Below are 57,505 nucleotides of genomic sequence, written 5' to 3' on the forward strand. Positions count from 1 at the left end.
CGCGGGCGTCGCGGCGCTCGGCCTCGCGGTCCTCGGGCTACCGAGCCCCCGGGCGGCCGCCGCCGCGCGCGCCGCGTGCCCCGCGGGAATGGCCTCGGTGCGTGGGACGTTCTGCATCGACCGCTTCGAGGCGAGCACGGTCGAGCTGCTCTCCGGCGGCGGAAAGCGCCGGCACTCGCCGTTCGAGCCGGTCGGCAAGCTGAAGGTGAAGGCGGTGAGCCGGCGCGGCGTGAAGCCGCAGGCGTACATCAGCCGGGATCAGGCCGAGGCGGCCTGCAAGAACGCCGGCAAGCGGCTCTGCACGGACGACGAGTGGGTCACCGCGTGCAGGGGCAAGCGCGCCACGGTGTTCCCTTACGGACGCGAGCGGGAGCGCGGCGCCTGCAACGACAGCGGCGTCTCGTCGTTCAACCGCTACTTCGGCCAGGGGGGCGAGGCCCCGCAGTCGGCGTTCACGTGGGCCAACATGAACGACGCCCGCCTGAACCAGCTCCCGGGCACGCTGGCGCCCTCGGGCGCGTTCCGCCGCTGCAAGAGCAGCTTCGGCGTCCACGACATGGTGGGCAACCTGCACGAGTGGACGAGCGCGCCGCGCGGGACCTTCCGCGGCGGCTACTACCTCGACAGCGCCACGCACGGCGACGGCTGCGAGTACAAGACCACCGCGCACGCGCGCGGGTACCACGACTACTCGACCGGCTTCCGCTGCTGCAAGTGACGCGGCGCGGGCCGCGCGCTGCGCCCCCAGGCTACTTGGGGATGGGGGGGCGTCCGCCGCCCGCGCTGCCGGACATGGGCCCCAGCACCGTCGTGCACTCCTCGTCGCCGGTGTCGACCGTGGTGACGTCGTAGCAGCAGAGCTCGCCGTCGAAATCCGCCTCGCTGTCGATGGACTCGATGGCGCTCACGCAGCCTGGGTTCTCGAAGAACACGCGCGCCTCGTCGCTCGACGGGCACGCCCCTTCGAGCGGGGTCCAGTGAAAGCAGGCCCGCTTGCCGCACCCGGCGGAGCCTGCGACGAGGAGGGCGGGGGCGACGAGCGCGACGAACAGCGGGCGAGGGCGGGCGATGCTCATGGCGATCTCCTCATGCGGCGCCCGCGCACCGGCGCGGAGGCCTCGGCGATCAGAGCTCGTGCGGCATCAGGTCGCGCGGGCTCCGGAAGTACTGCAGCGGCGAGTAGGCGAGCAGGTTCGAGACGCGGGACGTGTAGATGCAGGCGTACTCCTCGACCTGATCGCCGAAGCTGGACGTCTCGTTCGCCTCCTTGAGCAGCGAGCCCCAGTAGGGGTGGAAGCGGCGGGCGATCTCGCGCTCCAGCTTGCCGACCTCCGCGTCGACGGCCCGGAGCTGGCCGCGGATACGCTCGACCGCGCGCTTGGTGCGGCCCCGCTCGGCCTCGTAGAACGACGTCGCGTAGTCGATCTGGACGTGCTCGCCGTTCGCCTCCGCGAGCAGCGGCGCTCCGCCCCCGTTGGTCGCGCCGTTCCTCTTCTGCTGCTCCTCTTCGATCTTGCGGGTGAGGTCCTTGTAGCGCTGCTGGTAGAAGCGCAGCTGGTCCTCGAGCTCCTCGCGGCGCCCCTCGAGCAGGGCGCTCTCCATGTGCTCGCGGCGGCAGGACTCGTGGGCGGCGACCTCCGCCTCCATCTCCTGGATGATCATCGCCGTGCGCCACGCGCTCTCCTTCTTGGAGCGGAGGATGTCGCCGTAGATGTGATCGCCGACGTAGAGGACCCGGTCGCCGGAGATGTTCAGGAACTTCTCGAAGTCGTTGAGGTTGCCGCCCTCGTAGATGGCGCCGCGCTCGAGCGGGGCCGTGGCGGGGCGGGGCTCGGCGCCGTCGCGGATGAGGAGCGGGCGGCGCTCCTGGAAGAACGCCGGCTTCTGCGCGGCGACGACGATGACGTCGAAGTAGTGCCGGAAGCTCGGGTACTCCGGCATCGCGTCCCCGAGCAGGTACGTCATCATCTTCTCGGTGAACGGCCAGCGCGAGTTCGTGAGCAAGAAGAGCTTCTTGCCCGCCGAGCGGAACTTGTGGAGCGTCTGCGCCAGGCTCGGGTCGCGCTCGACGAAGCGCGGCAGGTCGGACAGGACGACGTCGAGGATGGTGCCGTCCCGGTGCGCCTCGTCGATGCACTCGCGGATGTCGGTGAACAGCCGCGCGTAGTCGAGCGCGACGCCGCGCTCCTCGAGGGCGTCGACGATGCCGGCGTAGAGCGTGGCCTCGCTCAGCGCGTAGAGCGTGTCGATCCAGTGGTAGCGGGCGGTGTTCGGCCGGATCTTGCGGTGCTGGTAGAGCGACCGGAGCTCGTCCTTCGTGAGCTCCCGGAGGCCGTGGTACCCGCGCTGGACCACCTTGAACCGGTCCATCTTGAGCACGTGGCCGAAGCGCTTGTCGATCAGCAAGCCGCGGATCGGGAAGTGGATCGGATAGCGGAGGCGCCGCAGGATCTCCTCGGGGTAGCCTCGCGCGGCGAGCTTCGTGACGGTCCCCTGGATCGAGAGGTTGTCCATCTCGGTCTGGTTGTAGATCGCCAGGGTGTAGTCCATGTCGAAGCCGACCCAGTCGATCCCCGCAAGCTTGAGGTTGCGGTTGACGAAGACGCGCCGGGTCCGTGGGATGCGCGTGGGCTCGGTCTGGGGATAGAGCCCTCCGAGGGGGAGCTCGAGCTGCTCGAAGAACACAGTGGGTCGACTATGGTATCCCACCCGGAGGGGCGTACAAAGCGCGCCTCGGCGGCGAACGCGCGCCTCGGCCTGCGCGGGGGTCTCGCGCGGCGTCGCGCGGCGCTGCGTAGCGTCACGTACGGTTACGTACGGTTACGTACGGGTACGTACGGTTGCGCGGCGCGCGTGTGACCCGAGCGACATGCCCCCCGGGCCGTCCGCCCCGGCGCCGCCCCGCCGCCGCCGTCGGCCCGTCGATCGAGCGCGCAGGGAGCCGTCGCCCCCGAGCAGCCTTCCGCCCGCGGCGCGCGCTCGGGCGCGCCGCGCTCCCGGGTGCGCCGCGCCGAGCAACTGCGCTATGGTGCCGCCCGTCCCATCCCGTCGTGTGCGATCGAGGAGACGGCTCCTCCTCCGTCACCGACGGGGTCCTTGCCCGATGCTTTTTGCAGCGTCCCAGCCGACCTCCCGCAAGCCCCCCGTCCAGCGCGCCACCTCGTGGTGGCTCAGCATGCTGCGCCGCCGCGCGGAGCGGATGTACGACGAAGAGCTCGACCTCTCCCGGCCGATCCCGTGGGAGAGCGAGGGAGAGCGCCAGGCCGCGATCGCCTTCTTCAACGCCGCGTTCCGCGCCGAGGAGTCCGGCCTCATGCAGGCGCATGCGCTGGCCGACGAGGTGAGCGGCTGGGACCCCGAGCTCGGTGAGTGCCTGCGGCTCTACGGCGACGAGGAGGGGTGGCACCGCGAGCTGCTCACGAAGTTCCTCGCGTACATCGGCGGCGAGGTCCGGCCCATGGGCCGCGTCACCGGCACCTTCTATCGCCTGTACGGCCGCGCGAAGCGGGTGGAGACGATCGTGCTCACGAACCTCATGTTCGAGACCATCGGCTCGACGACCTACCGCCTCGCGCTGCGGGAAGCCCGGTACCCGGCGGTGCGCCAGATGCTGACGATCCTGACGCGCGACGAGTCGTTCCACGTCCCGCTCAACGTCCACTTCCTGCGCGAGGCCCTGAAGCGCAGCCCGGCCTCGATGCGGATCAGGCTCCGCGCCATCTACACGACCCTCTTCGCGGCGCTGCTCGGGTCGGCGGCCGCGAGCCGCCGGCGCGCGCTCGCCTTCGACAGGATCCCTTTCCAAGTGCTCGCCAGCGCCTACGCCGAGCACCTCGGGCGGCTCTTCGTCCACGAGAGCGACCTCGACTTCGCCCCGCCGGAGCTGCTCCTGCGCCTGTTCGGGCACAGCCGGCGCGCGCTCGCGTCGTCCGAGGACCCGTCGGCCGTCAGCGTGCTCTCGGCCGAAGCGGCGGTCGATCGCGAGCGCGTCGTCGTGACGGCGCTCGGGGACGCGTGTCGCCTCCGTGGGCCTCGTGAACCGTGGGAGGCGCCGCCGAGCGCCCCCGCCGTGGCGCGGGGCGCGGGAGCCGACATGGCGTGAAATGGCGTGAACAGCGCGCAAAAGCCGCGCAAACCCCGCGTGCTTGGCGCGCGCACGGCGCGGAGCGGTCGTCGCGGCGCGCACGGCGAGCTTCTCTCCGGGGCATTGTAAGCAGTACACTTGAAGCTCCGGCGTCGTGGGGTCCGCGTGGGGCGGGCGACCGCGGCGTGGCGGGGCGTCGATGGCAGGCAAAGAGCAGCGCCGGAGCGGTCCAGAGAGCAGCCCCGGCACGAGGAGCAGCGAGTCCGCGGAGCGCGCGCTCGCGCCGCAGGCGCCGGCCGCGCGGCCATGGGCGCCCGCCCATCAGGAGGGGGAGGCGAGCGCCGTCGCGCAGATGCGGCACGAGATCCGGGCGTTGCTCGGCGGGATCGTCGGGTTCAGCAGCCTCTTGCTCGACAGCGAGCTCGATCCGGAGCAGCGCGCCTGGGCGCGGCGCATCCGGAGCAGCGGCGACGCGGTGCTCTCGATGGTCGACGATCTCATCTCGCTCGGCCAGCCGGACGGCCGCGGGCTGCCCGTCGATCACGCCGACTTCGATCTGCGCCGGGTGATCGAGGACGCCGCGGAGCTGCTCGGCGATCGCGCGCATGACGAGGGGACCGAGCTCGTGCTCGACGTCGAGCCGGACGTGCCGGCGGCGGTGCGCGGCGACGCCGCGCGGCTGCGGCAGATCCTGCTGAACGTCGTGGCGACCGCGATCGGCGCGGCGCCCCGAGGCGAGGTGCTGGTGCGCGCCGCGCTGGACGCGGCCCGCAACGACGAGGCGAAGGGCAGGCTCGACGGCGCGCCCGAGCGAGCGCGCGCGCGGGTGCGCTTCGACGTGCGCCTCGCGGGCGGCGCAGGGCGCGCGGACGGCGCGGCGGCGCCGGGGGCAGCGGGCGCGCCGGGCGGGGGAGCGCGGCCTGCGTCCGGGCGGGACCTCGGCGTGGCGTCCAGCATGGCCGTCGCGAAGCGCCTGGTCGTCGCGATGGGCGGCGAGCTCTGCGAGCCCGCGGACATCGATGCGCGCCGGCATGGGATCTCGTTCGCGCTGCCGTTCGAGCGGCGCGCGCGCGGCGCGGAGCGCGCGCTCATCCCGCGCATCGACCTGCCCGGGAAGCGGGTGCTCGTGGTCGACGACAGCGGCTCGGTGCGTCAGGTGGTGCGAAAGCTGAGCGAGGAGCTCGGGCTCGCGTGCCGCACCTCGGGCAGCGGCGCCGCCGCCCTGGCTGCGCTGCGCGAGGCGGCAGACGCCGGCGCCGCCTACGACATGGTGCTGATCGACCTCGAGCTGGCCGATCTCGACGGCCTGATGCTGCTCCAGCGCATCAGGGCGGACCCCGCGATCGCGCCCGTTCGCGTCGGCCTCATGACCTACGTCGGCAGGGAGGCGCCCAGCCGCGCCGAGGTCGACTCCGTGCTCATCAAGCCGATCCGGCGCGCGCAGCTGCACTCGAGCCTGCGGCTGCTCGCAGGGCTGCCGCCGGAGCACATGTCCGCCGGGGCGCGCGCGCACCCGCCGAGGTCGGCGCGAGCGACGGCCTCATCGAAGCCGCCGAGGCAGGACGAGGCGGACCGCGGGCGCCGGCCCCCCGGCGCGGCGTCGCGGTCCGGCGCGTACGAGGCCGCCCGCCTCGACGGCGCGCCGCCGAGCGTGGAGCTCGCTCCGCCGACCCTGGTCACGCCCTCGCCCCCGTCGACGTCGAAGCGCGGCCAGCCCGCGTCCTCGCTGCCGCGGGGCGGGCTGCGCGCCGTCGAGCCCGACGTTGTCACCGAGATGATCGAGCTCTTCCTCACGGAGGCCCCGACCCGGGTGGCCTCGATGCGCGAGGCCGCGGCGCAGGGCGCGCTCGGCGAGCTCGAGCGGCTCGCCTGGGCGCTCTACGAGAGCGCCGACGCGCTCGCGGCCTCCAGCCTGAAGGAGCTCTGCGCCCGGCTCGATCGCGAGGCGCGCGCGGGGACGCTCGAGAGCGCGACGGAGGCGGTCCGGGCCATCGGCCGGGAGGTCGAGCGCGTGCAGTCGTCGCTCGCCGCGGAGCTCAAGAAGCGGGGGTTCCGGTGAGCCGGGGGGCCCTTCCGTTCAGGTGAAGCCGACGAGCCTCGAGCTCATCTCCCAGAGCCGCGAGGCCGCCTCCGCGTCGGTCGCCATTCCCTTGAGAGGCCTCGCCCTGGTCCGCTCGAAGAAGGCGGGGCTCCCGGCGGGCGCCGTGTCGGCCAGGATCGCGAGCAGGTTCGCGGCCGCCTGCGCCGGCGTCGCGCCCACGACGTCGATCAGCGCCTTGAGGACGCGCGAGGTCCCCTCGAACAGCCCTGAGCGCACGAGGCCAGGGTAGTAGCAGAGCACCTGGGCTCCTGTGCCCGAGAGCCTCTCCGCGAGGCGGCGCGCCGCGAGCACGAGCGCGAGCTTCGACCGCGCGGAGGCGGAGAGGAACGAATACGAGCGCTTCGACATGAGATCATCGAAGTCGAGCCGGATGCTGTCCACCGGCGCGACCATGTTGACGACGCGCGCGTCGCGCGCGGCCTTGAGCCGGTCGAGCAGCAGGTTCGACAGCAGGAAATGCGACAGGTAGTTCACCTGGAACGTCATCTCGAGGCCGTCGGCCGACTCCGCGCGTTCGCGCAGGAACACGCCCGCGTTGTTCACGAGCAGGTGAACGACCCCGCACCGGTCGGCCACCTGGCGGGCCGCCGCGCGCACGGACGCGAGCCGGCCGAGGTCACACTCGACGAGGTGGACCTCGCCGAGCACCTTCAGCGCGGCGAGCTTCCTCGCGCCGTCGGAGCCGGTCCGGCGACAGAGCACGGTCACCCGGGCGCCCTGCCGCGCCAGCGCGGATGCCGTCGCGAGCCCGATCCCCGAGGTGCCCCCCGTGATCACGGCGACTTTCCCCCTCATGCTCCCCGCACCCCCCATCCCCCGTCTCCTCGTCCATCTCATCGCCTGCGGCGTGCCGGTCCCGACGCTCCGCGAGCTCGTCGGGACAGAGGCACGGGCGGACGGACGTCGATGCGCCGGCGGGCGTGGTGCCCGCCGAGGACCCGAAATAGGAAGAGTCGTCGCCCCCGCCCGCGACACAGGTACGACCGTGCGTGCATCACGTCAAGAAAGCTTTGCGCAATGCAGCACAGTGGCAGAGAAAACCATGTTCCAGGTTTTCTGATGCAGGAAGCCGATCTGTCCGCGTCACAGCCGTGCGCGTGGACGGCGCCCGGGAAGCGCCTGGCGAGGAGCGTCAGGGGGCGGGCGTCTCCTCGGCGGGCGTCTCCTCGAAGACGCGCAGGCCGTACTTCTCGAGACACCAGAGCACGCCGATGATCAAGCTCCGCTTGTCATCGACGAACGACGGCTTCTTCCCCTCGAAGCAGTGGCCCGCGAGCTGGAAGCCCCAGCCGGTCGCGAACATCGCGGCCGCGAGCGGGAGGCCGATGAGCGTCGCGCCCACGGGGAAGCTCGCGACGATCAGCGGTATGCCGACCTGGTGACACGCCTGGTTGCGTGGATCCTGGTGGTCTTCCTTGTACCGGCGGAGCACCTGTGTCCATTCGGCGTTGAGACGGAGCATCCGACCTCCTTACCATGCGGACGCCCCGCGCGGCGCCCCCGGGTCTTCGACGAAAGCGCGCGTGGGTGGGTGGTGCGGACATGCGGAGAGCGCCAGGCTGCGCGCGCGTTCGCCACCCGCGCGCGCTTTCGTCGAAGACCGGGGCGCCGCCGCTTCCCGGTTGCCGTTGGGAGGAATGAGGCGTAGTTGGGCAGTGTGAGCGGTTACAGGACCGGCCCCATGGCGACGACCGCGCCGCTGTCCATCAAGACAGGGGAGCTCCTCCAGGGCGCGCGCTCGGAGAAGCGGCGTGTGCTCCTGCTCGTCTATCATCATGACGGCGTCGAGATGGCCCCGATGAGCCCCGGCGTCGGCGTCGTCGTCGGCAGGGAGGCCCCGGCCGACGTGGTGATCCGGGACAGGAGCATCTCGCGGCGGCACGCGCGCTTCACGCTCGTGGGCGGCGAGGTCGTGGTGGAGGACCTCGGCTCGCGCAACGGGACGCGCATTTCAGGGCAGCGGGTCGAGAGCGGCGTGGTCAAGGCCGGGGACGAGGTGCTGCTCGGCGGCATCGTCGCGTCGGTCCACGTGCTCTCCGGGGGCGAGATGCCCCCGTTCGGCCTGGAGGGCTCCGACGCGCTCCGCTTCGCGCTCCAGGCCGAGATCGTGCGGTCCAGGTTCTTCGGCCGCAAGTTCGCGCTCGTCGTGGTCCGCTCGCTCGGCGCGCAGGCGAGCCACCTCCGCCACTGGGGGCTCCGCGTGCGCGAGGCGCTGAGGCCCGTCGATCGCGTCGCCTTCTACAGCGCCGACACCCTCGAGATCCTGCTCCCCGAGGTCACCCCCGAGCTCGCCGAGGAGCTCGCGAAGGCGATCGTCGCGCGCCGCGAGGGCGAGCCCGTGCTGGTCGCGGGGGTCGCCGTGTCCCCCGACGCCGCGACGTCCATCGACAAGCTCATCGAGGTCAGCCACGAGGCGTCGCGGAGCGCCGCCCCCGCCGAGCCCGTGCGCCTCGCGCCCCCGGAGGGCGCGCTGGTCTACGTCACGCCGAAGGTCGACAGCACCCGGTCGCCCGACGAGGCGTGCCCGCCGGGCGCGCCGCCGGAGAGCCAGTGGGAGGCCGACGGCCACCTCCTCGCGACCAAGAGCCCGCTCATGCGATCGCTCGTCGAGGTGGCGCTGCGGGCCGCGCGCTCCTCGATCCCCGTGCTCCTGCGCGGCGAGACCGGGACGGGCAAGGAGGTCCTCGCCAGGTTCATCCACGACGGCAGCCCGCGCCGCGGCGAGCCGCTCATCTGCGTGAATTGCGGGGCGATCCCGGCGCTGCTCGTCGAGAGCACCCTCTTCGGCCACGAGCGCGGCGCCTTCACCGGGGCGAGCCAGCAGCACAAGGGCGTGTTCGAGGCGGCCGCCGGCGGCACGGTCCTGCTCGACGAGATCGGCGAGCTGCCCGCGGCAGCGCAGGCCGCGCTCCTGCGCGTGCTCGAGACCAAGCGAGTGACGCGCGTCGGCGCGACCAAGGAGCTGGAGGTCGACGTCCGCGTGATCGCGGCGACGCACCGCGACCTCGACGCGATGTGCGACGCGGGCACGTTCCGGCTCGATCTGCTCTACCGGCTGAACGCGATGACGCTGAACATCCCGCCGCTCCGCGCGCGCCGCGACGACATCGCGACGCTCGCGGCGGGCTTCCTGGCGCAGGCGAACTCGGCGACCATCAGCAGGGTCCAGTCGCTCGCGCCCGAGGCGCTGGCCCTCCTGAAGTGCTACTCGTGGCCCGGCAACGTGCGTGAGCTCCGGAACGCGATCGAGCGGGCGGTGGTGATCGCGGAGGGCGACGCGATTATGGCGCGCGATCTCCCGGAGCGCATCCGCCTGGCGGTGACCTCTCCCAGCTCGCCGCCCACGCCCTCTCGCGCCGTCGACGTCTCGCGCGCGTCCGAGCCCGGCGTCGCGCCGGCCCTCTCCCAGCGCGCGTCCGAGCCGCTCCCCCCGCGCTCGTCCGAGCCGGGGCAGGCGGCGGCCCCCGCGGTCGGCCTCAAGACGCGCCTGGAGCAGATCGAGGCCGAGCTCCTGCTCGAGGCGCTGCGCGCGTCCGACTGGAACCAGACGGAGGCGGCGCGTCGCCTCGAGCTGCCGCTGCGGACGCTCCAGCACAAGATCAAGGTCTACGGCATCAAGAAGCTCGGGTACGGCGTCGCTCGCTAGGTCCGCCCGCCGCCCGCCCGGAGCCCGGACAGCGGGATGGCCGGACTCCGGCGCCGCTCTCGTCGTTTGCCGAGATCACTGGGAGAACCCTTCCAGCATGTAGTGCGCCTCGATCCGCTTGAGCGCGAGCACCATCGCGGCGAGCCGCATCGGCAGGCGCTTGCCCAGGACGAGCCCGGTCGAGTCGTGATCTTCCGAGCGGCGCGGCCGGTCCTCCGCGATGTCGCAGATCAGGCGGTAGTTGCTCTTGATGGCGCGCTCCAGCCGCGCGTTCACCTCGCCCTCGGTCCAGTGCTCCATGCGCTTGTTCTGGATCCACTCGTAATAGGAGACGGTCACGCCCCCCGCGTTGCCGATGATGTCGGGGATGACGCTGATGCCGCGCTCCGCGAGCACCTTGTCGCCCTCGGTCGTCGTCGGGCGGTTGGCGCCCTCGGCCACGAGCTTCGCCTTCAGCCGCTCGGCCACCTCGCCGGTGATGGCGTCGCCGAGCGCGGCCGGGATGCAGATGTCCGCCTCCACGCTCCAGAAATCGTCCCGCGCGATCGCCTCGGCGCCGCTGTAGCCGGCGACCGACCGCCGGAGGTTCTGCGGGTTCTCGTTGACGTGCGCCATCAGCGCGCCGACGTCGATGCCGTCCGGGTCGTGGATCGCGCCGTCGGCGTCCTGCACGGCGACGCACCGCGCGCCCATCCGGCACAGGATCTCGGCGACGGCGGAGCCGACGTTGCCGAAGCCCTGCACGATGAAGCGCGCCCCCGCGAGGGGGACGCCGCGCTGCGCGTACCACTCCTCGATGCAGTACGCGAGCCCCTGCCCGGTCGCCTTGACGCGCCCCTCGGAGCCGCCGATGCGCACGTCCTTGCCCGTGACGACGCCGCGGTGGTTCACCCGCTCTCGCTCGCCGTCGCTGTACTGGCGCAGGAGCCACGCCATCACCTCGGCGTTCGTGCCCACGTCGGGCGCGGGGATGTCCACGTTGGGCCCGACGAGCTGCTTCAGCCGGTACATGTACCGGAGCGAGATCGCCTCGAGCTCCTCCTTGCTGTGCTCGCGCGGGTCCATGCGAATACCCCCCTTGGCGCCGCCGAACGGGACATCGGCGATGGCCGTCTTCCAGGTCATCTCGGCGGCGAGCGCGTTGAACAGGTCGAGCGACACGGCCTTGTGGAAGCGCAGCCCGCCCTTGTAAGGCCCTCGCGCCTGGTTGTGCTGGACCCGATAGGCCTTGAAGCGCACGAACGCGCCGGGCTGGATGCGGTAAAGGCCCTGATCGGCGAGGCGGATCGTCCCGTCCTGCACGTGGATCGAGCCGCTCCGGAGCGCCTCGGGGCGGAGGATGAGCTTGCCGTTGAAGAGCGGGGTGATCGCGGCCCGGTTCGGGATCACCGACGCAGGGAGCCGCTCGTAGGCCGCGGCCGCCTCTCCGCGGAAGGGGACGAGGCGGTCCTGGAGCTGCGTGGTGATGTAGAAGATGTGCTCGTAGTCGGGCTGCTCGAGCTCCAGCCGGATGCGGGGAGCCAGGCCGATGAGGTCCGCGGCGGTGTGAAACACCACGATGGATTCGCCGAAGATGTTGGTCTCCGGTTCGCGCTCGAGGAGGGGGGCGTCTTCCATCGCCGTATGCTGCCTCGACCGCGCGGCGGGGGTCCAACGTTTCGCGGGCCCCGCGCGCCGCCCGGGCGCCGCGTCGCGCGGAACGCCGAGGAAACCTGGAAAGCCCCACGCGCACGCGGCTGGCGACGCGCGGCGCGGCGGCCTTCGATCCGGCGCAGGGCGAGAGGAGCAACGAGGCGAGCGCTTCAGGAGACGCGCGCTCCACGGAGGGCGCCCTCTCTCGAGAGGCCGGTCGACGGACGGGCCGCCCGCCTCGCGGGGAGCTCGTGGGGCTCTCCCCGCAGGTTCGGGCGGACCCTCGTACCGATTCACCACGGCTCGCGGCGGCCGCGTGGCCGTCGCGCCCGGGGAACGACGTCAGGGAAAGAGCGATCCAGGGACACCGCCGCCGCCGCAGCACCCCGCGCCGCCGAAGCCGCCCATGCCCGGGAACCCGCCGAACCCGCCGTACCCGCCGGGGAAGCCGGAGCCGCCGTACGGATAGCCGCCCATGCCGAGCGGCCACCCGAAGCCGCCCATGCCCGGGAAGCCGCCGAGGCCGGGGATCCCGCCCGTCTGCCCGAACGGGCCGCCGGGCCCCTGCCCGACCTGGCCGACGGGGCCGCCGGGGCCCTGGAGCGGGCCGCCGCCCTTGATGGGGCCCTGTCCGATGTCGCCGGGGCCCTGGAGCGGGCCGCCGCCCTTGATGGGGCCCTGTCCGATGTCGCCGGGGCCCTGGAGCGGGCCACCGGGGCCGCCGAGGCCGCCCTTGATGGGTCCCTGCCCGACGCCGCCGGGGCCCTGGAGCGGGCCACCCTTGAAGGGGCCCTGTCCGATGTCGCCGGGGCCCTGGAGCGGGCCACCGGGGCCGCCGAGGCCGCCCTTGAAGGGGCCCTGGCCGATGCCGCCGGGGCCCTGGAGCGGGCCACCGGGGCCGCCGAGGCCGCCCTTGATGGGTCCCTGGCCGATATCGGTCTTGCCCGGCACCCCGGGCGCGCCGATCAGGCCGCCGCCCCGCGTCTCCTCGTCCGTCGCTTCCTCGCCCTCCAACGCCTGCTCACTCGACGCCACGTCGACGTCAGCCTGGTCCAATTCGGCCTCTTGCGGAGCCACCGCGTCGACTGCGCACCCGGTCATCAACACAGAAAAGAGCATCGCCGCGTGCGCCATCTTCATATCGATTGAGCGAACCATCCGTCCTCCTTCCATGCCCTGCTACGGCCCTCGGGCCCGCGCCGGCATGTTGAACGGCGTGGAGAGCAGGCTGCGTGCCTGACTCCTCGTGTGCAGAGCCTGCCGCGTCGGCGACGGCGAAAGTGCATTGTCTGAATCCGCGCCGGGTGAGCGTTCTGCCCCGTTTCATCGCGCCGGGGAGCCGCCGCGCCGGCGCCGCCTCGCAGCGCCGATGTGGGAGCCTTTCGAGCGCTGGAGAAAGGCAAATGTCGACGTCCATCGCAGGGCGCGCCGCGCGCCGCGCGCGGCGGGACGGCATGAGACGGGGGGAGGACGACCCGACTTGCGGCTTTATCGCGCCCGGCAAGCCGCATTTCCGAAGACCTGGTGGATCCCTGCAATCAGGGGCTGGGGCGACTCGACATCTGCGCTCGTCGGCGGCGATGTTCTCATCGCTTGCGGCCATCTGGTCACGCCGTGCGCAGCCCACTTCGGCCGACAAGGGCCCTGCGCGGCGCTCCTCGTGCGGCAACCTCGCCGTCGTCGCGCGGGTGTGCCGCGCTCTGCGCCGCGCCGCGCGTCACCCCGTCGTCCGGAACGACGGCGCGGTCGCCGCCTTCAGCCGCGGACGGCGGGCCGGCGATGCAGCGGGAGCGGCCGCCCTCGCGGGGCGTCCCCCGCGCCGCGTTCGCCCGGTTCAACGTGGTTGACAGAAGACGTCTGACCCACACGCTCGGCCGCGCGCGAGCCCCGGTGTCAGCGAGGTTCGCGCGCCCACGCCCGGGAGACCCGGCGCGGCGCAGCCGTCCGTGGCGCTGCAGCGAAGGGAAGGCCGGCGCGATCACGGCTCCTTTGCCTGGCAGGAGCGCATCTCCCGTTGTAGGATTCATTACGCTAAAGGAGCTCGCGCAGCGCCGCACAGGCGCACAGGCGCACAGGCGGCGACCTCGTCACCCTGGCGCGGGCTCCTCGACGATCTCGGGCGCTCGGGGCGCCTGTTCATGGAAGCTACGCGCGGTCTCCGCGCTGCTGCGGGAGCTCTGGAGAGCTGTTCGCCCGAGGAGCGGGGGCCCGCGGCGCGCGAGGCAGCGCTTTCCAAGGAGGGGATTGCATGCGCTTCTGCGCGACGCGCGCGGGTTCATCTTGCCTGGCCGCCTGCATCGCGGCCCTCTTGCCGCTCGTCGCGGCGTGCAGCGACGCCTCGGGGAGCTCCGGCGCCCCGCTCGCATGCGAGGGCGTCGCGCCGCGCGCGCCGAGCTGCGCGCCTGGGCACGTCCTCGGCCCCGCGGAGGCGTGCATGCCGGTGGGCATCCAGGGGTGCGCCGAGCTGTTCGTGGAGGACGACGGACTCTGCCATCCATCGATGGCGAAATGCCCTGCGGGGACGATACCGAAGTTCGATGAGGGCTGTATTCCCGCTGGCATCCCCCGCTGCGCTCCGGAGCTCGCGGGCGACGACGGGCTCTGCAGGCCGGCCATGGCGAGGTGCCCGACAGGCACGTTCGCGACGCCGGAAGCGGGGTGTGTGCCGGTCGACGGCCCCGTCGGCTGCGGGCGCGGGCCGTGGGGGAGCGTCCCGCGCGTGTCCGGGAACGTCTATGTGGATCCGAGCTACTCCGGCGCGGACGGCGACGGATCCGAGGCGAGGCCGGTCACGACGATCGAGGCGGCGCTGGGGCTCGTCGCCGACGGCGGGACGATCGCGCTCGCGGCGGGGACCTACGACGAGCCGGTCGTCATCACGAAGCCGCTCGAGATCGCCGGCCCGTGCGCCTCGCGCGTGCGGATCCGCGGGGTCAGCTCGGCCGTGAGTCCTCCGGCGATCGTGGCCGTGCTCGACGCAGGGGAGGTGACGCTCCGGGGGATCGAGATCGGCGGAGACGGCGCCGGCGTCGTGGCGACCGGCGCGAGCGCCGTGACGCTCGAGCGCGTTCACGTCAAGGGCGCCATGCATGCCGGCGTCCAGTCCGGCGACGGCGCCCGCCTCTCGGTGGCGCGGAGCTGGATCGAGGGGACGCGCGACGGCAGCGCAGGAACCGGCATCGGCGCCCTTGCGGACGCCGGCGGCGTGCTCCTCGTGAAGGAGAGCGCCGTGACGGGCAACCGCGCGGCGGGCGTGGCGGCGCTCCGGGCGGGCGCCACGGCGTCCGTGGTGGGCAGCCTCGTCGAGGGGACCGTGTCGTCGGGGCGCTACCCGGCGGACGGCCAGGGGATCGTCGTGCAGGACGGCGCCGAGGCGTCGATCGAGAGCACGGCTGTCGTCGGTAACCAGCTGTCCGGGATCCTCGTGGCGGCCAGCGCGTCCGCGACCCTCTCCGGCGTCCTCGTCGAGGGGACGAGCCCCGGGAGCTCCGACCCGCCTTACGGCGTCGGCGTGTACGCGGCGAGGCAAGCGCGCGTCGCCATCGACTCGAGCGTGGTCCTCGGCAACGCCGAGATCGGCGTCGCCGTCATCGGCGAGGGCAGCGCGGCGACGATGACGCGGAGCCTGGTGCAGGGCACGGTGGCGGCCCCGACCAAGTCGTTGCTCGGCGGATTCGGCGTCGCCGTCGCCCGCGGCGCGGTGATGCGCCTCCACGACAGCGCTGTCGTCCGGAACCGCGGCACCGGGGTTCACGTCGGCGACTCGTCCGCCGAGCTGATCGCCGGCGGCAACCTCATCGAAGGCACCATCGCCGATGGCGGCTGGGGGGACGGCGCCGGGCTGACCGTGACGGAGGGCCGGGTGACGCTCGTGTCGAATGCCATTCGCAGCAACGAGGGCACCGGCCTGCTCGTGGGATATGACGGGTCCGAGGCGACCGTGACAGGCAACCTCGTCGAGGGGCATGTCGCGCCGGACCGCCGCGCGCCGGTGGGGCAGGGGATCGTCATCTACCGGGGCGCCACCGCCGTGCTCACGGGCAATGTCGTGAGCGGCAACCGCTCCGTCGGCGTCTTCGCCGGCACGGAGATCCTCGGCAGCAAGGTCGAGATCATCGGGAGCCTGATCGACGGCACCTCGGGCGGCGAATCCGACGGCGACGACGGCGACGACGGCGACGACGGCGACGACGGCGACGACGGCGATGACGGCGACGGCGGCGACGGCGGCGACGACGACAGCACGGGCATCGGCGTCGCCGCCGCGGGGTACGAGATCCGGCTCGCTTCGTCCCTCGTCCGCGGGAGCCGCACGGCCGGCGTGGTGCTGTTCGGCTCCGAGGCGGAGATCTCGCAGACGGTCGTCGACGGGGTGACGGGTGATCCCCGCGCCGCACAGGGCAGGCGGCGCGACGAGCTCGTCGCCGACGGCGTCCTCGCGCTCGCCGGCTCCACCGTCGCGCTCGATGACGTGCGGGTGGAAGGCTGTGCGCGCGCCGGCATCCTGTACGACCGGAGCACGGGCCGCCTCTCCCGGGTTCGCGCCCTGGACAACCGCTTCGGGCTGGTCGTGCAGGGCTCGCCCGAGCCTCAGCTGAAGGTGGGTAAGGAGAGCGCGTTCCTCGAGAGCTGCACCGCCGGCGAGCTCTTCGGCAGCGAGCTCCGCGTGCCAGCGTCCGCTCCCCCGCTCCCATGAGGCGCGCTCGCGGCCGTCCGCCTGGCGCCCGCGCCCGTGCGCGAAACATTGATGACATCGAAGGGAGCCTTTCCTGATACGTGGTGCTCACGGCCACGGCGGAGAGGACCAGCCCATCAGGCGTCGAATGGCGGCCCGCACTACAACGCTGACCGCACCCGACGCTCCGCCCGCGTCCGCCCCTGACGCGGCCTTCCCTCTCTGTCCGCCCAGGGGGTGTCCGCGCCCGTCCTGGGAGCGAGCTCCCCCTGTTCATCGGCGCGAAATTGGAAATTTCTGGTCTTGTAATCGCCCGCGGACGTCTGTATAGACGTGCCCCGGACGCGCGTGGACCGCGGCGCACCTCGGGTGCCTGAACCGACGCAGTCTGTGACTGTTTACTTTCTTGCAGCTGCCAAAGAAAATAACAGTGCAAGTGCTTAAGCCATCATTCCTCATGACGCGTGATGACACCATGGGCACCATGAGATGGGCACCATGAGACGGAGTTGCTGCTGCGAGACATGACGCACCACGACATCTCCCTTGAAAACGCGCCTGAGTAAGCGGCGCGAGAACTTGACAGCGACCTCGAATCCCCGTTGACACTGCTGTGCGAAGACGGCTACAGTGCCGACGCCTGGATGCTGGTATGGCGCACTGCGTCGCGGTGTCGAATTCTGGCGAGCCGCTCTGCCGCGTGGTGGCTTCCAGGGAGATTGAGGAGTGGGAGAGGGACGGTGGGCGCTCGGGCGTATCCACGAGGGCCCCGCGAGGAGCATTCTCATGAGGAACTGGTTGTTGCCGCGTCGGACGTTCGTGTTGTCGACGTTGCTGCTTTCGGTCGGTGTCACGGCGGGGTGCGGGAAGACCGAACCGACCAAGGAGTCCGCGAGCTCCGCGCAGGGTCCTGGCAAGCCCTCTCCGGCCGCCGACACCTTCCTGACCGTCTCGATCGAGCAGCAAGCGTCATGGGTGCGGAACTTCAATCCTCTGCTCGCATCAGGCAACGTTCGCTGGCCAACCGTCGCTGGCATCTACGAGCCGCTCCTCGTTTACAACACGATGAAGGGCGAGTTCACCCCCTGGCTCGCGTCGAAGTACGAGTGGGGTAACGGGAACAAGACGCTCACCGTCACGACGCGGCCCGGCGTCAAGTGGTCCGATGGCCAACCGTTCACGGCGAAGGACGTGGCATTCACCTTCGGGCTCCTGAAGAAGCACGCCGCCCTCGACCTGCAAGGCGTCTGGAAGTGGCTGACCTCGGTCGAGGCCAAGAGCGACTCCACGGTCGAATTCACGCTCACGCGGCCGTACGTCCCCGGGCTCGTCTTCCTCGGCCACCAGCCGATCGTGCCGGAGCACAAGTGGAAGGACGTGGCGGATCCGGTCACGTACACGAACGAGAACCCGGTCGCGACGGGGCCCTTCACCGAGGTGAAGACCTTCCAGAACCAGATCTACGAGCTCGGCCGGAACCCGAACTACTGGCAGCAGGGCAAGCCGGCGATCAAGGGGCTCCGCTTCCCGGCGTATCCGGGCAACGACCAGGCGAACCTGGCGCTCTTGAACGGCGAGGTCGACTGGGCCGGCAACTTCGTCCCGGAGATCGAGAAGGTCTACGTCGGCAAGGACCCCACGAACCACCACTACTGGTTCCCGCTCGTCGGCAGCACGGTGTTCGTCTACACGAACACGACGAAGAAGCCCCTCGACGACGCGCGGGTGCGCAAGGCGATCAGCATGTCGCTCGACCGCGAGCAGATCGTCAAGGTCGCCATGAACAACTACACGCGGCCGGCGGACGCGACGGCGCTGAGCGACGCGCACGAGCGCTGGCGCAGCCAGAAGACGGTCGAGGCGGGCGACTGGGTCAAGTTCAACGTGGCCAAGGCGAACCAGATCCTCGACGAGGCGGGGTATGCCAAGGGGGCCGACGGCATCCGCGTGAAGGACGGGAAGCCGCTGCGCTTCGATCTCAACGTCGTCACGGGCTGGTCCGACTGGGTGCGCGCGGCGCAGATCGTCACGCAGCAGGTGAAGCAGATCGGCGTCGAGGCCACGCTGAAGACGTACGACTTCAGCGCGTTCTTCGAGGCGCTCCAGAAGGGCACGTTCGACCTGTCGATGGGCTGGTCGAACGAGGAGCCGACCCCCTATAACTTCTACCGGGACCTCCTCGGCACCGCGACCGCGAAGCCGGTCGGCGAGACGTCGGCGCGCAACTGGCACCGCTTCGGCGCCAAGCAGGCCGACGGCCTCTTCGAGGCGTTCGAGGCCGCGACCGAGCCGGCGGATCAGAAGAAGATCATCGAGCAGCTCCAGGAGATCTTCTCCGAGACGGCGCCCTCGATCCCGCTGTTCCCCGGGCCGTCCTGGGGCGAGTACAACACACGCCGCTTCACGGGGTTCCCCAGCAAGGAGAACCCGTACGCGAAGCTGTCGCCCAACAACCCGCCCGAGTACCTGCTCGTCCTCACCGAGCTCAAGCCGAAGTGAAGTTGGGCGTGACCTGATCCGGAGCGCAGGTTAAAAGAGAGAGCTTCTGTGCGTTACCTTCTGCGACAGCTGGGCTTGTACTTCATCGCGGCGTGGGCCTCGCTCACCCTCAACTTCCTCATTCCGCGCGCCATGCCGGGCGATCCAGCCTCGGCCATGTTCGTGCGCTTCCGGGGGCAGCTGCAGCCGGAGGCGATCGACGCGCTGCGAAAGGCGTTCGGGTTCACGGGTGAGCCGCTCTACAAGCAGTACATCACCTACCTGAGCCACACGCTGGCCGGCGATCTCGGCACCTCGGTGGCGCACTTCCCGGCGAAGGTGACGGAGGTCATCGCGACGGGGCTCGGCTGGACGCTGCTCCTGTCGGGCGCCGCCGTGATCGTCAGCTTCGGCCTGGGGACGCTGCTCGGGATCGTCGCGACGTGGAAGCGTGGCGGCTGGCTCGACTCGGTCATGCCGCCGGTCCTGATGTTCCTCGGCGCATTCCCCTACTTCTGGCTCGCGATGGTGTCGCTCTACGTCCTCGGGTTCGTGCTCGGGGCCTTCCCGCTGCGCCACGCCTACAGCGACACGCTCTCGCCCGATTGGAGCCTGGAGTTCATCGGGAGCGTGCTCTCGCACATGGTCCTGCCCGCCCTGTCGATCGTCATCGCCACCATCGGCGGCTGGATGCTCGGCATGCGCAGCGCGATGGTCACCGTGCTGTCCGAGGAGTACATCACGATGGCCCAGGCCAAGGGGCTCTCCCAGTGGCGGGTCATGTTCACCTACGCCGCGAGGAACGCGCTCCTGCCCAACGTCACCGGCTTCGGCATGGCGCTCGGCTTCGTCCTCGCCGGCTCGCTGCTCACCGAGATCGTCTTCTCGTATCCGGGGCAAGGTTATCTGCTCATCCAGGCGGTTCGAAATCAGGATTACCCCCTCATGCAGGGGATCTTCCTCACCATCACGTTCGCCGTGCTGGGGGCGAACTTCCTGGTCGACGTGATCTACGTGTTTCTTGATCCCCGCGCCCGCGGGCGCTGACGGCTGGGTCCAGGAGAAGCGATGGCTGCGCAACAAGGCAACAGCGGGGGCGGCGCCTCCCGTGCGGCGGGATGGCTCCGCCTGCTCCTCTCGAATCGCAAGGCGATGGTGGGCACGCTCATCGTGCTCTTCTTCCTGCTCCTCTCGCTGCTCGGCCCCTCGCTCGTGGGCCAGGACCCGCACGCGTTCGTGGGCATGCCGCACGAGGCGCCGTCCGCCGAGCACCTGTTCGGCACGAACGGCCAGGGGCAGGACGTGCTCGCGCAGACGATCGTCGGCGCGCGGACCTCGCTGGCCGTCGGCTTCGCCACGGGCTTCGCCGTGATCGCGATCGGCGCGGCGATCGGCATGGCCGGGGGCTACTTCGGTGGCTGGATCGACAGCGTTCTCTCGCTGCTCACGAACGTGTTCCTGATCATCCCCGGCCTGCCGATGGCCGTGGTCATCGCGGCCTACCTGCCGGCCGGGCCGCTGACGATCCTGTTCGTCCTCGTCCTCACGGGCTGGGCGTGGAACGCGCGTGTGCTCCGCTCGCAGGTGCTCGCGCTGCGCGACAAGGACTTCGTGTCCGCGGCCCTCGTGAGCGGCGAGGGCAGCGCGCGCATCATCTTCGTGGAGATCCTGCCGAACATGACGTCGCTCCTCATGTCCGGCTTCATCGGCGCGACGGTCTACGCGATCGGCGCCCAGGTCGGCCTCGAGTTCCTCGGGCTGGGCGACCTGAGCGCCGTCACCTGGGGCACGAACCTCTACTGGGCGAGCAACAACGCCGCGCTCCTCACGGGGGCCTGGTGGACCATCGTGCCCACCGGCGTGTGCGTCGCGCTGGTCGGGTTCGCGCTCACGCTCATCAATTACGCGATCGACGAGATCTCGAATCCGCGGCTCCGCGCGGAGGGCGCCTGGTCGCGTCTCCTCAGGAGCCGCAACGTCACGGCGGGTCCGTCTACGCCGGTGGTGAGGACTCATGGCGCCTAGTCCGCTTCTCTCGGTTCAGGATCTCCGGGTCGAGTTCATCACCCCGACGGGTCCGGTGTGCGCGGTCGACAACGTCTCCTTCGACATCGCCCCGGGCGAGGTGCTCGGCCTCGCGGGCGAGTCGGGGAGCGGCAAGTCGACGGTGGCGATGGCCATCATGCGGCTGCTCCGCCCGCCGGCGGTCATCACGGGCGGGCACGTGTACTTCGCCGGGCAGGACGTCCTGGCGATGAACGAGGAGCAGCTCCGCGCCTTCCGCTGGCGGAAGATGGCGCTGGTGTTCCAGAGCGCGATGACAGCGCTCAACCCGGTGCTGACGATCGGCGAGCAGATCGCCGATCCGATCATCGCGCACGACGGCGTGACGCCCGCTCAGGCGATGGAGCGCGCGGCCGCGCTGCTCCAGCTCGTGAACATCGACTCGTCGCGCCTGAACAGCTACCCGCACCAGCTGTCGGGCGGCATGCGCCAGCGCGTGGTGATCGCCATCGCGATGGCGCTCAAGCCGCCGTTCCTCATCATGGATGAGCCGACGACGGCGCTCGACGTGGTCGTGCAGCGGGAGATCCTGCAGCAGATCGCCGAGCTCAAGGAGCGCCTCGGCTTCTCGATCCTCTTCATCACGCACGACCTCTCGCTCATCGCTGAGTTCTCCACGCGCATCGCCATCCTCTACGCCGGCAAGCTCGCGGAGACCGCCCGCGCCAAGGACCTCTTCAGCGATCCGAAGCACCCGTACACGCAGGGGCTCCTCGGGTCGTTCCCCTCGGTCCGTGGGCCGCGCCGCAAGCTGCAGGGCATCCCGGGCTCGCCGCCCGACATGCGCAACCCACCCGCCGGCTGCCGCTTCCACCCCCGGTGTCCGCAGGCCTTCGCGACCTGCCAGACCGAGCTGCCCGTCCTTCGTGAAATCGCGCCCGAGCACCGCGGCGCCTGCCACCTCTACTGACGATGACGATGACGCAACCTTCTGTCTCGCCTGTCCTCGACGTGGTGCGCCTGGGGAAGTACTTCCCTGTCGGCGGCGGGCTGCGATCGCAGCAGCTCCGGGCGCTGCACGACGCATCGTTCTCGCTGGCAGAGCGTGAGGTCATCGCGCTGGTCGGTGAGTCCGGCAGCGGCAAGAGCACGATCGCACGGCTCCTCGCGCGGCTGATGCCGCCGAGCAGCGGGCAGATCGTGTTCAAGGGCCGCGACGTGCTGAAGGAGGAGCCGACCCGCGCCTCGCTCGCTTACCGCGGGCAGGTGCAGATGATCTTCCAGGATCCGTTCGGCTCGCTCAACCCGGTGCACACCATCGGCTACCACCTCGAGCGGCCGCTCCTGCTCCACAACAAGGCGCCCACCCCGGCGATCCTCCGGGAGAAGGTGCACGCGCTCCTCAACACGGTCGATCTGAACCCCGCCGCGGAGGTCGCGCTCAAGTTCCCGTACCAGCTGTCGGGCGGCCAGCGGCAGCGCGTGGCGATCGCCCGCGCCCTCGCGGTGGATCCCAGCGTGATCCTCGCGGACGAGCCGATCTCGATGCTCGACGTCTCGATCCGCATGGGCGTCCTGAACCTGATGGAGAAGCTCAAGGAGGAGCGCGGCATCTCCTACCTCTACATCACGCACGACATCGCGAGCGCGCGCTACGTCGCGGATCGCACGATGGTGATGTACGCAGGCCACATCGTGGAGGGCGCGCCGAGCGAGGAGCTGATGCAGCAGCCGGCGCACCCGTACACGAAGCTCCTGCTCTCGGCGGTTCCGGATCCGAACGGCTCGATCCGCGGCGATCTCCCGGCGCGCTCCGGGGCGCCGAAGCTCATCGACCCGCCGCCGGGCTGCCCCTTCGCGGACCGCTGCCCGAGCGTGATGAACACGTGCCGGGAGCAGATGCCGGGGGCCGTCGACGTCGGGTCGGGGCACTGGGTCCGCTGCCACCTCTACGCGCCCGGCTCCGTCATCGCGCCCTCCGCGCTCTACGATCGCAAGGTGCCCGCCTCCGTCGAGGCCGGACCTCTCTAGAGCGGCGGTCACCCGCTTCGGATACGGGCCCATCTCGACGTTTTCGGTGCTCAGCGCACAGGAGTGCGCTTCCGCGCCGAAAGCGCCGATCTGGGCCCGTCTCCTGTGCGGGTGACCGCCGCTCTGCGACGCTCGTACCAGGCTCAGCTGAAAACCGCTCTAAGGAGAACCACAGATAGACATGCCGTCTCTGAGATTTCCCGACAATTTCGTCTGGGGGACCGCGACGTCCTCCTATCAGATCGAGGGGGCTACGAACGAGGACGGCCGCAGCGAGTCCATCTGGGATCGCTTCGCGAAGACGCCCGGTCAGATCGTCGACGGGACCAACGGCGACATCGCGTGCGACCACTACCACCGGTGGCCTGAGGACATCGCGCTGATGAAGAGCCTGGGCATGATGGCCTACAGGTTCTCGATCGCGTGGCCGCGCATCCTCCCGAACGGCCGGGGCGCGGTGAACCAGAAGGGGCTCGACTTCTACAGCCGGCTCGTGGACGGCCTCCTCGCGGCCGGGATCGAGCCGTACGCGACGCTCTTCCACTGGGACCTGCCGCAGGTGCTCCAGGACCAGGTCGGTGGCTGGCAGCACCGCTCGACGGCGGACGCGTTCGTGGAGTTCACCGACGTCATCTCGCGGAAGCTCGGCGATCGCGTGAAGAAGTGGATCACGCACAACGAGCCGTGGTGCACGGCGTTCCTCAGCTACGAGAAGGGGATCCACGCGCCGGGCATGCGCGATTTCAAGAAGGCGCTGGCGGTGAGCCACCACCTCTTGCTCTCCCACGGCCTCGCGGTGCCCGTGGTGCGCCAGAACTGCCCCGGCGCCGAGGTGGGCATCACGCTGAACATGAACTACGCGATGCCCGCGTCCCCCAGCGCCGCCGACTACGACGCGTGCCGCCACTACGACGGGTATTTCAACCGCTGGTTCCTCGATCCGCTGTACGGCCGGCGTTATCCGGCGGACATGATCGAGGACTACATCGCGCTGGGCTACCTCCCGCCGGAGGGGCTGACCGTGTGCAAGCCGGGCGATCTCGAGATCATCGCCACCCAGTGCGACTTCCTCGGCCTCAACTACTACTCGCGGGCGGTCCTGCGGAGCAGCAAGGTGCCCGAGGAGCAGAACCTGCCGAGGACGGTGCACGTCGCGCCCCTCTCCGAGCAGACGGAGATGAGCTGGGAGGTCTACCCGGAAGGGCTGCGGCGGCTGCTCCTCCGGCTGCACGTGGAGTACGGCGTGCCGAAGCTCTACGTGACGGAGAACGGCGCGGCTTACTCGACCGAGCCGGACAAGGACGGCCGCATCCCGGACACGCGGCGGCTCGAGTTCCTGCGCGATCACTTCGTCGCCGCGCGGCGCGCGATGGACGCGGGGGCGCCGCTCGCGGGGTACTTCGTGTGGTCGCTGATGGACAACTACGAGTGGGATCGCGGCTATTCGCAGCGGTTCGGCATCGTCTGGGTGGACTACGAGACGCAGCGGCGCATCCCGAAGGACAGCGCGCTCTGGTACAAGGGCGTCATCGCCGCCAACGCGGTCGACGACGGCTCCTCGCAGGCGACCTGACCGGCGGCGCGCCGCGGATCGCACGGCGAACCGCGGCGCGTCTGGCCGAGACCGTCACGTCACGCGGAGCACCTCGTCCAGGGAGGTGATCCCCTCCTTCACCTTGGCGAGCCCGGCCTCGCGCAGCGGCACGAGCCCTACCTTGCGCGCGGCGTCCCGGTACGCGCGCTTCCCCGCCCGCGCCTTCACGAGATCCCGCAGGTCGTCGTCGAGCTCCAGCATCTCGAACAGGCCCATGCGCCCCCGGTAGCCCGTCATGTGGCACGTCTGGCACCCGACGCTGCGCTTCAGCTCGGCGCCCTTCTCGATGAGGACCTTGTCCTCCTCGCCCGTCACGGCGATCTCGAGCTCGTACGTCTCCGCGCACTCCTCGCAGAGCCGGCGCACGAGCCGCTGCGCGACCACGGCGAGCAGGGCGTTCGCCACGATCCACGACTCCGCGCCGAGGTCCACGAGGCGCGCGACCGTGTCCACCGCGTCGGAGGTGTGCAGCGTCGACAGCACGAGGTGCCCCGTGAGGCTCGCCTGCAGCGCGATCTGCGCCGTCTCGGGATCGCGCATCTCGCCCACCATGATCACGTCCGGGTCCTGCCGAAGGATCGCGCGCAGGCCCGTCGCGAACGTGAAGCCCTGCCTCGGGTTGGTCTGCCCCTGCGTGATGTCGGCGAACTCGACCTCGATCGGATCTTCCAGTGTAACGATGCTCAGCTCGCTCGTCTTCATGACCTTGATCAGCGAGTAGAGCGTCGAGGTCTTGCCGGATCCGGTCGGCCCGCACACGACGATCAGCCCCGAAGGCCGGTCGGCGAGCCGCTCGAGCCGCGGCAGGTCCCCCTCGGTGAGCCCGAGCTTGTCGAGGGCGATCAGCTGGTGGCTCAGCAGCACGCGCAGCACGAGCGTCTCGCCGTGGATCGCGGGGAACGTCGAGGCGCGCAGGTGGATGAGCGGGTGGCCGTGGAGCTCCAGGCTGAACTGGCCGTCCTGCGGCAGGCGCCGCTCGGTCATGTCCATCCGCGCGAGCACCTTCACGCGCGAGGTGAGCGACGGCGCGATCTCGATCGGGATCTGCCCTTGCGCCACCATCACGCCGTCGACGCGGTAGCGCACGCGGATGCCGTCGCGCTTCGGCTCGACGTGGATGTCGCTCGCGCCCATCGAGACCGCGCGGCGGACCAGGTGATCGAGCACCTTGACCGCGTCGAGGTCCTCGGACGCCGTGGGGGGGCGGCTCTGGCTCATCGCGCGCCTCCCTTGCCGACGACGTCGATCGTGCGGAGCGAGACCATCTTCAGCTCGTCCGAGGGGGGGAACGTGGCCCAGACGCTGACGCCGTAGCGCCCGGGCCGCCCGCGGTCGTCCAGCGGGACCTGGATGTCGAATCGATTGCCGGTCACCTGGAGAGGAATAGGCGTCTTGAAGCCCTTCGGGAAGAACGTCGCGTAGGGGGGCGGGATCGGGTATCCGCCCATCTTGAGCAGCTTCTCCGGCTTGATCGGCTTCCCCGGCTCGACCCGCGAGATCCCGACGCCAGCGATCTTCGCCGGCGCGGCGATCTCGCCGCTCACCCGGATCCGCTCGCCGATCTTCGCCCGCCTGGGCAGCGGCTGGTACGTCCCGTAGTCGTCGACGAACTCCTGCGCCACGCAGGCGATGTCGAACCCCTTCGCCTTGGCCAGCCCGACCCCGAGCGACGTGTGCGACGCTGTGAGCACGTTGCGCCGGTGCCCGTCGGCCGGGGGCCTCTCGTTCATGAAGGCCTGGTGCACGCGCTCGAGGCTCTCCGCGGAGAAGCGCGGATCCGGATCGAGCTCGCGGGGGATCGCGTCGGCGAAGCAGCCGGCGTTCTCCATCGGGAACCCGTCGCCGCCCGCGGCCGTGTAGCGCTCCTCCGGGACCGAGCCGTCGCTGCCCCAGTGGCCGGTGAAGCCGATCCGGACCATGTCCTCGGCGTGCCGCCGCCCCGCGCGCGCCGCGGTCTCGTCCCACCGGACGGGCGGCAGCTTGTGCGCCGCGCGATCGCGGTTCACGAGGCCGAGCACGTACCGCGCTGCCTCCGCGCGGGTCATCTGCTGGCCCGGCGCGGGCGGGGCCTGGGTGCCCTGGGCCTCGCCGCCGGCCTCCACGCCGGCGGCCTTGCCCTCCGAGGGGCGCGCGCTCTCCTCCGCCGCCCCGCCTCCGGCCTTGCCCCCGGACGGCCCCTCCGCCGGCTCCTTCGCGGCGCTCGCGCCGCACCCGAGTGCGTGGGCCCCCGCGGCGACGAGCCCGAGCCAGAGCGCCCCGGACCGGCGCTCCCGCCGACCAACCATCGCTCCTGTCCTGCTTCTCCTTGTGACTCCGACGATCGCGCGCATCGTTGCGACCGTAGCGCTTCGATGTCGCGCACGCACCCGGGAGCGCCGACGCCTTCGGGCCCACGGAGGCGTGTACGGCGGCGAGGTCGAGGTGGTAATCGATGCGCTACGTGAGCACGTCGTCGTCGCAGGGCGCGGTCGCCGCGCACCCGCCGGGGGCCTCCGCGATCGTCCTCGCCGCGGAGCGCGAGGGGCGCGCGGCGCACCCGACCTCGGGCGTCCTGTGGATGCTCCTGGCCCAATCGCTCTTCGCCGTGATGAACGTCCTCGCGCGGCTCTCTTCGGAGCACGCGCCGTGGCCCGAGGTGGCGGCGTCGCGCACGATGGTGGGCGCGGCCACCGCGCTCGGCGTCGCGCTCCTCCGCCGGGCGCCGCTCACCGTGGGCAGGGGCGACCGGCGGCTCGCGTGGGCGCGCTCGCTCTGCGGCACCGGGGCGATGCTCTGCGGCTTCTACACGCTCGGCACGCCGCAGATCGCGCTCGGCGACGCGGTCACGCTCGGCGCGACGAGCCCGATCTTCGTCGCGTTCCTCGCGCCGCGGCTGCTCGGCGAGCGGACGAGCCCGCGCCTCTGGCTCGCGAGCCTGCTCGCCTTCGCGGGCGTCGGGCTGGTCGCCGCGCCGAGGCTCGCGATCGCGGGCGAGATCGCGTTCATCGCCACGCTCGGCGCCGTCTTCTCGGCGCTCGCCATGATCTGGCTGCGCAGGATCGGCGCAGGCGGGGAGCGCGCGGGCCCCGAGGCGATCGCGCTGCATTTCTCGCTCGTGGCGAGCGCCGCGATGGTCGCGCTCTCGATCCCGGTCTGGCGGACGCCCGGCGCCCTCGGCGCCTTCCTCCTGATCGGGACGGGGCTCGCCGGCGGGCTCGCGCAGCTCGCGATGACGCGCGCCTACGCGCTCGACAGCGCGGCGCGCGTCGGCGCGATCGGTTACGTCGGGGTCGTCCTGTCCCACGTGCTCGCCGCCGCCTGGCTGGGCGAGAGCCCGTCGGCGGACCAGCTGCTCGGGGCGGCGCTCGTGACGGCGGCCGGGCTGTGGCTCGCTTCCCAGGCGCTGCGCGACGCGCGGCGGCCAGGGCGTCGAGCGGCGCGTTGACCGGCCTCTACCCCGCGTGGGATAGCGGAGCTCCGCTCAAGGAGGATCTGCATGAAAGCGTTCGCTCTCCAGGGTTCGTTCGGTCTCGACGCGCTCCGCCCGATCGATCTTCCGGAGCCTGAGCCGGGGCCTGGGCAGATCGTCCTCCAGATGAGGGCGGCGTCGCTCAACTTCCGCGACCTGCTCGTGGCGAAGGGGCTCTACAACCCGAAGTTCTCGCTGCCGCTCGTCCCGCTCTCCGACGGGGTCGGGGAGGTCGTCGCCGTGGGGGACGGGGTGACGCGGGTGAAGGTCGGCGATCGCGTGAGTCCGATCTTCCACCAGCGATGGATCGACGGGGAGATCTCCGCGGACAAGGCGCGGGGGGCGCTCGGCGGGGAGCTGCCGGGCGTGGCCGCGGAGCGGGTGCTGCTCGACGCGGAGGGGGTCGTCGCGGTCCCGCAGCACCTCACGGACGAGGAGGCCGCGTCGCTGCCGTGCGCCGCGGTGACCGCGTGGAACGCGCTCTTCGTGGCGAGCCACATCAAGGCGGGCGACGCGGTCCTCGTGCAGGGCACGGGCGGCGTCTCGATCTTCGCGCTGCAGTTCGCCCGGCTCGCGGGCGCCCGCGTCATCATCACCTCGAGCAGCGACGAGAAGCTCGAGCGCGCCAGGGCGCTCGGGGCGTCGGAGACCATCAACTACCGCGCGAACCCCGACTGGGACGTGCCCGCGCGCTCGCTCACCGGCGGCGAGGGGGTGGATCACGTGATCGAGGTGGGCGGCGCGGGCACGCTCGCCCGTTCGCTCCGCGCGGTCCGGTTCGGCGGCCGCGTGAGCCTCATCGGCGTGCTCACGGGCGGCGCGCTGGGGGATGTCGGCCTGTTCCCCATCCTGATGAAGCAGATCACCGCGCACGGCATCTTCGTCGGGTCGCGGGCGATGTTCGAGGACATGAACCGCGCGATCGCGGCGAGCGGGCTCCGGCCTGTCGTCGATCGCGTTGTCCCGTTCGCCGAGCTGCGCCAGGCGATCGAGTCCATGGCGAACGGCGCGCACTTCGGGAAGATCGCGATCCGGTTCTGAGGGAGCCGGCCGCGACACGTCGCGTCCCTCCGGCGCCGCGGCCTCCCCCGCCGGCGCACCGGCATCCCCCGGAAGTGGCCTCGTCGGCCCAAGTCGTTTACGAGTCGTCTACGAACGGATTCCGCGGCCGGCTGCTCGCCTGCGCCGCGCGAGAGGTGGTGGACGATGCGGCTCGATCTGGAGCTCGAGGTCCTGTGTGGTCAGCTCATCGTGGGCGGCTTCGACGGCGCGGAGCCGCCGGCCCGGTACCTGAAGGCCCTCGCCGAGGGGCGGCGGGGCGGCGCGATCCTGTTCCGGCGCAACGTCCCTGACGTGGCCGCCACGGCGCGGCTCTGCCAGGCGCTCGCCGCGGCGGGCGGCCCAGATCGGCCTCCCTTCATCGGCATCGATCAGGAGGGGGGCCGCGTCACCCGCTTGCCCGCGCCGTTCCTGACCCTGCCGTCGATGCGCTCGCTCGGCGAGCTCGCGGACCTCCCGTTGCTGCGCCGCGCGGCGCGCGCCGTCGCGTCCGAGCTCCGGGCCGTCGGCATCAACCTGAACTTCGCCCCGGTGCTCGACGTCGACTCGAACCCGGCGAACCCGATCATCGGCGATCGCGCGTTCGGCCGCGACCCTGGCGCGGTCGCGCGGGGCGCCGTCGCGTTCCTGGAGGGGCTCCAGGAGGAGGGCGTGCTCGCCTGCGGCAAGCACTTCCCGGGGCACGGCGACACGGCGCTCGACAGCCACCTCGCGCTCCCGACCCTCTCGCACGCGCGCGGCCGCCTCGACGAGATCGAGCTGCCGCCGTTCCGCGCCGCCTGCGGCGCCGGGGTCGCGTCGCTCATGACGGCGCACATCGTCGTCGAGGCGCTGGATCCCGGCGTCCCGGCGACGCTGTCGCGCGCCATCTGCACCGACCTCCTGCGCGGCGAGATCGGCTTCGACGGGGTGCTCTTCTCGGACGATCTCGAGATGGCCGCGATCGCGGCGCACCACGCCGTCGAGGAGGCCGCCGCCGCCGCGGTCTTGGCGGGCTGCGACGCGCTGCTCGTCTGCCACAGCGAGGACCTGCAGGATCGCGTGCACGAGGCGCTCGTGCGCAAGGCGGAGCGCGAGCCCAGCTTCCGCGAGCGCTGCGTCGAGGCGGCCGCGCGCTGCCTGGGCCTGCGCCGGCGGTGCCCGCCGCGGCCGGCCTCCTCGCCCGCGGCGTTCGCCGAGATCGCCGGCGGGCCCGCGTCCCGGGCGGTGATCGAGGACATCGCGCGGGCGCGCGCAGCGAGGGCGGCGACGTGACGGCGCCGCCGGGGGCCGCGCGAGGGGAGGCCGCGCAGCACCCCGAGCGCCCGTTCGCCATCACCGCGCGCCGGCTGGTCACCTGCGACGCGTCCCGCGCCTCGGCCGGCGATCCCCTCGGCGTGATCGAGGACGCCGCGATCGTGGTGCGAGGCGGCGCGATCGACGCGGTCGGCCCGCGGCAGGAAATCCTGCGGATCGAGGCCGGCGTGCCGATCGCGATCGAGGCCGCGGGGGTCGTCACGCCCGGGCTCGTCGACTGCCACACGCACGCGCCCTGGATCGGCTCGCGGGACGCCGAGTACGCGATCCGCATGGCCGGCGGCGACTACGAGGCGATCGCCGCGGCCGGCGGCGGCATCGTCGCGAGCATGCGCGCCGTGCGCGCCGCGACCGACGGCGAGCTCGCGGACACGCTCCGCGCCCGCCTCCGCCGGATGGCTGCGCTCGGCGTGACCGCCGTCGAGGCCAAGAGCGGCTACGGCCTCGACGAGGCGACGGAGCGCAAGCAGCTCGAGGCGGTCGCCGAGGCGGGGAGGGACGCGCGCCTGCCCCGCGTCGTTCCGACGTACCTCGCGCTGCACGCGTTGCCCCCGGAGGCCGGCGGCGACCGCGCGGCCTACGCGGGGACCGTCGCGCGATCCTGGCTGCCCGCGATCGCCGCGGCCGGCCTCGTGCGCTACGTCGACGCGTACATCGACCGGAGCGCGTTCTCGGTGGACGAGGCGCGCCCGGTGCTCGAGCGGGCGCGCGCGCTGGGGCTCGGCGTGCGCGTGCACGTCGGGCAGTTCGCGGACGTGGGCGGCGCCGAGCTCGCGGCCGCGCTCGGCGCCGCGTCGGCCGACCACCTCGAGCACGTCGCGCCGGCGGGCATCGCGGCGCTCGCCCGGGCGGGCGTCGCCGCCGCGCTGCTGCCCGTGGCGAGCTTCACGCTGCGGCAGGAGCCGCCGCCCGTCGCCGCGCTCCGGGCCGCAGGCGTCCCGCTGATCGTGGGCAGCGACGCGAACCCCGGCACGGCGCCGACCGAGAGCCTGCCGCTCGCGCTCGCGCTCGCGGTGCGCCTCTACGGGCTCACGGTCGCCGAGGCGATCCTGGGCGCGACGCGCGAGGCGGCGGCCGCGCTCGGCCTAGGCGGCGTGTGCGGCGCCGTCCGTCCGGGGCTGCGCGCGGATCTCGCCGTGTGGGACCTGCCCCACGAGAACGCGATCGTGCAGCCCTGGGGCGCGCCGCGCGCGCGGGTCGTGCTGCGCGACGGCGAGGTCATCGCCGCGGCGGGCTGAGGCAGACAGCAAGTCAAGCCTGGACGCGCGTGCACCCTGCGCGTATGCCGCGCCCATGACTGAGACGCAGAGCCCTGTCGCTGTCCCGAGCCGCGCGGACAGCTCGTTCGATCCGGTCCCGCTCCTGGCCGAGGAGCTGAGCCTCCCGCGCCAGGGGGTCTCGGCGGTGGCGAAGCTGCTCGCCGAGGGGGCGACGGTCCCGTTCATCGCCCGCTACCGCAAGGAAGCGACCGGCGGGCTCGACGAGGTGCAGATCCGCGCCATCGAGGAGCGCCGCGCCTACCTGATCGAGCTCGAGGAGCGCCGCGCCACGGTGCTCGCGGAGATCCAGAAGCAGGGCAAGCTCACCGACGCGCTCGCCTCGAAGATCCGCGCCTGCGGCACCAAGGCCGAGCTCGAGGACCTCTATCTCCCCTTCAAGCCGAAGCGCCGCACGCGGGCCATCATCGCGAAGGAGCGGGGCCTCGAGCCGCTCGCGGAGCGCATGTGGTCGCAGCCGGGCGACGGCAGCCCCGAGGAGGAGGCCCGCGCGTTCGTCAGCGCCGAGAAGGAGGTCCCCGACGCGGCGGCCGCCCTCGCCGGCGCGCGCGACATCTGCGCCGAGCGCATCGCCGAGCACGCCGACGTGCGCAAGCTCGTCCGCGAGGCCTACGTGAAGGAAGGCGTCATCAAGGTCCAGAAGAACGAGGAGCACGCGGCCAAGCAGACGAAGTTCGACATGTACGGGAGCTTCGAGGAGCCCGTCGCGAATATCCCGTCGCACCGCTACCTCGCGATCCGCCGCGGCGAGGCCGAGGGCGTGCTCCGCGCCTCGATCGAGCTCGCGCCCGAGCCGCTCGTCGCGCCGATCCACGCCGCGGTGGGGCTGAAGCCGAAATCGCCGTGGGCCGGGGAGCTCACGAAGGCCGCGGACGACGCCGTGAAGCGGCTGCTGCTCCCGGCGGTCCAGAGCGACGTGCGCGTCGACCTCAAGATGCAGGCCGATCGCGCCGCGGTCGAGGTCTTCGCCCAGAACCTCCGCGAGCTCCTCCTCGCCGCGCCCTTCGGCACGAAGGCGGTGCTCGGCATCGACCCGGGCCAGCGCACCGGGTGCAAGTGCGCCGTCGTCGACGAGACGGGCAAGCTCCTCGAGCACACCACGATCTACCTCGTCGGGAGCGGCGACGCGCTCGAGCGCGCGCGCCAGGATCTGCGCCGCATTTGCCGCAAGTACCCGCTGCGCGCGGTCGCGGTGGGCAACGGCACGCACGGCCGCGAGACCGAGGCGTTCGCGAAGGACGTGCTCGCGTCCGAGGGCTTGACGGAGCTGTTCTGCGTCCCGGTGAGCGAGGCGGGCGCGAGCGTCTACTCGGCGAGCGACGTCGCGCGCGAGGAGTTCCCCGACCTCGATCTTACGGTGCGCGGCGCGATCAGCATCGCCCGCAGGCTGCAGGACCCGCTCGCGGAGCTCGTGAAGGTCGACCCGAAGAGCATCGGCGTCGGCCAGTACCAGCACGACGTCTACCAGGGGCTGCTCGCGCGGAAGCTCGACGAGGTGGTCGAGAGCTGCGTCAACCGGGTCGGCGTCGAGCTCAACACCGCGAGCGCCCCGTTGCTCGCCCGCGTCGCCGGCATCGGCCCGAGCCTCGCGAAGAAGATCGTCGCGCACCGCGACCTGAACGGCGCGTTCAAGAGCCGCAAGGCGCTGCTCGACGTGCCCGGCGTCGGCCCGCGGACGTTCGAGCAGGCGGCGGGCTTCGTGCGGGTCCGGGGCGGGGAGCACCCGCTCGACGCGAGCGCCGTGCACCCGGAGCGCTACGGCCTCGTCGAGCGCATCGCGGCGGACCTCGGCGTGCCCGTCGGGTCGCTCATCGGCGACACGGCGGCCATCGCGCGGATCGATCCGAAGAAGTACGAGGCCGGCGACGTCGGCTCGTTCACGCTGAACGACATCCTGAGCGAGCTGAAGAAGCCGGGCCGCGACCCGCGCGCCACGTTCGAGCCGCCGAAGTTCCGCGACGACGTGCGGACCATGGAGGATCTCAAGCCGGGCATGGAGCTCGAGGGCGTGGTGACCAACGTCACGGCGTTCGGCGCCTTCGTCGACATCGGCGTCCACCAGGACGGCCTCGTGCACGTCTCGCAGCTCGCGGACAGGTTCGTGAAGGACCCGAACGAGGTCGCGAAGGTGGGCGACAAGATCAAGGTGCGTGTGATCGAGGTCGACCTCGTGCGCAAGCGCATCTCGCTCACCGCGAAGAAGGGCGGCGCTCCCGCCGGCGCGCGTCCCCAGGCGGGCGGCCCGTCCGCCGGCGGCGACGCGCGCGGCCGCAACGATCGCGGCGACGGCCGCCGGCCGGCCCAGGGGCAGCAGCAAGGGAAGGGGCAGGGGAGCTCGTCGGGCGGCTTCCGCAACAACCCGTTCGCGGACCTCCTGAGGAAGTGAGCGGCGCGCGCCCGCCTGACCTCGGGCCAGGCGGGCGGCACTAGAACCCGTGGTCGGCGAAGAAGCGCTCGATCCGGAGCGACACGAGCTCGGGGAACTCGACCGCGGTGGTGTGGGTCCCGCCGCGGACCACGAGGATCTCCGCCATCGGGATGCGGCGCGCCATCGACTGCGCCAGCGCCCGCGGGGTGAACGCATCGCGGTCACCGGTGATGAGCAGCGTCGGGACGTCGATCTGCTCGAGCACGTGCTCGGCGTCGTGGGCGTCCAGCGCGCGGAGGTTGCTGAAGAGCGCGTCCATGGCGAGCTGGCCGAACGGCTGCACGAGCTCGGCGAACGCCTCGCTGTCGAGCGTCTTGCCGAGCAGCCCCATTCGCTTCAGCCAGAGCACCGCGTCCGGCGGCACGATGGTGTTGCCCGTCATCCGGGCCGCCAGCGTGTGAGCGCGCGCCGCGAACGCCACGAACGGCGGGAAGAGCCGCCCGAGCCCCGGCAGCGGCCCCATCGTCTCCAGCGGCCGGCGGTAGGTGCCGTTCAGCAGGACCAGGTTCGCGGCGAACCCCGGGAGCCTGCGGAACGCCTCCAGCGCCACCAGGACGCCCACGCTCCATCCCATCAGCGCGCCGTGCCGGATCCCTTCGACGGCGAGGATCGCCTCCAGGTCGCGGACATGGTTCGCGACCGCATAGGCGCCCGGAACGTCCGGTGACGGGCGCTTCGACGCGTACATCCCGCGGTAATCCCACGTGATGAACCGGTACTGGTCGGAGAGGTACTCGATCTGCGCTCGCCAGGCGAGGTACGGCCCGCCCAGCCCGTTGACCAGAACCACCGTCTTCGCCCCCTCGAACGGCGGCGGCGTCACGCGGTAGGTGATGTCGGTTCCATCGAAGCTCGTGACCCGCCGGGCCTCCATCCGGAGCGATGGCCGCCGCGGGGGCGGCCCCTGCCGGCCCCCGCTGGACGCAGGAGGGGGCGGCGCCTGCCGCCCGCCGCTGGAAGGCGAGGGGGGCGCCTGCCGCCCGTCGCCAGACGAAGCCGCTGGCGGCGCCTGCGGTCTGTTGCCGGTGGATTTGCCGGTGGATTTGCCGGTGGATTTGCCGGTGGATGAAGCTGGCGGCGCCTGCGGTCCGCTGCCGGAACCGGAAGGAGAGCGGAGCCGCGGCGGCCGACCCCCGCCGAACTTGAACGAGCCCATGAACCCCCTGCTTCCTACCCGGTCCCTTCGCCGAGGGCCAGATTGCCGGCGGTCGCCCGCAGGATGGGCGGGGGACGCCGGCGCAGACCCGGCGAGGGCGCCGCCGCGGGCCGGCGGGGGCTGCCGTGGGGCCGGGTGGCCCGTGCGGCCAGGGGATCGCCTGTCGAAACACATCCCGCGCTGAGATCGCCATCGCGTTGACATTCCAGGCGGCGCGCCGCTAACGTGCCCGGCGGGTTGTCCGCTCGCCCGGCGCTCCCGTCGTGTTGCAGATCTTTCCCTCCCCGCTCCCATGTCGGTCTGTTGGAGGCCGGCCCGTGTCGTCTTCTGTTGCCGCTCGCGCAGGGGCAGCTCCGGTTCGGGCCGTGGTGGGTCGATTCCCTCGGGCGAGCTGGAGTTTTCAGCGCGAAGTGGTGCAGCGATCCCGTCCTCGAGGAGCCGATGGCTGAAGAAAAGAAGAAGAGCAAAATCGATCTGAAGGCTCGGCTTGGCAAAACGGCGATAGGCGGGGCGCCGGGAGCGGCCGTCCCCCTTCCCATGCCTGGCCCGCAGCCCGGATCGGGGCCGCCTCCCGACATGAACGCGGGCCCGGTCGGCGTGCCCTCGCCGCATCCGAGCGTGAGGCCGCCGATGCCCTCCGTGGGGGGCATCGCGCCCCCGCCCGGGATCTCGCCAGGCATCCCGCTGCCTCCGTTCGCGCCGGCGCCGCGTCCTGTGATCCAGACGCCTCCGCCCAAGCCGACGGCCGCCGCGCAGACCATCAAGGTCGAGGTCGGCGAGGAGGTCGAGCAGGAGCGGCGGAAGGCCTCGAAGAAGACGGCGCTCTACGCCGGTCTCGCGGCGATCGTCGGCATCGGCGTGGGCTTCGCCATCGGCGGCGCGAAGGAGCGCGGCGATCGCGGCAAGCTCGCGGTCGACGGTGCCGCGGCGCTCGAGAAGGACGTGAAGGCCGCGAACGAGAAGATGGTGGAGCTGAAGGAGAAGCTCGATGCGGGCCGGGCGGCGCTCGAGGGGAAGAAGTTCCCCGCGCAGCTCGTGGCCGAGCTGGGCGGCATCAACGTTCCGTTCGATGCCACCAACCTGGAGGGCAAGCAGATCGGCAGCCTCCCGGGGCGGGTGATGCGCCAGGTCCTCGCCTACACCACGGCGGTCCAGGATCTGAACAAGACCAAGGACAGCCTCAAGAACGTCCTCTCGGCCGCGCAGGCGCCCGTCGAGAAATCGTGGAAGGAGCAGGAGGAGCCTGTCGTGAACTTCTCGGTGGTCTTCCGCCGGGACGGCGACAAGACGCTGGCCGAGCTCGTTCCCAACAAGGCGCCGTTCCCGTTCGGCAAGGACTGGCCGGCGAAGTACACGGTGAGCCGCCTCGAGCGCACGCAGCAGGGCTTGAAGTCCGCCGAGAAGGAGGCCACCCGCTGGACGAAGGGCGACATCGCCGGCGGCGATCTGCAGGCCCTCCCGGTCGATCCTCAGTCCGTTGCAGGCCTCACGAGCGAGCAGATGGTCTTCAGGCTCGCCAGCGCGATGGCGGACATCCGCAAGACGCTCGACGGGAACAAGGACAACCCTGTCGAAGAGACGCCCGGCCTCATCAAGGAGGGCGACGATCTCGCGAACGAGCTCCACAAAATCTCCCTCGCCCGCTGAGCGGCACGCGCCCGCTTCGGATACGGGCCCATCTCGACGTTTTCGGTGCTCAGCGCACCGGAGTGCGCTTGCGCGCCGAAAACGCCGATCTGGGCCCGTCTCCTGTGCGGGCGCGCGCCGCTCGGCCGCGGCAGATCTGAAGCACCGCGCGGCGGGCGGGGCTGGGTTCGCGATCCAGGGGGAGGGGGCGGCGATGGGCCCCCTCCTGCACGCCGGGTCGGCGTGGGGGGGTCAGGCGGCGCCGCCGGCGCCCATGGCGCGGGGGCGGACGATCTCGACCTTGCCGATGTGACGCTCGTCGCTGTCGCGCACGATGAAGCGTAGGCCGAACTTGCTCACGGCCGTGCCGACCTCGGGCACCTTGCCCACGTGCTGCGTGAGCATCCCGCCGAGAGATTCGTACTTGCCCTCACGGTCGAGCTCGGCGCCAAGATAGGCCGAGAGATCGCTCATCGATACGGCCGCGTCGGCGACCAGGCGCCCGTCGCCCAGATCCTGGATGGCAGCGCCGTCGTCCGTCTCGTCGTGCTCGTCCCGGATGTCTCCGACGATCTCCTCGAGCACGTCCTCCAGGGTGACAATCCCCGACATCCCGCCAAACTCGTCGACCACGATGGCGAGGTGCTGTCTCCGGCTCTTCATCTCCCGGAGCAGCGAGGAGAGGGGCTGCGACTCGGCGACGAAATTGGCCGGGCTCCGCGTGATCTCCCGGAGCGTCGTGTTCTTGAGCCGGCGCTCCTCGAGGACCTTGAACAGGTCCTTCGCGTAGAGGAGACCAGCGATGTTGTCGGTCTGATCCTTGTAGACCGGATACCGCGAGTGCCCGCTCTCGGTGACGATCTCCAGCACCTTCTCGAGCGGAGTGGAGATCTCGATGGCCTCGACCTTGGATCGCGGCACCATCACGTCCCGCGCCGTGAGATCGGCGAACTCGAGCACATTCCGGATCATCTCCGCCGGCTCTCGCCCGAAGAGACCGGAACGCTCGACCTCATCGACGAGGATCTCGACCTCCGCCTCGGCAACCCTCGGGTCCGACGGCTGCTCACCATCCCGCGGCCCCAGCTTGGAGCCGATCCAGCCGAGCGGTACGGCGAGCGGCAGCATCGCGATTTCGAGAGGGCGCAAGAAGCGGACCGCCATCGATGCGGCCCGATCGGCGTGCTTGCGGCCCAGCGTGGAGCTGACCTCGTAAAGGGCTCCGCTGAGGACGATGGTCGTCGCCAGCCCGAGATAGAGCGCAGCGCCAGGGACAGTCCGCCGGAAGAAGAGGTCGAAGCAGGCGGCCGTCAGGCTGGTCGAGACGACCCAGCCGAGCAGGTAGCGGGAACGGAGCTTGGCGTCTTCCTGACGAATCCGCTCGTAGGCGGCCTTCGTGGGGCCCGTCGCCTGCTCTATCAGCGCGCCGAGCCTCGTCGCGCTCAACGTCGTCAGTGCGGTGTCGGCGCCGACGAACAGCGAGCCAAGTACAGCGGAGAGAACTGCAGCGCCGAGCGCTGGCAATGGAACGAAATCGGGACTCAAACAGAGGCTCCTAACGGACGAATCGTAACGGAACAGGCGAGGGGAGCGCAACCGGACCGGGACGCGAAATCTCAGGAGACGATGGAACCACGCGTTCTTGCCGCTCTCGCCCGAAGGCGGACTCCCCAGCTCGACCGATCCTGCCGAGCGCCGCCAGTGACATGCGCCGTAGATCTGCCGAAGTCCAGGGAATTGCCGTGTGCTGTAGGTTTCTCTTATCTAGCAGCATTCCCACGCATGTCGGGCGCTCCAGAAAAACCGCGCAGGACGGAAAACCGAGTGGGCGATGGCGCTGGATGGCCCTCACCGGCGTCCTCATCGGCGACCTCCGAGGCGCCGAGCGCTACGACAACCCCGTCCGGATCGAGCCATACAGCGGCGCCGGGGTGCGCAGGAACCATGGAGAAGTCGGATTCGGTGAGCGCTTGTCCCATGCGCGCGCGCCGGGCGCCGTGCTCGGTCAAGCGGGCGACCGGGAGGCTCGCGGCGGCTGCGTCGGCGAGCGGGCGCAGCGAAGCGCGCAGCGCCTCGGCGCCGGCGTCGAGGGACACGGCCTGCTCGACGGTGAAGCTGCCGCTCGCCGTGCGCCGGAGCGCGGACAGGTGCGCGGGGACGTCGAGGTGCGCGCCCAGGTCGCGCGCCAGCGAGCGCACGTAATAGCCCTTGCTCACCCCGAGCTCGAGATCGAGGGTGGCCGGCGCAGCGCCCGCGGCAGGTGCAGCGCCAGTCGCCGGCGCAGCGCCCGCGGCAGGTGCAGCACCAAGAACGCCGCGCGAGGCGCCGGTCACCTCGAGCGACCGGACCTCGACGGCCCGCGCCGACAGCTCCACCGCCTGGCCGGCGCGCGCCAGGGCGTAGCTGCGCTGCCCGGCGACCTTGATGGCCGAGTAGGCCGGCGGCGCCTGCTCCCGCCGCGCCCGCTCCGCGTCGATCGCGGCGGCGATGCGCGGCGCCGCGCGCGCGAGCGCCTCACCGCCGAGAGGCCCGCCGGCCCCGGCGAGGGCGCCGAGCTCCGCGTCGAGCCACGGCGGCAGGGGCTGCGTCGCCATGATCTCCCCGTCCGCGTCGAGGGTGTCCGTCCCCACGCCGAGGACGACGCGCGCCGTGTAGCGCTTGTCCTGCGCGGTCAGGTACGGGGCGAGCTTGGTGGCCTCGCCGACGAGCACCACGAGGACGCCGGACGCCATCGGGTCGAGCGTCCCCGCGTGCCCGATGCGCTTCACGCCCAGGGCGCGGCGCAGGCGGGCCACGACGTCATGGCTCGTCGGCCCGCGCGGCTTGTCGATCACCAGCACGCCCTCCGGCCGCGCGCCCCTGCTCGTCGCTCGCTCGGGCCCGGCGGGCGGATCCCCTTCGTCTGTGGTTTCAGGCATGGAGTGAGGATTCGCCTCGGCAGATCGCTTCATCCGAACCAGATCGACTTCCGGGTGGCCAGGGTCTCGTCGATGAGCCCCTGGATCGTCGCGCGCACGCGCTCCGCGAGGCGCCGCACCAGGATCTGATCGTCCGCCGCCTCCGGGCCGTACGCGTCGAACCGCACCGGATCGGCCAGGCGGATCTTCCACTTGGTGGGCGCCGGAACGAGGCCCAGCGGCCCGAGCGTGGGGAAGGTCGGCGTGATGGGCAGGTACGGGATGCCGAGCGCGCGCGCGAGGTGCTCGACCCGATAGAGCAGCGGGTTCGTCTCCTCGGCCCCGACGATGGCGCACGGGACGAGCGGCGTGCGCGTGCGCAGGCAGAGCCGGATGAAGCCGCCGCGACCGAACCGCTGGAGCTGGTACCGGTCCTTGTAGAGCTTCCCGCTGCCCTTGACGCCCTCCGGGAAGACCGCGATGAGCCGCTCGCCCGCGAGCAGCCGCTCCGCGTTCTCCTGGCAGGCCCGCACGGCCCCGAGCCGGTTCATGAGCGTGCCGGCGAACGGCAGGTAGTACACGAAATCGTCGGCCAGCCAGCGGAGCTCTCGCCGCGCCGGGTGCTCCCGCCGCACCGCGGCCCGCAGCATGAGCCCGTCGTAGGGGATGGGCCCGCCCGAATGGTTGGACACCACGAGGCACCGCCCCTCGGCGGGGATACGCTCGATGCCCTCGATCTCGATCCTGAAGTAAACCCTGTGCAGGAAGTCGAAGAGCGACCTGTACCGGGCCTCGTACTTGGGATCGAAGCCGAACTCGTCGACCTCCTCCGAGCGGCGGCGCAGGCCGGCGCGGCCCCACTGCCGCAGGTAGAAGTCGGTCGACAGGACGTCGCGCGCCGTCCCGGACTCGGGCAGCGGCGGCCCGCTGGCGAAGCCGGCCGACGCGGCGGGCGCTCCGCCCAGGCGCGGGCTCCGCTCGGTCTCGGGCATGCCTCCCACCGCGCCGCTCGCGTCGGGCGATGGCCCCCCGGCGAGCATCCGCTTGAGCCGCGCCTCGAGCTCCATGATCTGGCGCTGGAGCTCCTCGGCCGTCACCGGCACGACCGGGGCGTGCACCTCGGATGACTGCGTCTTCCGCTCGTCCGAGGGCTCCGTCGGGCCGATCGGCGCCAGGTACCGGATCTCCTCGTCCTCGACGTCGGCGCTCGGCACGACCTGCCTGGGCCCCGTCCGATCGGGGCGCCCGCGCGTCGACGGCGGCGATCCATTCCCGGCCCCTGCTTCCTCGAGCTCTCGATCGTGCTCCGTGCCCATCGCTCACCCCCCGAACCGCGTCACGCGGGCGTCTCTTGCAGCAGGCGCACGTCCCGCAGCCGCTGCGCGCTCGTGTAATCGAGCAACGCCTCGCGCGTCGTGTAGACCGGCCGGAACCCCATCACCTGCGCCGCCTTCTCGCCGTCCGCCACGCAGAGATAGCGCAGGTACCGCAGGAAGCTGGGCGGGGCGATCGCCGCGTGCGCGGCCCAGAGCGCCGAGACGAGCGGCCCGGCGGCGCTGTGCAGCACCGGGACCGCCGTCCGCCCCGCGAGGCGCACGATCGTGGAGAGCGGCAGCACGCCGTCGCCCACGATGTTGAAGGTCCCGGGGAAATCGCTGTCGATGGCCAGCTTGAAGGCGGCGATGGCGTCGACCTCGTGGATGAACTGCCACAGCGGATCGAAGCCGAGCATCGTCATGACCAGGCGCCGCGCCAGGAACCGGGTGACGTAGTTCTGGACGGTCGGGCCGAGGATCGGCGCGGTCCGCAGGATGGTGACGGTCGTGCCCTTGGTCTTCGCGCCGAAGGCGTTGAGCTCCCGCTCGGCGGCCATCTTGTCCGCGAAGAAGCGCTCGTCCGGATCCGCCCGGAGCGGGTGCTTCTCCGTGAGGAAATTGGGGTTGGTGGGGTGCGCGCCGTAGAGGATCGTCTGGCTCCAGAGGATCAGCTTGCGCAGGCTCGCCTGGCGCGCCCCGTGGAGCAGGTGCATCGTGCCGACCGACTCGAGCTCGTGGGCCCAGGCGGTCGCCGGGGTGGGCGACGACAGGAAGCAGAGGTGGACGAGCGTGTCCACCTGCTCGGCCGCGAGCACCTCGGCGACGCGCTCCTCGGACGCGGGCTCCGTCAGGTCGACCGTGTGCATGCGCAGCTTGGAGCCGCCCGTGTCCGGCCGCTTGATGTCGATGGCCACCACGCGCGCGATGCGCGGGTCCTCCTCGAGGATCCCGATCAGGTTGCGCCCGAGGAAGGACGCTGCGCCGGTGAGCGCGATGACCCGGCCCCTCGAGCTGGACGACGCGCGCCGGCTGGTCGGCGAGGACTCCGCCGCCGCGGACGCCGGGGGCTCGCTCCCGCCGGTCGTGGCCGCGCCTGCGGAGGAGGCAGGCTCCGCGTGATCTGCGCCGGCGGCGGAGCTCCGCTCGGCGGCGTCGTGGGCCGCGGCTTCAGGGTGCTCGGACGTGGGAGCCATGCGCGGGGCGCGACACTACCTGGTCGGCCGGCGCGCGCAAGCGAAGCGCGACCCCAGTCGGGGCCCGCCGCGGCGCTGTCACAACACCCGGCGCAGGACGGGATACGGCTCGAACGTGTGCACCTCGGCGAATCCGTTCCGCGTGAACGCGGAGACCGGGCCGGTCCACAGCTCCTCGTCGCTCACCGGCTCCTTCGGGCGGCGGGGCAGGGCCTCGAGGGCGCGCGCGCCCCACGCGGGCGCGAGCTCCACCGCGCCCGCGACGAGCGCGGTCGCGACCCCTCGCCGCCGGTGGCCCGGGTGCACGACGGCGCAGCCGATCAGGAAGACGCCGGCGCGATCGCCCGCGAAGCACGGAAGCCCGCGGTACAGGCGGCGCTCGTACGCCTTCGCCACGGCCGCCGCGGGCGCGACCTTGAGCCACCCGACGACGTGCGGCGTCTCCGGCGCGAGCGCCACGACGCCGCGCGCCTCGTCGCTGCCCGAGGCGAGCGCCTCGGCGAACTCCCGGCGATTCTCGCCCTGGCCGTCCGAGCACCGCGCGAGCCATTCGTTGTTGGTGCCGCCGAAGTGGTAGTACCGGCAGTAGCAGGGCGTGCCGGCGGCCTCGAAGAGCGCCTCGAGCCCCGGGAGGTGCTCGGGGCCGGCCGCCGCCACGGTGATCGCGGAGCTCATCGGCGCGCTCCGCTCGTCACGCGTTCGACACGCACGCGCGCAGCCCGCGCACCGGGGAGATCTGCTCCCACGCGTAGGCCGCCTGGCAGAGCCGCGCCTCCTCCAGCGCAGGGCCGATGAGCTGCAGGCCGACGGGCAGCGGAGGCCCGCCGTCCGGCGCCTGCGCTGTCGCGCACGGGACGCTGATCGCGGGCAGCCCGGCCATGCTGGCGGGCAGCGTGTAGACGTCGGCCAGGTACATCGACAGCGGATCGTCCACCCGCTCCCCCAGCCGGAACGCGACCGTCGGCGAGACCGGCGCCGCGATGAGATCGACCTCGCGGAAGGCCTCGTCGAAATCGCGCCGGATCAGCGTCCTGACCTTCTGCGCGCGCAGGTAATACGCGTCGTAGTAGCCCGCGGACAGCACGTACGTGCCGAGCAGGATCCGGCGCTTCACCTCCCGGCCGAACCCCTCGCCGCGCGTCCGGCCGTAGAGGCCCTGGAGGTCCGCCTTCCCGCCGCGGTCGCCCTCCACGCGCAGCCCGAAGCGCACCCCGTCGAAGCGCGCCAGGTTGGACGACGCCTCGGCCGTCGCGACGATGTAGTAGGCCGCCACGGCGTACCGCGTGTGCGGCAGGTGCACGGGCTTGATCTCGCAGCCGAGCCCGCGAAGGCCCTCGATGGCCTCCCGCACCTTCGCCTCGACCCGCGCGTCGATGCCCTTCGCGAAGTACTCCTCGGGCACCCCGATGCGCAGCCCCGCGACGTCACGGCCGCACGCGGCCTCGTAGGCGCCCACGGGGGCGTCGAGGCTCGTCGCGTCGCGCGGATCGCGGCCGGAGATCGCCTCCAGCAGGCGCGCCGCGCCCTTCACGTCCTGCGCGAACGGCCCGATCTGGTCGAGGCTCGAGGCGAACGCGATGAGGCCGTAGCGGGAGACGCGGCCGTACGTCGGCTTGATGCCGACGACGCCGGTGAGGCTCGCCGGCTGGCGGATGGAGCCCCCCGTGTCCGACCCGAGCGAGCCGGGCGTCATCCCCGCCGCCACGGCGACCGCGCTGCCGCCGGACGAGCCGCCGGGGATGCGCGACGGGTCCCACGGGTTCTTCACCGGGCCGAAGGCGCTGTTCTCGTTCGACGAGCCCATCGCGAACTCGTCCATGTTGCACTTGCCCGGCAGGATCGCGCCGGCCTCGCGCAGGCGGGCGACGACCGTCGCGTCGAACTGCGGGCGGTACCCGCGCGCCGGGTCGGGCGCCGTGGGCGCGCCGCCCCCGCCCGCCGCCGCCCGCGTGAGGATCTTCGAGCCGGCGGTCGTCGGGGTACCCTCGGTGCAGAGCGCGTCCTTGAGGCCGATCGGCACGCCGGCGAGCGGGCCGAGCGCCTCGCCCCGCGCGCGCCGCGCGTCGAGCGCGCGCGCCGCCGCGACGGCCTGCTCCCCCTGCACGGTGAGGAAGGCGCCCAGCGCGCCGTCGCGCTGCTCGATGCGCGAGAGCGCGGCCCTGGCCACCTCCTCGGCGCTCACCTCGCCGCGCTGCACGAGCGCCGCGAGCTCCGGGATGGATCGATCGAGGATCGCTGTGTCCATCGGCGTCACCCCTCGTCCACGAACGCCGGAACGGCGAACCCGTCGTCCTCGACCCGCGGCGCCTCCCGCAGGGCCACCTCGCGCGGCAGGCTCGGCGCCTCCTCGTCGGCGCGGAGCGGCAGCCGCTCGATCTGCACGTGCGCCGTCGGCGGCACCGCCGAGACGTCGAGCTCCTCGAGCTGCCGGACGTAGCTGAGGATGTTGCCGAGATCACCGGCGAGGCGCTCGACTTCCTCGGCGGAGAGGTCGAGGTGAGCGAGGCGCGCTATCGTCAGCGCCTCGTCGCGGCGGAGAGGGGGCGAGTCAGCGTTCGACATGGGCGCGCCCGATGTAGCACCGCCGGTTCCGCGGACGCCAGCGCCGCGCGCCCCCGAACCTGGCCGCGGTACAAAAACGGTGATAACGGCTGCCGCGCGCGCGTCCGGTCGTCCTCGACCGCCCGGGCAGGAGCCCCGCCTTTCCGCGCGTTGTCCGCGAATGCAGTCCCCGAAAACGCCCTCCCTGCGCCGCGAGCGCATCGGCATCCTCGTCCTCTGCGCGTCCGCGGCCGTGGCGATGTCGCCCGACGTCGGCGGAGGCGCTCGTGACCGCTCGACCGCGCTCGCCGCGGAGCTCGCGGAGCGGGGCATCGCCGCGGCGGCCGGCGAGGTGGTGTGGGTGGATCCGCCGCGTGGCGGCCTCCGCCCGTTCGGCGCAGGCGCGCGCGCGGTCGTGCGCGGCGCGCGCGGCGTGCGCGCCGGCGGCGAGCGCGGGGAGCCCACCGATCTGTACCTCGTCGACGCGAGGCTCTCGCCGGAGGGCGTCCTGCTCGACGTCTCGGCGATCCACAACCTCACCGAGACGAGCGGCGCGGACGAGTCGAAGCCCGTGCTCCGCGACGAGGCCCTCGCCTACGTCTCGCGCCCGCTGATCGAGGCCGCGTCGCCCACGGTGCACGTGCTCGAGCTGGACGGGCAATCGCTCTCGGGCGGCGCGGAATGGTCCCTCGTCGAGCGGCTCCAGCACGCCGTCACGAGCTGGCAGGCGACAGGCCGGCTGCGCGGGATCGGCCGGCGGACCTTCGCGATCGACCTCGCCCGGAGCGAGAGCGGCGCCGAGGAGCCGCTCCCCGAGGCGCCGGGCGCCGAGGAGCCGCGGGGCGGCCACGCCCCGGACGCGGGCGACGTCACGGTCGCCCTGGAGGACGACAGCGCGGTCGTCGTCCGCGCGGGCGGCCGCGAGGCGCGCCTGCCGGTGCGCGGCGTGGACGACGCGGCGCTGCCCGCGTGGATCCGCGCCGAGGCGTCCGAGGTCGCGCGGCCGGGGAACCTCGTCACCTGGGCGGTCGACCGGGTGCGCCTCGTGATCGGCGACGCCGCGATGCAGACGGTCAAGGCCGTGGCGTTCACGGCGCTGGATTTCGTCCTCCGCAACAAGGAGGCGGTGACGGGCGACACCGGCGCGGAGGACATCGCCTCGGACCTCGGCCAGAGCGCGCTGGATCCGCCCGTCCGCCAGATCCCGATCGATCCCGAGATCGGGTGGCCGCCGGCGCCGCTCGAGCCCTGGGTGACGCCGCCGCTGCCGGGCGAGGGGCAGTGGAACTCCCAGGGCGGCGACGCCTTCGTGCGCCAGCTCGACGGGCTCCCGCCGGCGTTCATGACCACGTTCCTCCGGACGGACCGCTCGCGCAAGGCGACGCGCGTCTACATCGCGCTCTGGGACCCGCGTCAGGTGGAGCTCCACATGATGGCGGGCACGGTGGAGCCCAAGGGCGCGACGGGCGAGGCCGGGCCGGGGCTCATCCCGCGCACGCCCGAGGTCATGAAGCGCGTGGTCGCCGCGTCGAACGCCGGCTTCCAGGCGATGCACGGCGAGTTCGGCATGATGGCCGACGGGGTGATGTACCTGCCGCCGAAGCCCTACGCCGCGACGGTGGCCGTCCGGCGCGACGGCAGCACCGTCTTCGGGAGCTGGTCGGAGGACGAGGCCGTCCCCGAATGGATGCTCTCGTTCCGCCAGAACATGACGGTCATGGTCGAGGACGAGAAATGGAATCCCTTCGGCCGGACGTGGTGGGGAGGCACGCCGCCCGGGTGGGCCGACAAGACGCACACGGTCAGGACCGGCATCTGCCTGACCCGGGAGCACTTCGTCGCCTATTTCTATGGCGCCGACGTGAGCCCGGAGGCCCTGGCCCAGGCGATGATCCAGGCCCGCTGCTCCTACGGGATCGCGCTCGACATGAACGCGGGCCACAGCGGGCTCGAGTTCTATCGTGTGGCGCCGAGCGGCGAGCTGCCGCCGCTGGGGCGCCCGCTCCAGGGGGAATGGGAGACCGAGGGCGATGTCTCGGGGCTCTCGGGCTACCGGTTCCGCGGCCGCCGGCTCATCCGCGGCATGGGCCTGATGAACTTCCCCCGTTATATCCGGCGGGAGGCGCGCGACTTCTTCTACATGACGCTGCGGCACCTGTTGCCGGGGCCGCCCCTCGCCCCACGCGCCGCGCCGGCCGTGGCGGGGGAGGGCGCCTGGCGCACCCAGGGGCTCCCGCAGCACGGCTTCCCCTATGCGCTCGCGATCACCGAGATCCGCCCCGATCCCGCGCGGCCCGATGTCCGGCTGCGGGTGCTCAAGGTGGACCCGCGGACCGTCACGGCCGCGCCGCTGGGCGAGCCCGGGGCGTCCCCGCCGGCCGGGACGGGAGCGACCGTGGCGGTCTTCAGCGACGGCGCCGCGGCGCCCGCAGCGGGGCAGGGCGAGGGGTCGAGCATCTGGCACTCGGCCGGGTCCTTCTCCGCCTCGCCGGCCTCCCCGGTGCGCGACGCGGTCCGGATCGCGACGGGGGCGCTCGGCAGCGCGAGGGCCGTGGCCGCGCTGGGCGTCAACGACGAGGATGGGATGCTGATCTACGTCGAGCGGGCCGCGGCCGGGCCGTCCAGCGCACCGGGCGCCGCGCTGGCGCCGGACGCATCGGCGCCACCCCCGGCGCCCACCGACCCGCGCGACGCCAAGCTGCTCCAGGATTTCCTGGCGGGGCTCGGCTGCTCCTCGCGGATCTACCTGCCCCGGCCGCTCTCGGTGGCCCTCGGCGGCGATACCGATCTCTCCGGCGCCGCCGTCCATCCGCCGTCAGGCCCGCGCGCCGTCCGGCTCACGCGCGCCGAGGCGCCTGGCGCTGGCCGGATGTTCGAATCCACACCGATCGTTCCGCACAGCGTCTGGTACCCGCTGCAGCAGAAGCGCGTTCGGTACTTCAAAAAGCCGAAGAAAGAGGAAACGGCAGGCGGCGATCACTGAGCGTGGCGGCGCCTTGGCCCTTCCCTGACGTGCAGTAGGCGCTTGTGCGCTGGCGGCCCGACGGACTAATACACGTCGGCCGGTGCATCGATTGCGATCCTTCGGAGCTTGCGACATCTCGGCGCGGATCAGCGTGGGCTCGCCGGGCGGGGTCGCGCGCGCGACGTGCGGGTGGTGGAGCGCGCGCAGCGTCGCATTGCGGAGCGCCGCGGACGTCGCGCGCGCCGCGGACGTCGCGCGCCGCATCGCCGGCGCCGGCGCCGGCGGTAGAGCGCTGGATCCGCGCGAGATCGCGGCGCGCGCGGCGCCTCGCTGCCGCCGAGATCCCCCCGATGGCGCTCGCGAAGTCACCGGACCAGCGGTACGCTGCAGCGGATCAGGGGATTCTAGCGCGCTCCGAGCTTCCCCGCGACGAGCGCTCGTGCATCGAGCTCACGCTCGTCGCGCGGAGCATGCGCGATCGTTTCCGTTTCCGGGACGCCGCGGCGAACGGCGCCGCATATCCTGAGGAGTTCTCGAACATGGCGGACAACAAGGGCGGCAGCGATCTGGACGTATTCGAGGGGCTCGCGAAGAAGAAGTCGCCCGCCACGAGCACCGCCCTCGTACCTCCCTCGCCGCCTGCGCGGTCGCGCACCCTCGTCGGCGCGGCGGTGCCGCCGCCGCCGAACCATGCGGCGACGCTCCCCAGCGGCGTGCCGTCTCCGCTTCCGCCGCCCGTGGCGCAGAAGGGGGCCGGCCCGTCGTCGCTCCCGCCGCCCGTGCCGTCGAAGGCGATGAGCCCGGGGTCGCTTCCGCCGCCCGTGCCGCCGAGGGGGACCGGTCCGGCGTCGCTCCCGCCGCCGTCGCTCCCGCCGCCGTCGCTCCCGCCGCCGGCCGTGACGCAGAAGGGGACCGGTCCGGCGTCGCTTCCGCCGCCCCTGTCGGCGAAGGGGACGAGCCCGGGGTCGCTTCCGCCGCCGATGCCTCCTTCGGTCAAGGCGGGCTCTCTGCCGTCCGTTGTGCCGCCTCGGTCGCGCCAGCCGTCGCTGCCCGCGATCAGCGCCCCGGCCCTGCCGTCGAAGAGCCCGCTGCCGCCGGTGCCGGTCGGCGGGGCCGCGGGCTCGCTGCCTCCGGTGGTCCCCCCGCCGGTGCGCCTGCCGTCGGTGAAGCCGCCGCAGAAGGCGGGTGACGACGCGAAGGCTCGCTCGGCCAAGGGCACCGCGGTCGACATGAACTGGGACGACGACGAGGAGTCGACCCACGTCTACGACAAGCAGGGGAACGACTACAATCCAGGGCGCTCGAGCGCGCTGCCGGCGGCGGGCTCGCCGGCGATCCCGAAGGCGGCCGCGGCGCTGGTCGCGAGCTCTGGCGGCGCGGCGTCGGCCTCGCGGGGGCGCACCCCCGTCCCGGCGCCGCCGCCGATCCCGAGCGCCCCGCCCGCGCCGGCGATGCCGCCGGATCTCGGGCTCCGCGCGCCGTTGCGCAAGGACGAGCCGACGGAGATCCGCCCGCGCCACGTGGTGCAGCAGGGCGCCGGCAAGGCGGGCGTGCTCCTCGGCGGGCTCGCGCTGGTCGCCGTGCTCATCCTGGCGGTGGTCATGCTGGTGCCGAAGAAGGGCGCGCTCACGATCGACCTGAAGACCCCGAGCGGCGGCGCCGTCGACCGGGCCGAGGTCTTCCTCGACGGCCAGAAGCGCTGCGACACCGTGCCTTGCGTCGTGCGCGATCTCGATCCCGGCTCGAAGGTGGTCAAGATCCTCGCCCCCGACTTCCCGCCGCGCGACGCCGTCGAGATCGTCGAGGGCGGCAAGGAGAAGGTCGTCGTGATCACGCTCGACGCGGCCGGCGCCGAGCGGTCTTCCACCAGCGCGTCGACCACGACCGGCGTGAAGGCGTCGGGCGCGCCCGGCGTGAAGGTCTTCATCGACGGCGAGGAGAAGGGCGCGCTCCCCGTCGAGATCAGCGTGCCGCCGGGAGAGCACAAGATCCGCTTCGACGGCGGCGAGCGCTTCGAGCCCCTGGAGCAGACGGTGGAGGTCGGCCAGGGCCAGATGAAGGACCTCGGCGCGGTCGCGCTCAAGGTGCTGAAGGGGCAGGTGACGCTGGAGCTCGCCACGTCGGGCGCCTCGGTCAAGCTGGTGAGCGCCAAGGGCACGGAGAAGAAGCTGCCCGATTCGGCCTGGAAGAAGCCGCCGGTCAAGGTGGATGTCACCGCGTCCGAGCGCTGGAAGATCGTGGCGACGAAGAGGGGGTACCAGGACTTCTCTCAGGCGATCTCGTTCGAGGACGGGCAGGCCGAGAGGACGATCCGGATCGCGCTCGACGAGGCGCGCAAGTCCGAGCCGGCCGCCGTCGCGCCAGCGCCTGCTCCGGAGCCGGCCGCGCCGAGGTCGGAGCCCGTGGCCGCCGCGCCGAAGGCGGAAGCGCCGGAGCCTGCGGCTGCTGCTGGCGGTGGGACGCTGAACATCAACTCGATCCCGGTCTCGAAGGTGGTGCTCGACGGGCGGCCGCTGGGGAGCACGCCCAAGGTGGGCGTCAGTGTCTCCGCGGGGTCGCACACGGTGATGTTCATCCATCCGGAGCTCGGGAAGAAGTCGGTCACCGTCACGGTGAAGGCAGGCGAGACCAAGACCGCGGCCATCAAGTTCGAGTGAACATCCAGCCGCCAGGGGCGCCTGGAGAGCCGCCAGGGACGTCAGGAGAGCCGCCAGGGGCGCCTGGAGAGCCGCCAGGGGACGTCGGGAGAGCCGCCAGGGGAGAAGCCGCCAGGGACGTCAGGAGAGCCGCCAGGGGCGCCTGGAGAGCCGCCAGAGACCCCCGGACTCGCTGCCAGCGAGTCCAGGGGCCTTGCGGGCTCTGGCGGTTCACTCGGCCCGCTCCGGGGACGCCCGGGCGTCGTGCCGGCGTCCGGCGCGCGCCGCTTCAGCGCCCGAGGCAGCTCACTGCTCGCCCTCGACCCGCTCCGCCCAGGCCCGCCAGGTGGTCGCGCAGCGCGGCTCGTCCGCGTGCGCGCCGCCGGCGCAGTACGCCGGGTCGCGCGGGGGGCCCAGCACGAGGATGGCGGTGTTGCTGACGAAGGGCAGATCGTGCCGCCAGAGGTCGCGGAACCCGTCGAGGCGCCGGCGGTACTTCTCTGCGTCGCGCGCGTCGAGGAGCTTGTCGAGCTGCGCGCGGATCTTCTGCTTGAGCTCCTCGTCGTCGGTGACGGCGAGCGTGCGCTGGAGGAACCGGATCTGCGCCTCTCGCTCGCCGGCGCGCCCCAGGATGCCCGCGCCGCCGAGCGCCTGCCAGCTGATGTTCGCGTCGCCGCCGCCGAGCTCCGCGGCGCGCGCGAGCATCCGGGCCCCATCGAGGCGCCACTGCGCCTTCTCCTCGGGATCGGTCAGGTACGTGGCCGGCGCGATGAAGGCGACGAACTGGCCGAGCGCGAGCCAGAGCTCGCCGTCGAGGGGGCGGTTCTGGACCCCGCGCTCCATGATCTCGCGCGCCTTCACGACCTCGTGGCGCGGCGTCTCGCTCGTCTGGAACGTGATGAGCGCGTCCGCGAACAGGTAGGGGTCGCGGAAGGTCGGGTCGAGCGCGTTGATGGCGTCGAGCAGCAGGGTGAGGTTCTCGAACCGGCGCCGCTCCATCGTGTGCAGGCCCTGCGAGACGAGCACGTGCGACCAGAGCAGATCGGCCAGTGCGGAGCGGTAGCCGAGCGACAAGGTGACGACCTCGTCCGGCGGCGGCAGGACATACACGTCGGACGTCTCGGCGACCCGCCGCTCCAGGTCCGCGGCCGGCGCGCGCACGCTCCCGATGGCGACGGCGGCGGCGGCCGAGAGCGCGACAGCGACGAACGCCTCGCGCGCGCCAGCGAGGCGGGCGACGAGCGAGGGGGCCGGAGGGGCGCCTGGCCCGGGCGCCGGAGGGGCCCCCATCATTCCACCTCGCGGTCCACGAACATGCCCGGCAGCACGCGGGCCGGCTCCCCGGGGATCCGCTCGCCGCGCACCTCGAACGTGGACAGCACGCCGTCGCCGTCGAGATCGCCGTGGGCGGTCGCGATGAAGCGCATGGCCTTCGACGCGTCGGCCTCGCTCGTGAACTGGAAGGAGAACGCGTGGGGCCCCTCGAAGCGGAAATCGAGCGACCGCCAGGTGAGGTGCTCCCACGACTCCGGCGGATCGACCGCGCGCACGCCGCGCGGCACCTGGGTCGGCGTCAGCGGGGCGGACGGGGGGAAGCTGATCTCCTGCGGCCGCGACTCGGCGTATACGACCGCGCTCGTCACCAGCCGGTCGAGCCCCTCGATGGGCTCGCTCAGCTTGGACGCGCTGAGATTTCGGAAGAACGCGGGGACAGCGACGGCGAGGACGCTGCCGCCGACCGCGAAGGCCGCGCTGAGCTCCAGCGCGCTCCAGGAGCGCCAGGTCATGGGCTCCTCTCTACCTCACCCCTCCACGATCGAACAAGCGCGAGGGAGGCACGGTTCGCTTCAGTCGGAGTCGATGTTCGTGTAGATCGTGGTGCTTGTCGCGATCTCGCCGTCGCGCACCTCGCCGATGCGGGTGATCGTGCACCTCTGCCCGTCGGCCCTCAGGTCGCCGACTGCGCCCACCTCGAACCCGTCCCCTGTGGGGAGGGGCGCGCCAGACAGGCCCTGGCTGACGTAGCTCCCGCCGACCTGGTACGAGTACTGGAAGTAGATGGGCTGGCTGATCGAGAAGCCGAGGCACTGCCAGCCCTCGAGCGTCGAGCCCGAGTTGAAGTCGACGCCGGGCGTGTTGCTCGGCTGGTACTTCGTCCCCTCGACGGCGGTGAAGGTGAGCGGGACCGGCGTCGCCGAGGTGCAGAGGAGGTGCGTGTTTGCCGAGACGACGCCCGTGGCTGCCAGGATCTGCGAGACGTCGCGCTCGCGCTCGTACTGGGCGATCGCGGTGCGGGTGATGGCGCCGACGATCTGCTTCGCTTCCGCCGTCTTTGCGGTGGCGAGGTAGCTGCGCACGCCGACGATCGCCAGGGCGGCGAGCACGCTGACGATCGCGATCACGATCATGACCTCAATGAGTGTGAAGCCCCGTCCGCGGACCGCTGTCGTGCTCGACATGACACGCCCCTTCTGTTCGCAGACGACGCTGGTGGACCGGGGCTGTCCGGCTCCGATGAGCCGGACAGCCCGGAGAGGGTCACTCGTACTCGTTCTCGATGAACACCTGCGTGGCCAGGACCAGCTCCCCGTTGAAGACGCTGCCGCCGCGCGCGAACGCGCTGAGCGTGGCGTCACCGTCGAGGTCGCCCGCGGCGCCCGCCTCGAACGAGTCCGTGGCGCCGTTGGCCGTCGGGTCGGGCGACGTCGTGCTCACACCGGTGCGACCACCCCTGGTGTAGTGGTACTGGTAGTAGATCGGCTGGGTCATCGCGAACTTGAGGCACGGCCAACCCTGGGTCGAGGTGCCCGCGTTGAAGTCGTCCGTCGCCGCCGAGCTCGGCTGGTACTTCGTGCCCGCTGGGACAGCCGCCGGAACCGGAGCGGTCGCCGTGTCGCAGAGCGCGTGGTTCGCGGCCGTCGAGGTGCCGCCCGTCAAGATCTCGGAGGCGGCGGTCTCGCGCTCGTACGCGGCGGCGGCGCCGCGGGCGATCGCGCCGATGGAGTTCTTGGCCTCCGAGGTCTTCGCGCTCGCGAGGTACCGGCGGACGCCGTAGATCGCCAGCGCGGCGAGGACGCCGATGATGGCGACGACGATCATGAGCTCGACGAGCGTGAAGCCTCTCCTGTCATATCGCTTGATTGCACGCATGAGTGTCGATCCTCCGTGATGCTTTCTTTAATTGGATGCTTTGCCGAGACTGACCATGATGTCGCCTGGTGCGGGCTCGGCCGGCCCGCAGCGCGAAAACCTCTCCCACGGACAGGCGCTCTCCGCGCCGCGCCGGGGCGAACGCTCCTCTACTCCGTCACTCCGTTTCGTTCTCCCAGTAGATCCCTGACATCGTGGATGCCGTCAGGAGCAAGGCCAACGTCCCATCCTCATCGCGATCGCCGGCCGCCTGGACGACATACCAGGGCCCGTTTGGCGCAAACTGCGGATCCAGCAGCGGCGACATCGGCAAACCTGCCCACGTGTACGTTGTGCCGGTGGTCTGATCGAGCCCGCCGGTCACGCCCGCCACCGTCGCGTACCCGAACCGGACCGCGCCGTCCGTCGTCACGTTGAGCATCTGCCAGTTCGCGAAATCGCCGTGGCTCGGGTTGCTCCACGCGGTCTTGTGAGCGCCGAGCGTTGCCGATGGATACCAGTCGTTGAGCGTGCCAGAGACATTCAGGTACACGAGCATCTCGGCCTTGTAGGCCTCCTGCGCGCCGCGGATGCCCTGAATGACCGCCTTCGGCTCGGCGATGCCCGCCGCGTTCATGTACCTGCGGTAGCCCACGAGGGCGATCGCCGCGAGGACACCCACCATCGCGACGACGACGAGGAGCTCGACGAGCGTGAACGCTCGCCTCGCTGCGCTTCGCTGTCGCCGCCTGCTCCGCATGCGCCCTGACGCTCCAGCAGGTGACGTGCCAAGGAGCGCGCGGCGCGGCGTCGTCTTCGAGTTGCGCGAGAAGCTCATGAGTTGCCTCGGTTTTCCTTGAGGTCAGGAGGGTAGGGGCCTGAGGTGTGGGGTTGTGTTCTTTTGCGGCGGTGACGAAAACCGTCACTCCAGGGCGCCCGGCGGTGACGATTCTCGTCGGGATCCTCCCTCCGGGTCGTCGTCTCCCTCCCCATCGGCGGCAAGGGCGTGCTTGGCGAGGCGGTAGCGCAGCGACCGGAACGAGACGCCGAGCAGCTTCGCGGCCGCCTTGCGGACGCCGCCGGTGCGCTCGAGCGCCTGGAGGATGAGCCGGCGCTCGACCTCGCCGATCACCTCGTCGAGCGCGCACCCCTCGGGGGGGAGCTGCGCGAGCAGCGGCGCCGGGCTCGCGCTGAGGCCGGCGACGGCGGTCGGGAGGTCGCCGAGGCCGATCGTGGGCCCCCCGGCGAGCGCCACCGCGCGCTCCATCATGTTCTCGAGCTCCCGTACGTTGCCGGGGAAGCCGTAGGCGTCGAGCGCGCGCACTGCGTCCGTCGTCAGGCCGCGGACGTCCTTGCCGAGCTCGGCGGCGAAGCGGCGGAGGAAGCGCTCGGCGAGCCGCGAGATGTCCCCGGGGCGCTCGCGGAGCGGCGGTAGCTCGACGCGGATGACGTTCAGCCGATAGTAGAGATCCTGCCGGAACCGGCCCTGGCGGACCTCGGCCTCCACGTCGCGGTTGGTCGCGGCCAGGACCCGGACGTCCACCGAGATCTCCGCGGTGGCGCCGATCGGGCGGACCTTCCGCTCCTGGAGCACGCGGAGGAGCTTCACCTGAAGCGCGGCCGGCAGCTCCCCGATCTCGTCGAGGAGCAGCGTCCCGCCGTCCGCCTCCCGGAACAGGCCCATCGATCGCGCGCCGGCGCCCGTGAACGAGCCCTTCTCGTGGCCGAACAGCTCGCTCTCCATGAGCGCCTCCGGGAGCGCCCCGCAGTTGACGACGAGGAACGGCCTGGACGCGCGATCGCTCTGGTCGTGGATCGCGCGGGCGACCCGCTCCTTGCCGGTCCCGCTCTCGCCCGTGAGCAGCACGGTGGTGCGCGTCGGCGCGATCTTGGCGATCAGCTCGGAGATCCGCTGCATCGCGGCGCTCGTGCCGAGCGGCTCGCGCGACGGGAGATCGAGCCGCTCGAGCTGCGCGCGCAGGCGCTGGTTCTCCGCGACGATCGAGCTCTTCTCGAGCGCCTTCGCGGCGAGCGCGGTGAGCTCCGCCGGCGAGAACGGCTTGGTCACGAAGTCGTACGCGCCGTGGCGCATCGCGTCGAGCGCGCTCTCCACCGTGGAGTGCGCGGTCATCACGATCACCTCGGTCGCGCTGCTCCGCGCCTTCGCGGCCGCGAGCACCTCGATCCCCGAGCCGTCGGGCATCACGAGGTCGGTGAGGACGAGCGGGAACGGCTGCGGGTTCTGCCGGATGGCCTCGATGGCGGCGCGCGCTCCGGGCGCGACGACGACCTCGTAGCCCTGACGGTGGAAGGCAATGTGGAGCACCTGGCGGAGGCCCGGCTCGTCATCGACGACCAGCACCCGGGTGGCGCTCTGCGGGATGCTCGGCGGGATCGACGCCATCACGCCAACACCGTATCACGATGCTCCGCTCACGCGTCGATGGCGGCCATCGGGCGCGGCGCGCCGCGTCGTCATGTCACCGCGTCGTCACCATCCCGCTTCGGCGCATGAGGCTTCGTCGCGCACTCAGGGGCAGGCGTCGTTCACGACGCCGAGCGGTGTGCGCTCCTCGACGACAAACGATTGCGCCTCGCTCTCCTCGCCTCCGTTGCCCTCCAGCTCCTGCCATACGAGCAGGGGGTCGCAGAGCTGGGCCTCGATCTCGAGGAAGTAACGGCCGTTCCTGTCGGTGTCCTCCTCGATCACGCCCCGCTGCGTCCGCTGGTTGAAGAGGCTGACGCGCGCGCCAGGGCTGCAGTTGCCCGAGATCTGCCACACCCCCTCGCGATCCGCGGCGGGCCGCATCGTGTCGGCTGGCTCGGGCGGGGGGAGCGGCAGCGTCGGGCTCAGGCACGCCGCACCGGCGAGCAGCGAGATCGCGAGGGCGACGGCGAGGTGAAGCGCAGCGCGGCGGAGGATCGGCACGGCACGGCGTCATAGCACACCGTGTGCCGCGCCCCTCCGCCGCGGAGCGCGCAGATGCAGCGGGATTTTCAGCGATCGCGCCGCGACCCGATCGCTCGACCGTCAATTCTGTTGGCGCTCGCGTCCATCGGTTTGCAGCACGCGCAGGGCGACGCGTCGCTTCGCCGTGACGGCGCCGAGATCCGCGGCCGGGGGGAGCCCGGCGCCGCGCCCGCTCTCCTCGTCGTCGAGCAGCTCGCCGACGAGATCGTAGTCGCTCGCCTGCGTGATCCGGACGCGGCACATCTCGCCGGGGCGGACCTCGCCGCCGGAGAGGTAGACCTGTCCGTCGATCTCGGGCGCCTGACCGGCGTGGCGGCCCATGAGCACGTACTCGTGCTCGTCGCTCGTCCCCTCGACGAGCACCTCGAGCTCGCGGCCGATCATGGCGGCGCTCTTCTTGTGCGAGATGCGGCGCTGCAGCGTCATGAGGCGGCGGTAGCGGCTCGCGGCCGTGCGGGCGGGGACCTTGCCCTCGAGCTCGTAGCTGCGGCTCGCCTCCTCGTCGGAGTAGCGGAAGACGCCGACGCGCTCGAACTCGGCCCAGCGCACGAAGTCGCAGAGCTCCTCGAACTCGGCGTCGGTCTCGCCGGGGTGGCCGACGATGAACGCGGTGCGGAACGTGAGGTCGGGGACGCGCTCGCGCAGCGTGGAGACGACCCGGCGGAGGCGATCTCCGCCGTGGCCGCGCCGCATCCGCCGCAGCATCGCGTCGGCGGCGTGCTGGAGCGGCATGTCGACGTAGGGCACGACCCGCGGGTGGCCGGCGAGCAGCTCGACGAGGTCATCGGTCATCGTCTCGGGGTACAGGTAGAACAGCCGCACCCAGCGCACGCCGGGCACGTCGGCGACCCGCTCGACGAGCTGCGCGAGCGTCGCGCGCGCGCCGTCCTCGGCGCGGCCCGCCGCGTCGCGGCCGTAGGCGATCGTGTCCTGCGAGATGAGGTTGATCTCGCGGACGCCCGCCGCCGCGAGCTGCTCCACCTCGCGCACCACGTCCGGGATGGGCCGGGAGCGCTGCGCGCCGCGCAGGTCCGGGATCACGCAGAACGAGCACGTGCGGTTGCAGCCCTCGGCGATCTTGACGTAAGCGCTGCCGCCGGGGGTCGAGAGGGTGCGCGGATCGCCGGCCTGGATCAGCCACTCGGCGGGGTTACCGACGAGCATCCGCTCCGCGTCGCCCGCGAGCACCCGGCCGAGCTTGAGCATGTCGCTCGACCCGAGGAAGTGGTCGACCTCGGGCATCTCGCGGGCGAGCTCCTCGGGGTGGCGCTGCGACAGGCAGCCGGCCACGACCAGGCGCTTGCAGCTGCCGCGCTCCTTGT

43 protein-coding genes (2 of these 43 only partly in view) are annotated in these 57,505 nt (G+C 72.1%); 19 read left to right on the forward strand and 24 right to left on the reverse strand.

All coding sequences use genetic code 11. From position 1 onward, the window contains the following. Positions 1-718 carry the 3' portion of a formylglycine-generating enzyme family protein gene (locus ACSRUE_RS26585; RefSeq protein WP_441286031.1) on the forward strand. It extends 74 nt beyond the left edge of the window, so 718 of the gene's 792 nt are visible here — the last part of the coding sequence; its start codon lies beyond the left edge, outside the window; the stop codon is at positions 716-718. A gap of 31 nt (positions 719-749) precedes the next feature. Here ACSRUE_RS26585 and ACSRUE_RS26590 read toward each other — a convergent pair whose 3' ends face one another. Further along, positions 750-1,076, reverse strand: coding sequence for a hypothetical protein (locus ACSRUE_RS26590; RefSeq protein WP_441286032.1), 327 nt, complete (start codon positions 1,074-1,076; stop codon positions 750-752). 49 nt (positions 1,077-1,125) lie between these two features. Then, positions 1,126-2,685: an HAD-IG family 5'-nucleotidase gene (locus ACSRUE_RS26595; protein ID WP_437766990.1), complete on the reverse strand. Its 1,560-nt coding sequence runs from the start codon at positions 2,683-2,685 to the stop codon at positions 1,126-1,128. A gap of 490 nt (positions 2,686-3,175) precedes the next feature. On the opposite strand from ACSRUE_RS26595, the gene ACSRUE_RS26600 reads away from it, so the two are divergent. Both ACSRUE_RS26600 and ACSRUE_RS26605 read left to right on the forward strand, forming a co-directional pair. Next, positions 3,176-4,102 (forward strand): ferritin-like domain-containing protein, encoded by a 927-nt coding sequence (locus tag ACSRUE_RS26600; RefSeq protein WP_441286033.1) that lies wholly within the window; start codon positions 3,176-3,178, stop codon positions 4,100-4,102. 181 nt (positions 4,103-4,283) lie between these two features. After that, entirely contained in the window at positions 4,284-6,143 is a 1,860-nt protein-coding gene (locus ACSRUE_RS26605) for an ATP-binding response regulator (protein WP_441286034.1), read from the forward strand. A gap of 18 nt (positions 6,144-6,161) precedes the next feature. On the opposite strand, the gene ACSRUE_RS26610 is transcribed toward ACSRUE_RS26605, so the two are convergent. Continuing rightward, positions 6,162-6,980, reverse strand: coding sequence for an SDR family NAD(P)-dependent oxidoreductase (locus ACSRUE_RS26610; RefSeq protein ID WP_441286035.1), 819 nt, complete (start codon positions 6,978-6,980; stop codon positions 6,162-6,164). Between the two features lie 337 nt (positions 6,981-7,317). Beyond that, the gene (locus ACSRUE_RS26615; protein WP_437766994.1) at positions 7,318-7,647 is read right to left on the reverse strand and encodes an Mpo1-like protein; all 330 of its coding nucleotides are present in this window, start codon (positions 7,645-7,647) and stop codon (positions 7,318-7,320) included. Between the two features lie 219 nt (positions 7,648-7,866). On the opposite strand from ACSRUE_RS26615, the gene ACSRUE_RS26620 reads away from it, so the two are divergent. Continuing rightward, a complete protein-coding gene (locus tag ACSRUE_RS26620; RefSeq protein ID WP_441286036.1) occupies positions 7,867-9,831 on the forward strand; it encodes a sigma 54-interacting transcriptional regulator in 1,965 nt (654 codons plus the stop codon). A gap of 75 nt (positions 9,832-9,906) precedes the next feature. On the opposite strand, the gene ACSRUE_RS26625 is transcribed toward ACSRUE_RS26620, so the two are convergent. Beyond that, positions 9,907-11,448, reverse strand: a complete 1,542-nt coding sequence (locus ACSRUE_RS26625) for a Glu/Leu/Phe/Val family dehydrogenase (RefSeq protein ID WP_437766996.1) — start codon at positions 11,446-11,448, stop codon at positions 9,907-9,909. A gap of 357 nt (positions 11,449-11,805) precedes the next feature. Continuing rightward, on the reverse strand, positions 11,806-12,519 hold the full coding sequence (locus ACSRUE_RS26630; RefSeq protein ID WP_441286037.1) for a hypothetical protein: 714 nt from the start codon (positions 12,517-12,519) through the stop codon (positions 11,806-11,808). A 1,192-nt stretch (positions 12,520-13,711) separates the two neighbouring features. On the opposite strand from ACSRUE_RS26630, the gene ACSRUE_RS26635 reads away from it, so the two are divergent. The 7 genes from ACSRUE_RS26635 to ACSRUE_RS26665 all read left to right on the forward strand — a co-directional run bounded on the left by ACSRUE_RS26635 (position 13,712) and on the right by ACSRUE_RS26665 (position 24,224). After that, positions 13,712-16,159, forward strand: a complete 2,448-nt coding sequence (locus ACSRUE_RS26635) for a right-handed parallel beta-helix repeat-containing protein (RefSeq protein ID WP_441286038.1) — start codon at positions 13,712-13,714, stop codon at positions 16,157-16,159. Positions 16,160-16,924: 765 nt separating this feature from the next. Continuing rightward, complete coding sequence (locus tag ACSRUE_RS26640) at positions 16,925-18,637, forward strand: ABC transporter substrate-binding protein (RefSeq protein WP_441286039.1); 1,713 nt, start codon at positions 16,925-16,927, stop codon at positions 18,635-18,637. 48 nt (positions 18,638-18,685) lie between these two features. After that, a complete protein-coding gene (locus ACSRUE_RS26645) occupies positions 18,686-19,663 on the forward strand; it encodes an ABC transporter permease (protein ID WP_441286040.1) in 978 nt (325 codons plus the stop codon). Positions 19,664-19,684: 21 nt separating this feature from the next. Next, a complete protein-coding gene (locus ACSRUE_RS26650; protein WP_437767001.1) occupies positions 19,685-20,641 on the forward strand; it encodes an ABC transporter permease in 957 nt (318 codons plus the stop codon). Continuing rightward, positions 20,631-21,590 carry an ABC transporter ATP-binding protein gene (locus ACSRUE_RS26655; protein WP_441286041.1) on the forward strand — a complete coding sequence of 320 codons (960 nt, stop codon included), beginning with the start codon at positions 20,631-20,633 and terminating at the stop codon, positions 21,588-21,590. Before ACSRUE_RS26650 ends, ACSRUE_RS26655 begins: the two co-directional genes overlap by 11 nt. Positions 21,591-21,592: 2 nt before the next feature. Next, positions 21,593-22,651: an ABC transporter ATP-binding protein gene (locus tag ACSRUE_RS26660; RefSeq protein ID WP_441286042.1), complete on the forward strand. Its 1,059-nt coding sequence runs from the start codon at positions 21,593-21,595 to the stop codon at positions 22,649-22,651. A gap of 181 nt (positions 22,652-22,832) precedes the next feature. After that, complete coding sequence (locus ACSRUE_RS26665; RefSeq protein WP_441286043.1) at positions 22,833-24,224, forward strand: GH1 family beta-glucosidase; 1,392 nt, start codon at positions 22,833-22,835, stop codon at positions 24,222-24,224. A gap of 54 nt (positions 24,225-24,278) precedes the next feature. Here the strand turns inward: ACSRUE_RS26665 and ACSRUE_RS26670 are convergent, their stop codons facing one another. Both ACSRUE_RS26670 and ACSRUE_RS26675 read right to left on the reverse strand, forming a co-directional pair. Next, positions 24,279-25,463 carry a GspE/PulE family protein gene (locus ACSRUE_RS26670; RefSeq protein ID WP_441286044.1) on the reverse strand — a complete coding sequence of 395 codons (1,185 nt, stop codon included), beginning with the start codon at positions 25,461-25,463 and terminating at the stop codon, positions 24,279-24,281. Further along, complete coding sequence (locus ACSRUE_RS26675; protein ID WP_441286045.1) at positions 25,460-26,575, reverse strand: CAP domain-containing protein; 1,116 nt, start codon at positions 26,573-26,575, stop codon at positions 25,460-25,462. Before ACSRUE_RS26675 ends, ACSRUE_RS26670 begins: the two co-directional genes overlap by 4 nt. A 101-nt stretch (positions 26,576-26,676) precedes the next feature. Here ACSRUE_RS26675 and ACSRUE_RS26680 point away from each other — a divergent pair, with 101 nt between their 5' ends. From ACSRUE_RS26680 to ACSRUE_RS26700, 5 genes are all read left to right on the forward strand, one after another. Next, on the forward strand, positions 26,677-27,669 hold the full coding sequence (locus ACSRUE_RS26680; RefSeq protein ID WP_441286046.1) for a DMT family transporter: 993 nt from the start codon (positions 26,677-26,679) through the stop codon (positions 27,667-27,669). Between the two features lie 51 nt (positions 27,670-27,720). Then, a complete protein-coding gene (locus ACSRUE_RS26685) occupies positions 27,721-28,734 on the forward strand; it encodes a zinc-dependent alcohol dehydrogenase family protein (RefSeq protein ID WP_441286047.1) in 1,014 nt (337 codons plus the stop codon). Positions 28,735-28,899: 165 nt separating this feature from the next. Then, entirely contained in the window at positions 28,900-30,006 is a 1,107-nt protein-coding gene (nagZ, locus tag ACSRUE_RS26690; protein ID WP_441286048.1) for a beta-N-acetylhexosaminidase, read from the forward strand. Next, positions 30,003-31,286: an imidazolonepropionase gene (gene hutI / locus ACSRUE_RS26695; protein ID WP_441286049.1), complete on the forward strand. Its 1,284-nt coding sequence runs from the start codon at positions 30,003-30,005 to the stop codon at positions 31,284-31,286. Before nagZ ends, hutI begins: the two co-directional genes overlap by 4 nt. 55 nt (positions 31,287-31,341) lie before the next feature. Then, positions 31,342-33,711 carry a Tex family protein gene (locus ACSRUE_RS26700; RefSeq protein ID WP_441286050.1) on the forward strand — a complete coding sequence of 790 codons (2,370 nt, stop codon included), beginning with the start codon at positions 31,342-31,344 and terminating at the stop codon, positions 33,709-33,711. Positions 33,712-33,751: 40 nt separating this feature from the next. Here the strand turns inward: ACSRUE_RS26700 and ACSRUE_RS26705 are convergent, their stop codons facing one another. Beyond that, positions 33,752-34,627, reverse strand: coding sequence for an alpha/beta fold hydrolase (locus ACSRUE_RS26705; protein ID WP_437767012.1), 876 nt, complete (start codon positions 34,625-34,627; stop codon positions 33,752-33,754). A gap of 612 nt (positions 34,628-35,239) precedes the next feature. Here ACSRUE_RS26705 and ACSRUE_RS26710 point away from each other — a divergent pair. After that, the gene (locus tag ACSRUE_RS26710; RefSeq protein ID WP_441286051.1) at positions 35,240-36,556 is read left to right on the forward strand and encodes a formin; all 1,317 of its coding nucleotides are present in this window, start codon (positions 35,240-35,242) and stop codon (positions 36,554-36,556) included. A gap of 231 nt (positions 36,557-36,787) precedes the next feature. Here ACSRUE_RS26710 and ACSRUE_RS26715 read toward each other — a convergent pair whose 3' ends face one another. From ACSRUE_RS26715 to gatC, 7 genes are all read right to left on the reverse strand, one after another. Further along, positions 36,788-38,131: a hemolysin family protein gene (locus ACSRUE_RS26715; protein ID WP_441286052.1), complete on the reverse strand. Its 1,344-nt coding sequence runs from the start codon at positions 38,129-38,131 to the stop codon at positions 36,788-36,790. 164 nt (positions 38,132-38,295) lie between these two features. Next, the gene (locus ACSRUE_RS26720) at positions 38,296-39,453 is read right to left on the reverse strand and encodes a tRNA pseudouridine synthase B (protein WP_441286053.1); all 1,158 of its coding nucleotides are present in this window, start codon (positions 39,451-39,453) and stop codon (positions 38,296-38,298) included. A 29-nt stretch (positions 39,454-39,482) separates the two neighbouring features. Beyond that, positions 39,483-40,748 carry a lysophospholipid acyltransferase family protein gene (locus ACSRUE_RS26725; RefSeq protein ID WP_441286054.1) on the reverse strand — a complete coding sequence of 422 codons (1,266 nt, stop codon included), beginning with the start codon at positions 40,746-40,748 and terminating at the stop codon, positions 39,483-39,485. A gap of 20 nt (positions 40,749-40,768) precedes the next feature. After that, positions 40,769-41,941: an NAD-dependent epimerase/dehydratase family protein gene (locus ACSRUE_RS26730; protein WP_441286055.1), complete on the reverse strand. Its 1,173-nt coding sequence runs from the start codon at positions 41,939-41,941 to the stop codon at positions 40,769-40,771. 78 nt (positions 41,942-42,019) lie between these two features. Beyond that, on the reverse strand, positions 42,020-42,616 hold the full coding sequence (locus tag ACSRUE_RS26735) for a GNAT family N-acetyltransferase (protein WP_441286056.1): 597 nt from the start codon (positions 42,614-42,616) through the stop codon (positions 42,020-42,022). A 16-nt stretch (positions 42,617-42,632) separates the two neighbouring features. Further along, a complete protein-coding gene (gene gatA, locus ACSRUE_RS26740) occupies positions 42,633-44,186 on the reverse strand; it encodes an Asp-tRNA(Asn)/Glu-tRNA(Gln) amidotransferase subunit GatA (RefSeq protein WP_441286057.1) in 1,554 nt (517 codons plus the stop codon). Positions 44,187-44,191: 5 nt separating this feature from the next. Then, complete coding sequence (gene gatC / locus ACSRUE_RS26745) at positions 44,192-44,503, reverse strand: Asp-tRNA(Asn)/Glu-tRNA(Gln) amidotransferase subunit GatC (protein WP_437767020.1); 312 nt, start codon at positions 44,501-44,503, stop codon at positions 44,192-44,194. Positions 44,504-44,663: 160 nt separating this feature from the next. On the opposite strand from gatC, the gene ACSRUE_RS26750 reads away from it, so the two are divergent. Then, complete coding sequence (locus tag ACSRUE_RS26750) at positions 44,664-47,465, forward strand: hypothetical protein (protein WP_441286058.1); 2,802 nt, start codon at positions 44,664-44,666, stop codon at positions 47,463-47,465. Positions 47,466-47,797: 332 nt separating this feature from the next. Beyond that, positions 47,798-50,104, forward strand: a complete 2,307-nt coding sequence (locus tag ACSRUE_RS26755; RefSeq protein WP_441286059.1) for a PEGA domain-containing protein — start codon at positions 47,798-47,800, stop codon at positions 50,102-50,104. 285 nt (positions 50,105-50,389) lie between these two features. On the opposite strand, the gene ACSRUE_RS26760 is transcribed toward ACSRUE_RS26755, so the two are convergent. The 8 genes from ACSRUE_RS26760 to rimO form a co-directional block, all read right to left on the reverse strand. Beyond that, on the reverse strand, positions 50,390-51,376 hold the full coding sequence (locus ACSRUE_RS26760; RefSeq protein ID WP_441286060.1) for a hypothetical protein: 987 nt from the start codon (positions 51,374-51,376) through the stop codon (positions 50,390-50,392). After that, entirely contained in the window at positions 51,373-51,870 is a 498-nt protein-coding gene (locus ACSRUE_RS26765; RefSeq protein WP_441286061.1) for a hypothetical protein, read from the reverse strand. Before ACSRUE_RS26765 ends, ACSRUE_RS26760 begins: the two co-directional genes overlap by 4 nt. Before the next feature lie 60 nt (positions 51,871-51,930). Then, positions 51,931-52,542, reverse strand: a complete 612-nt coding sequence (locus tag ACSRUE_RS26770) for a type IV pilin protein (RefSeq protein WP_441286062.1) — start codon at positions 52,540-52,542, stop codon at positions 51,931-51,933. Between the two features lie 79 nt (positions 52,543-52,621). Then, a complete protein-coding gene (locus ACSRUE_RS26775; protein WP_441286063.1) occupies positions 52,622-53,233 on the reverse strand; it encodes a type IV pilin protein in 612 nt (203 codons plus the stop codon). A gap of 157 nt (positions 53,234-53,390) precedes the next feature. Next, complete coding sequence (locus tag ACSRUE_RS26780; RefSeq protein WP_441286064.1) at positions 53,391-54,050, reverse strand: type IV pilin protein; 660 nt, start codon at positions 54,048-54,050, stop codon at positions 53,391-53,393. A gap of 84 nt (positions 54,051-54,134) precedes the next feature. Beyond that, positions 54,135-55,616, reverse strand: coding sequence for a sigma-54-dependent transcriptional regulator (locus tag ACSRUE_RS26785; protein WP_441293134.1), 1,482 nt, complete (start codon positions 55,614-55,616; stop codon positions 54,135-54,137). Positions 55,617-55,742: 126 nt separating this feature from the next. Next, on the reverse strand, positions 55,743-56,141 hold the full coding sequence (locus ACSRUE_RS26790; protein ID WP_441286065.1) for a hypothetical protein: 399 nt from the start codon (positions 56,139-56,141) through the stop codon (positions 55,743-55,745). Positions 56,142-56,243: 102 nt separating this feature from the next. Continuing rightward, on the reverse strand, positions 56,244-57,505 hold the 3' portion of the coding sequence (gene rimO / locus ACSRUE_RS26795; RefSeq protein WP_437767029.1) for a 30S ribosomal protein S12 methylthiotransferase RimO. The gene runs 205 nt beyond the window's last position; the window shows 1,262 of its 1,467 coding nt (coding positions 206-1,467); the start codon falls outside the window, past its right edge — the gene reads right to left on this strand; the stop codon is at positions 56,244-56,246.

The sequence above is a fragment of the Sorangium sp. KYC3313 genome, from assembly GCF_052075895.1.
In the GTDB taxonomy this organism is placed as follows: domain Bacteria; phylum Myxococcota_A; class Polyangia; order Polyangiales; family Polyangiaceae; genus Sorangium; species Sorangium cellulosum_B.

What these genes read in the sequence shown, in the direction of transcription:
- ACSRUE_RS26590 (WP_441286032.1), bottom strand. Translation starts at nt 1,076, where the DNA reads ATGAGCATCGCCCGCCCTCGCCCGCTGTTCGTCGCGCTCGTCGCCCCC.
- ACSRUE_RS26600 (WP_441286033.1), top strand. Translation starts at nt 3,176, where the DNA reads ATGCTGCGCCGCCGCGCGGAGCGGATGTACGACGAAGAGCTCGACCTC.
- ACSRUE_RS26605 (WP_441286034.1), top strand. Translation starts at nt 4,284, where the DNA reads ATGGCAGGCAAAGAGCAGCGCCGGAGCGGTCCAGAGAGCAGCCCCGGC.
- ACSRUE_RS26610 (WP_441286035.1), bottom strand. Translation starts at nt 6,980, where the DNA reads ATGAGGGGGAAAGTCGCCGTGATCACGGGGGGCACCTCGGGGATCGGG.
- ACSRUE_RS26615 (WP_437766994.1), bottom strand. Translation starts at nt 7,647, where the DNA reads ATGCTCCGTCTCAACGCCGAATGGACACAGGTGCTCCGCCGGTACAAG.
- ACSRUE_RS26620 (WP_441286036.1), top strand. Translation starts at nt 7,867, where the DNA reads ATGGCGACGACCGCGCCGCTGTCCATCAAGACAGGGGAGCTCCTCCAG.
- ACSRUE_RS26625 (WP_437766996.1), bottom strand. Translation starts at nt 11,448, where the DNA reads ATGGAAGACGCCCCCCTCCTCGAGCGCGAACCGGAGACCAACATCTTC.
- ACSRUE_RS26635 (WP_441286038.1), top strand. Translation starts at nt 13,712, where the DNA reads ATGCGCTTCTGCGCGACGCGCGCGGGTTCATCTTGCCTGGCCGCCTGC.
- ACSRUE_RS26640 (WP_441286039.1), top strand. Translation starts at nt 16,925, where the DNA reads ATGAGGAACTGGTTGTTGCCGCGTCGGACGTTCGTGTTGTCGACGTTG.
- ACSRUE_RS26650 (WP_437767001.1), top strand. Translation starts at nt 19,685, where the DNA reads ATGGCTGCGCAACAAGGCAACAGCGGGGGCGGCGCCTCCCGTGCGGCG.
- ACSRUE_RS26655 (WP_441286041.1), top strand. Translation starts at nt 20,631, where the DNA reads ATGGCGCCTAGTCCGCTTCTCTCGGTTCAGGATCTCCGGGTCGAGTTC.
- ACSRUE_RS26660 (WP_441286042.1), top strand. Translation starts at nt 21,593, where the DNA reads ATGACGATGACGCAACCTTCTGTCTCGCCTGTCCTCGACGTGGTGCGC.
- ACSRUE_RS26665 (WP_441286043.1), top strand. Translation starts at nt 22,833, where the DNA reads ATGCCGTCTCTGAGATTTCCCGACAATTTCGTCTGGGGGACCGCGACG.
- ACSRUE_RS26670 (WP_441286044.1), bottom strand. Translation starts at nt 25,463, where the DNA reads ATGAGCCAGAGCCGCCCCCCCACGGCGTCCGAGGACCTCGACGCGGTC.
- ACSRUE_RS26675 (WP_441286045.1), bottom strand. Translation starts at nt 26,575, where the DNA reads ATGCGCGCGATCGTCGGAGTCACAAGGAGAAGCAGGACAGGAGCGATG.
- ACSRUE_RS26680 (WP_441286046.1), top strand. Translation starts at nt 26,677, where the DNA reads ATGCGCTACGTGAGCACGTCGTCGTCGCAGGGCGCGGTCGCCGCGCAC.
- ACSRUE_RS26685 (WP_441286047.1), top strand. Translation starts at nt 27,721, where the DNA reads ATGAAAGCGTTCGCTCTCCAGGGTTCGTTCGGTCTCGACGCGCTCCGC.
- nagZ (WP_441286048.1), top strand. Translation starts at nt 28,900, where the DNA reads ATGCGGCTCGATCTGGAGCTCGAGGTCCTGTGTGGTCAGCTCATCGTG.
- ACSRUE_RS26700 (WP_441286050.1), top strand. Translation starts at nt 31,342, where the DNA reads ATGACTGAGACGCAGAGCCCTGTCGCTGTCCCGAGCCGCGCGGACAGC.
- ACSRUE_RS26705 (WP_437767012.1), bottom strand. Translation starts at nt 34,627, where the DNA reads ATGGAGGCCCGGCGGGTCACGAGCTTCGATGGAACCGACATCACCTAC.
- ACSRUE_RS26720 (WP_441286053.1), bottom strand. Translation starts at nt 39,453, where the DNA reads ATGCCTGAAACCACAGACGAAGGGGATCCGCCCGCCGGGCCCGAGCGA.
- ACSRUE_RS26725 (WP_441286054.1), bottom strand. Translation starts at nt 40,748, where the DNA reads ATGGGCACGGAGCACGATCGAGAGCTCGAGGAAGCAGGGGCCGGGAAT.
- ACSRUE_RS26730 (WP_441286055.1), bottom strand. Translation starts at nt 41,941, where the DNA reads ATGGCTCCCACGTCCGAGCACCCTGAAGCCGCGGCCCACGACGCCGCC.
- ACSRUE_RS26735 (WP_441286056.1), bottom strand. Translation starts at nt 42,616, where the DNA reads ATGAGCTCCGCGATCACCGTGGCGGCGGCCGGCCCCGAGCACCTCCCG.
- gatA (WP_441286057.1), bottom strand. Translation starts at nt 44,186, where the DNA reads ATGGACACAGCGATCCTCGATCGATCCATCCCGGAGCTCGCGGCGCTC.
- gatC (WP_437767020.1), bottom strand. Translation starts at nt 44,503, where the DNA reads ATGTCGAACGCTGACTCGCCCCCTCTCCGCCGCGACGAGGCGCTGACG.
- ACSRUE_RS26750 (WP_441286058.1), top strand. Translation starts at nt 44,664, where the DNA reads ATGCAGTCCCCGAAAACGCCCTCCCTGCGCCGCGAGCGCATCGGCATC.
- ACSRUE_RS26755 (WP_441286059.1), top strand. Translation starts at nt 47,798, where the DNA reads ATGGCGCTCGCGAAGTCACCGGACCAGCGGTACGCTGCAGCGGATCAG.
- ACSRUE_RS26760 (WP_441286060.1), bottom strand. Translation starts at nt 51,376, where the DNA reads ATGATGGGGGCCCCTCCGGCGCCCGGGCCAGGCGCCCCTCCGGCCCCC.
- ACSRUE_RS26765 (WP_441286061.1), bottom strand. Translation starts at nt 51,870, where the DNA reads ATGACCTGGCGCTCCTGGAGCGCGCTGGAGCTCAGCGCGGCCTTCGCG.
- ACSRUE_RS26770 (WP_441286062.1), bottom strand. Translation starts at nt 52,542, where the DNA reads ATGTCGAGCACGACAGCGGTCCGCGGACGGGGCTTCACACTCATTGAG.
- ACSRUE_RS26775 (WP_441286063.1), bottom strand. Translation starts at nt 53,233, where the DNA reads ATGCGTGCAATCAAGCGATATGACAGGAGAGGCTTCACGCTCGTCGAG.
- ACSRUE_RS26780 (WP_441286064.1), bottom strand. Translation starts at nt 54,050, where the DNA reads ATGAGCTTCTCGCGCAACTCGAAGACGACGCCGCGCCGCGCGCTCCTT.
- ACSRUE_RS26785 (WP_441293134.1), bottom strand. Translation starts at nt 55,616, where the DNA reads ATGGCGTCGATCCCGCCGAGCATCCCGCAGAGCGCCACCCGGGTGCTG.